Raw genomic sequence first — 45,582 nt, forward strand, 5'->3', positions numbered from 1 at the left:
CCGGACGGGGTACGGGTCAGCGCGATCAGGTCGGCGGCGAGCGCCAGGTCGAGGAGGAGGCGGGTGTGCGGTTCGGTGGCGCCGGCCGCCTTGGCCAGCCGTTTGATCTCCCGTACGGCCAGCCCGCCCGACTTGCGCAGCGCGGCGGGCTGCGTCGCCAGGGAGGCCAGCAGGCGGTCCAGGGTGGCGGCGAGGGTTGCCGCGGCGGCCCGGGATTCGTCGTACGGCGAGGTCGGCGGGACGGATGCGGCGGGTGTGGCGGGGTCGTCCGGGGTGGGGCGTGGGGCGTCGGCGAGGAGCGGTCCGGGGTCGTGGGCGGCGAGGAGTTGCGGGGTGCGCGGCGGGACGACGATCGCGCCGTCCTCGGTGGGCGCGGCGAGCCCGTCGTCGTAGAGGGCGTGCAGGGCTGTCTCGGCGGCGGTGCGGGTGCGGCCTGGCAAGGTGGCGCCGAGGGCGGCGAAGACGTCTTCGGGCGGGACGGGTTCGGTGGCCAGGTGGGCGAAGGACAGCCGGTGCGCCATCAGGGACTGGTAGTCGGCGCCCGGGGCGGGGGCCGCGGGGCCGGTGGCGGCATTCCGGGCGCGTTCCTGGCTGATGCGGGCGGCGGCGATGAGCACCTGGAGCCGGGGGTGGTCGAGGTGCAGTACCAGTTGGTGGAGGGTTTCGTAGGACCACAAGGCACTGGCCAGGCCGCGTAGTTCGGTGGGGGCGGGCCGGCGGGCGAGCGGCTCGGCATGGCGGGTGAGGAGTGCGGCGAGCTGTTCGGGGGTGCGCCGGGCGAGGGACCGGGTGAGTGCGTCGAGACCTTCCACGGCGTTGAGGTTAGTCATCGTGCGAGCAGGGCGGTGAGGGCGCCCACGGGGTCGGGGTCGGCCGGGCCGGTGGGCCACCAGTCCTCGGTGCCGGGCTCGGATTCGTACGGATACCAGCGGTGGTCGCGGCCGAAGCGGAGCTGGATGCCGCGGTCCGGGTCGGTGAGGTGGTTGTGGCGCGGGCGCAGGGACGGCAGGTCCGCGGCGAGGAGGGCGCTGCGGGCCCGGTCGAAGTCGCCGGCCGGGGGGTTCCACGTGGTGTCGAGGAGGGTGAGGCCCTCGGGTCCGCCCTGCCGCCATGCGGCGACGGCACGGGCCACATCCGTGGTCGTTCGGCCGGTCGCCGCGGCGAGGTCGCGGTAGAGGGCCCGGGTGGTGGAGGTCAGGCCGGCGGTGGGGTGGGCGGTGGCCGTCAGGCGGATGGCGTCCTCCCATGGGGGCAGTGACGGGAACGGGCTGCGGAGGTCCGGGCGTCCGGAGCCGGGGCTCGGGGGCGCGGCGGCGGTCACGCAGGCGTGGGCGCGGGCGGCTGCGTCGGCTGCCAGGAATTCGAGGGCGGCGGGGTCGAAGGGCAGGCCGTCGCCGTCCGGCAGGGCCGGTGGGTGGCCGGGCTGTGGGGGCGCCGGCAGCGGTGGCGGGAGTGGTGGCCGGAGGCGGTCGGCGAGCGCCACTCTGGCCAGGACACCGTGAGAGGTGGACGTCGTGCCTGGTACCGCATGCTCGCCGGGGACCGCCTCAGCGGCCGGTCCGGGGGCGGCAGTTGGCGTCACCGGAGGGGCCTCGGCCCCCTGGCGGTGCGGGGGCGGCGAGGTGGTGGCGACGGTGTGCGCGCGGGCTTCGTGGGCGGTACGGGCGGCGTTGCGGCGGGAGAGGTCGTCGAGGAGTTCGCGTTCGCCGCGGCCGCGCATCAGCAGCAGTACGAACGGGTCCGCGTCCAGGAGGCGGGCCACCTGGAAGCAGAGTGCGGCGGCGTGCTTACAGGGCCTGCCGTGGTCGGGGCACGAGCATCGGGGGACGAGGTCGCCCGGCCCGGGGAGGAGAGGCGTCTCACCGTCCGCCAGCGCCCGGGGCAGCTTCTTGGCCAGCAGGGCGGTCAGTTGGTCGGGCTCGGCGGCGATGGCATCCAGGAGGCCGTCCCACTCCTGGTCGCTGAGGGTCCGGAGGCGGATGTCGGCACTGTAGGGCCGGGGCCTGCTGCCGCGTACGGTGGCGACGATGCGGCCCGGGGTGACGTTGATGGTGTCGACGTGGCCGTCGCGGGCGTACGTACGGCCGCGGGCGAGCCGGGCGCTGTCGAGGGCGGTGGTCTCCAGTGCGTCCAGCCAGGCGCTGCCCCACCAGGATTCGGCGAACAGTCCCCGGGCACCGGGCCGGAGCGGCAGGGGTGGGAAGGTACGGGAGCGGTCCGCGCGGGCCAGCCGGTCCGCGGCGGCGGCGCGCCCGGAGGTGCGGCGAGGGTTCATCCGGGCCTCCTGAGGGAGACGAGGTCGGCCAGTTCGGCATCGGAGAGCTCGGTGAGCGCGGTCTCGCCCCCGGAGAGCACCGCGTCGGCGAGCGCCCGTTTGGCGGTGAGGAGTTGGGCGATGTTGTCCTCGACGGTGCCCTCCGCGATCAGCCGGTGGACCTGGACGGGCTGGGTCTGGCCGATCCGGTAGGCGCGGTCGGTGGCCTGCTCCTCCACCGCCGGATTCCACCAGCGGTCGTAGTGGATCACATGTCCGGCGCGGGTCAGATTCAGGCCGGTGCCCGCCGCCTTCAGGGACAACAGGAAGACCGGGGCGTGCCCGGCCTGGAAGCGGTCGACCATCTTCTCCCGTTCGGCGACGGGGGTGCCGCCGTGCAGGAGTTGCGCCGGGATGCCGCGAGTGGCCAGGTGCCGTTCGAGCAGCCGCGCCATGCCCACGTACTGGGTGAAGATCAAAGTGGCGCCGTCCTCGGCGAGGATGGTGTCCAGGAGTTCGTCGAGGAGTTCGAGCTTCCCGGAGCGGGCGGCGAGACCGGGCGCGGCCTCCTTCAGATACTGCGCGGGGTGGTTGCAGATCTGTTTGAGGGCAGTGAGCAGCTTCATGACCAGGCCACGGCGGGCGATGCCTTCGGCGGTCTCGATCCGGGTGAGGGTCTCGCGGACGACAGCCTGATAGAGCGCGGCCTGTTCGCGCCCCAGTGCCACCGGGTGGTCCGTCTCCGTCTTGGGCGGCAGTTCGGGCGCGATCCCCGGGTCGGACTTCTTACGGCGCAGGATGAACGGGCGCACCAGCCTGGCCAGCCGCTCGGCCGCCGCCGGATCCTCGCCGCCCTCGACCTCACGGGCGTGCAGTGCGCGGAACGTCTTGAGGGGCCCAAGGAGCCCAGGAGTCGTCCAGTCGAGGAGGGCCCACAGCTCGGAGAGGTTGTTCTCCACGGGCGTGCCGGTGAGGGCGATCCGGGCGGGGGCCTTGATGCTGCGCAGTGCCCTGGCCGTCGAGGAGCGCGCGTTCTTCACGTGCTGGGCCTCATCGGCGACGACCCAGGCCCATGACCGTCCGGCCAGCTGGGTGGCGCTGCTGCGCATCGTCCCGTAGGTCGTCAGCACGAAGCCGCCGTCGAGGCCGTCGAGGCTGCGGCCGGCGCCATGGAAGCGGCGTACGGGCGTACCGGGGGCGAAGCGCTCGATCTCGCGCTGCCAGTTGCCCAGCAGGGAGGCCGGGCAGACCACCAGGACGGGGGCGCTCGGCCGCCGGTGCCGATGGAGCGCGATGACGGTGAGGGTCTTGCCCAGGCCCATGTCATCGGCGAGGCAGCCGCCGAGACCGAGGGAGGTCATGGTGTCGAGCCAGGCCATGCCCCGTAGTTGGTAGTCACGGAGGGTGGCTCGCAGTCCGGGCGGCTGGGGCAGGGGGCGGGCCTCGGTGGTGAGGCGGCCGCGCAGTGCGGCGAGGGCGCCCTGGGGCACCACCTCGACCTCTTCGCCGTCCACCTCGGCGGTGCCGTTGAGCGTCGCGGCGAGTGCGTCGACCGGCTCCAGATAGCCCAGTTCGCGCTTACGGGCCTTGCGGACGAGCCCGGGGTCCACCAGGACCCACTGGTCACGCAGCCGGACGACGGGGCGGTGGGCGTCGGCGAGGGCGTCCATTTCCGCCTCGGTCAGCGGCACTCCGTCCATCGCCAGCTGCCAGCGGAATTGCAGCAGTTCACGGGTGTCGAAGAAGCCGAAGCCGTCCGCGGCCGAGCCCGGCGCCGGGCGAAGCACCGCCGCGGCGGTCAGGCCGCGGGCGATTTCCCTGGGCCAGTGGACGGAGACTCCCGCGGCGCCCAGGCGTGGCGCGGCTTCCCCCAGCAGGTCGGACAACTCGTCCTCGCCGAGCGGCAGTACGTCGGGGACCGGCCGCTCCAAGAGGCGGGTGAGCGGGGCCCAGATGCGGGCCGCGCGGCGCAGAGCGAGGAGAGTGTCCACCCGGGAACGCGGCCCGAAGTGGTCGGGGCCTTCGCCTTCCCACAGCTCCCGGGCATCGGCGACCAGGGTGGGGTCGGTGAGGCTGTGCACCTGGAGGACGGCGGCGGCCGCACTGCGCTCCTCGGTGCCGCCCGCCGCGCTCTCCTCCACCCTGTCGAAGAGCTTGTGCGGGGCGAGGTCGAGGCGCAGGGAGAGCCGTACGCCCGCGTCGACACCGGCCGCGGCCTCGGCGGCCCATTCCCGGGCACGTGGAAGGTGTTGGGGCGCGCTCGCGGCGAACGGGGCGCCGGCCACCAGTCCGGCGGCGGGTGTGCGGGGCAGCACGTCGATGACCGCGTCCACATAGAGCCGTACCAGGACCGCGGGATCGGTCACCTGAAGAGGACGGCTGCCGGGGATCGGCACGGCATGGGCCTCGGCGGGCATGGCGGCGGCGACGGCCCGGAGGTGCGCGATGTCCTCGGCGTCGAGCGGGCCGGCGCGCCAGGCGTCGGTGTCCTCAAGCGTCAGCCCGGGCAGCATGCGGCCGCGTGCGGCGAGGTGCAGCGCATGCAGGGTGGCCGCACCCCAGCAGGCGGCGGCCGGGTGAGCCGTCGGGTCGTGCCGGGCACGGACCAGCAAGGGGACAGCCTCGGCTACCGGAAGCAGGACGGCGGGGACCGTACGACTGCGGGCGCCGTTCCCGTGACGGCGGGCGACGGTCAGCGTCCCCTGCTCGGCGGCCCCGTCCCCGCCCCACGCCCCTTCGTCGCTTCCCCGTTCGGCGAGATCCGGGAGCGGCCCTCCCTCAGGACGCCAGAAAGCGATCTTCCCTGCGCGTGGCGGCTGGGCGGGCAGGAAGACCACGGCACAGCCGGCCAGGGCGGCCTCGCCGATTCCACGGCCCTGCCCCGTGCCCCCGGGCAGGACAGCGGGCGAGCCGTCCGGCAACCGGGTCTCCCCCGCTGCCGTCTCCCACCGCCTCGCCATTCCATCCCCTGCTGCCTGGTCGCTTGCCTGGTCGTTCCGCCCCGGTCGCGGCACCCTCCGAGCCTGCCGCGCCCGCCCTGCTCCTACGCCGACCTGCGAGTCTACGGTCGTATCCACTGCGTCTCCCGCCCCCTCTCCCGCGTCTGCGCCTGCCTCCGAGAGCGGCGGGCGATGAATCACCGGTCACCCCGCCCTCGGCTCCGCCCCGTCGCGACACGCGCCCGGCGCCATGACGGAGACAGCGAGCGCACCGCCTACCGCCCTCGGTCGGCCGACAGCAGCCGTGCGCCCGGGCCTCCGGCGATCGTGCGACCGCCGCTGCCTGACCCCGATGGAAGCAGACGGCACTGACAACGCCCTCCACCTGCGCTTTCTGCACATCGACCAGGGTTATCCACAGCCCACGAAAATCTCCTTGCCCGCACCCCGAAATCCGCTACGGTGAGTGACGTCATCACTCTCAGTAATCAGTCAAACCAAGATGAGTGAGGAGCCCTCATGCACACCCCCACGCACGAACAAACCGCCGCGACGGAGGCCTTCCCGACCGGCGCGCATCTCGTGATCCAGGCCGGCGCAGGGACCGGCAAAACAACCACCCTCGCCCTGCTCGCCCGCACCGCCCGGCAGCAGGGCCGGCGGGGCCGCTACATCGCCTTCAACAGAGCTGTCGCCCGCCACGCCGCCAGGGCCTTCCCCGCCGAGGTGGCCTGCGGGACCGCCCATGCCCTCGCCTACACCGCTATGGGCAAGGACTACCAGGCGCGAATGAAGGCCCCCCGGCAAGCGGGATGGCGCACGGGCGCGGCCCTGGGCATCGACGAAGAAATGTCCTTACGCCTCGGAGCACGCAAGGTCACCAACAGGGCGCTCTCCCACACGGTCCTGCGCACCGTCACCCGCTTCTGCCAGTCGGCCGACAAGGAACTCGCACCACACCATGTTCCGCCCCTGCGCGGAGCCGAAGCCGAGCCACTGCGTGCCCGGCTCGCCGAGCTCACCCTTCCCTACGCACGCAAGGCCTGGGCCGATCTCCAGCATCCCGGTCACGGCGCGGTCCGCTTCGAGCACGACCACTACCTCAAGATGTGGGCGCTGCGCGATCCCGTCATCCCGGCGGACTTCCTGCTCCTTGACGAGGCACAGGACACCAACCCCGTGGTCGAGCAGGTCTTCACGGCCCAGCGCGACCACGCTCAGCTGGTACTGGTCGGGGACTCCGCCCAGGCCATCTACGGCTGGCGCGGCGCACGCGACGTGATGACCGGATTCGACGGCAGACAGCTCAGCCTCTCCCACTCGTTCCGTTTCGGCCCACCGCTCGCGGCCGAGGCCAACCGCTGGCTCACGATCATCGGCGCACCGATCCGGCTCACGGGTTCGCCCGGTCTGGAGACGGAGTTGGGCATGGCCCGCGCGCCGGACGCGGTCCTGTGCCGGACCAACGCGGGAGCGATGGCGGAGGTGATACGGCAGCTGGACGCGGGCCGCCGGGTCGCGCTGACCGGCGGCGGCGAAGCACTCGGCGCCCTTGCCCGTGCCGCCCACGACCTCGAATCCGGGCGCCGCACGGCCCACCCCGAGCTGATGCTCTTCGAGACCTGGGGCGAACTACGCGAGTACGCGGAGTTCGACCCGGCCGGACGGGACCTGCTGCCCCTGGTGGAGCTGGTCGATGAGCACGGCACCGAGGCCCTGCTGTGCGCCCTGGACCGTCTCTCCCCCGAGGACTCCGCCGAGGTGACGGTGTCCACGGCTCATAGGGCCAAGGGCCGGGAGTGGGCGCGCGTCCGCATCGCGGACGATTTCACCGGCCCCGAAGATCTCGATGAGCTCGACGAGGACGGAACCCCGGTCCCCGGCCCGATCGACATCGACGAGGCGCGCTTGGCCTACGTCGCCGTGACCCGCGCCCGATCACTGCTCGACATCGGCGGACTCTCATGGATCAACAGCCACCCCGCCGGCGACCCACGCCCCACCACCGACGATGCCGAAGAGCAAAGGGTGAAAAGTAGGGAAAGAGGTGCCAGGGACAGGTGACTGGCTCGTCGACCGGGAGGATCCTGTAGGTGGGAGATGGGTTCCGATGCGTACAGGAAATGAGCCCCTTCATGCACGCAGCCCGCTGAAAATCCGCTGTGGGCTGGCGCTGTGGGGGTTGCTGTGGACGGTCGCCGGAGCCGTGGCCTTCGGCAATGCCGGCAGGCCGGAATGGGCCGCCGCGTGTGCCGCGCTGGCGATGGTGGCGGCCGCGGACCTGGCGATGGTGATCCGCCACATCCGCCAGGGACCGCACTACCAGCCCGGCAAGGACGTACCTCCCTACGCCCCTGACCGAGGCCGGAACGACACGTTCGGTATACGCAACGGCACAGGCCGGAGACGGGGCACCAGGCCGTAGCGGCTACGACGCAGGAGTGCCGAGTCCCCCATACCTGGACGATGCCGCACAAGCTGCGGGGCATCATTGCCAGGCCCCCGGCGCCTACCCGCCTGAGGTCGTCGGGCACGAGTGGTGCGGGAGGGTCCCGGAAGGCCCTCACGACCAGCGCTCCTGTGCCCCGAGCCTCCACGACCGCACGCACGCACGTACGCCTTCGTCAGCCCGTCCCGCTCCCGGCAGGAAGACGGCATACAAGGGAATGGGGACTGCCGGTCGCCGATTTCCCGGGGCACGGGGCATGGGCACGGGGCATGCGCGCGCCGACCGCGGCGCGGTCTGGACTGACAACGCGGCACGTCTTGGCCGCCCGGCACATGGACACATGGCGTAGCGCCCCTGGCGGCGAGCGCAAAACCCCCCGAGGGGAGGGACATTGACGCGGACGCGGGGCGGCCTGCGCCTGACTACTCCTGATCGCCGTCAGTGGGACCAGCATCGCGTTCGCCGTCGCCGTCACCGGTGTCGTGTGCGAAGCGGGCGGCTTCGATGTAATCCGGGCGGGGGTCGAGAGCCGCCGCCAGTCGGAAGTGCCGCAGTGCCTCCTCGGATCGGTCGGCGCGCTCCAAGGTGCGGCCGAGCGCGAAGTGCGCGAAGGCATTGTCCGGTTCGCGCTCCAGAACGATCTGGAACTCGAGTTCCGCAGGACGCAGTTGAGCGGCGAGAAAGAAGGCACGGGCGCGCAGCAGTCGGGCCGCGGTGTTCTCGGGGTGCGCGATGATGACCGAGTCCAGCAGCCGGATCGCCCCGCGCGGGTCGCGGGCCGCCAACAGCTGCTCCGCGGCGCGGAAGTCGATGACATGCGTCTCGGGGCTGCTCTCGGGCACGGCCTTGCTCCTCTCGGTCGCCGTCGGGGCTTCCGTTACCTGTGGACCGTACGGCGTTGCCTGCGGCACAACAATCCCAACGGTCCGGGCATTCCCCCGCCGGCCCGGCCTCAACCGGCGCTACCGGCGCCCCCGCATGAGGCTCACACCGCGCACCGGGAGGAGGGACACCATGGAGCAATGCTCCATCCCCTTCCCCAGCCTCGGAGGTTCCGGAAGCAGACGGCGGGGTGGTGCGAGAGAGAGCAGAAGGGCAAGGAGCGGAGGTTCCGGCCGCTGCGGAGGCGGCACCAGCAGCGGAGGCAGGGGAGAGCGAGGAGACAAAGCAGACGGCATCAGCGGAGGTGGAGGCGGAGGGTGGGAGGGGAGGGGGAGGGGGCCCAGAGCCACACCGCCTCCCTCCCCCAGCCTCCGCATCCCGCCGCCCGGCACCGGGCGCCCGCCCGCCGCGCGTCCGTCCGCCGCATCCCACCCCTACAGGCTGATGTGGTACGCCTTGCGCAGGGTCTCGTGCACGGTCCACCGGGTGCGGTCGCCCTCGCGCAGGACGCAGGCGTCGCCGGGGCCGACCTCCAATACCGGGCCGCCCTCGACCTCGATGGTGGCGCGCCCGCTGACGACCACGAACAGCTCATTGGCCTCGGTGTCCGTCACCACGCCCGGAGTGATCTGCCAGATTCCCCGGATCTGCCGGCCGTCGGGGGCCTCCCACAGCACCTTGCCCGTCACCACCGGCTCACCGGAGACGATCTGGGAAGGGTCCAGAGGATCGGGCTCCAGATCATCGTCCGCTATGCCAGGGATGTTGACCACGAACGATGCCGGAGCCGCGTCCCCGGCGGTGGGGGACGCGGCGGCGGTGCCGGAGCCGGGCTCCGCGGCGAGGTCGGGCTCGATGTCAGCGGTCTTGGCGTCAACGCCGGAAGCAGCAGTCATGGCGGCGAGGGTATCGTCCGGCCTCAGGCGCTCCGCAGGCGCTCCCATACTGCGCGGACCTGCGGTTCCAGCGCCTCCAGCGGTCCGTCGTTGTCGATGACCAGATCCGCGACCGCCAGCCGCTGTTCGCGGGTGGCCTGGGCAGCCATCCGGGACTTCGCCTCGTCCTCCGCCATGCCGCGTAGCCGTACCAAGCGGTCCAGCTGGGTCTGGGGGGCAGCGTCGACGACCACCACCAGGTCGTACAGCGGGGCCAGCCCGTTCTCCGTCAGCAGCGGCACGTCGTGCACCACCACCGCGTCCGGGCCCGCCGATGCTTCGAGTTCGGCCGATCGTGCCCCGACCAGCGGGTGCACGATCGCGTTCAGCGCCTTGAGCTTGCCGGGGTCGGAGAACACGATGCCGCCCAGCTTCGGCCGGTCCAGCGTGCCGTCCGGCGCGAGGATGTCGGCCCCGAACTCCTCGACCACCGCCGCCAGTCCGGGCGTACCCGGCTCGACGACCTCGCGTGCGATCTTGTCCGCGTCCACGATCACCGCGCCGTACGACGCCAGCAGTCGCGAAACCTCACTCTTGCCCGCGCCGATTCCGCCGGTCAGCCCCACCTTCACCATGAGCCCACGCTATACGCTGCGCCCGGACGGCAGGAGACTCCCACTGATTCAGGCGCCGGCCAGCGCAGGCATCAGCCGATGCAGGCACCGGCCAGCGCAGGCCTCGTCCGATTCGGGCACCGTACGGCAGTAGCCTGTCGCCGATTCACGGCCCGGCCGGCGGCTCCGGCACCCGCCGATTCAGACGGCGAACGGCAGGCGACTCCGTCCAATGCAGGCATCGGACGACAGGAGACGCCGGACGACTGGAGACACCGGCCGCCTCAGGCACCGATCGCTCAAGCACCCGCCGATTCAGACCCCGGCCGACAAGAGCCTCCCGCCAATCCAGGCACCCGCCCATGTCAGCACCACCCGGTCCAATCACCCGCCGATACCAGCACCGACCGAGTCAGGCACCAGCCAATCCAGGCGCCAGCCGACTCAGCCGCCAACCGACTCAGGCCCCGCCCGCCCCGCCATCGCCCTCGCGCTCCGCCAGGAAGCGTTCGAATTCCCGGCCGATCTCGTCGGCCGACGGCAGTTCCGCCGGCTCGGCCACCAGACTTCCCCGGCTTTCCGCGCCGGCCACCGCGTCGTACTGATGCTCCAGACCGCTGACCAGCGCGACCAGTTCCTCGTCGCCCTCCGAGATCTGCCGCTCGATCTCCTCCTGGGTCCGCAACGCCTCCGTGCGCAGCGAATGCGCGGCGCCCGGCAGCACCAGGCCGGTCGCGGCCGTCACCGCCTCCAGAGCGGTCAGCGCGGCGTCCGGGTACGCGGAGCGGGCGATGTAGTGCGGTACATGCGCCGCCACTCCCAGGACATCGTGTCCCGCCTCCGCCAGCCGGAATTCGATCAGCGCCTCGGCGCTGCCGGGTACCTGTGCCTCGTCGAAGAAGCCGCCGTGACCGGGCATCAGATCGGTGCGGTTGCCGTGCGGGGTAAGGCCCACGGGGCGGGTGTGCGGGACGCCCATGGGGATGCCGTGGAAGTTCACCGAGAGGCGTACGCCGAGCCGCTCCACGATCTCCTTCACAGCGCTCGCGAAGCGCTCCCACTCGACGTCCGGTTCGGGTCCGGACAGCAGCAGGAACGGAGCGTCGGTGGTGTCCCGTACGAGCCTCAGCTCGATGCTCGGGGTCTCGTAGGCGGTCCAGCGGCTGCGCTCGAAGGTCAGCAGGGGCCGGCGGGCCCGGTAGTCGACGAGGCGGTCGTGGTCGAAGCGGGCGACGACCTCGTTCGGCAGGCCGTCCAGCAGCCGCTCCACGATCTGGTCGCCGGTCTCACCGGCGTCGATGTATCCGTCGAAGTGGTACAGCAGCACCAGTCCGGCGGAGTCCCTGGAGGCAAGCGCCTCGACCTCCGCGAGCCCGCTCGGCTCCCATTCGTACAAACCCTGGGGATCCAACACAGTGACCGCTCCTCCTCGTTCTCATGAGCGGCAACGCACGACCTGGCACAGGCATTCCCGGCAACGGAGATGACCCGGCCCACCGTGCGCACCGCCCGGCCCCACACCAGGCCAGTCCCCCAACGCACCGGTGCCACACACCGACCCCGCCCCGCCCATCCGAAACCGGCTGTTTCCGGCCCCCACAGCCCCACGCGGCCCCATCCGCCCTGCCGCACCCCCAGGCCCCGAAGCCGCACGCCCACGGCAGCCCCCACGCCTCCACCCCCGACGAACGCCACCTCGCCCCGACCCCGGCACCTTCCCCCTCAGAACCATCAACTCCCCCACAAAGGCGGCAAGTTCACTCTCCCTTCCCACCCCAGGCCGAGCCGCCACCAGCCCCCCACGTTCCGTCCGGTTCTCGCCGCCCCCCGCGATCAGCCCCAGCCTCACCCCCACCCACTGCACACCACCGACCCCCACCCCCCAGCACACAACCCCGCCCCGGCCCCGCGCCCCAGACACGACGAAGGCCCGCTCCCCCAAGGGGAACGGGCCTTCGTCTATCGGCTAGTGCCTATCGGCGAGAGCTCAGCTCTGGCCGCCGGCCAGCTTCTCGCGGAGCGCGGCGAGGGCCTCGTCCGACGCCAGGGCGCCGGAGTTGTCCGCCGACTCCGAGGAGTAGGAGCCGCCGCCACCGGCGTTGCCGCCGCCGGCCTGGCCGCCACCCTGCGCCGCCGGCGCCGCAGCACCCTCGGCCGCAGCCTGCTCGTCGGCCTCGCGGGACTTGATGACCTGAGCCTGGTGCTGCTCGAAGCGCTGCTGCGCCTCGGCGTACTGGTTCTCCCACGCCTCGCGCTGGGTCTCGTAGCCCTCGAGCCAGTCGTTGGTCTCGGGGTCGAAGCCCTCGGGGTAGATGTAGTTGCCCTGGTCGTCGTAGGACGCGGCCATGCCGTACAGGGTCGGGTCGAACTCGACCGCCGACGGGTCGGCACCGAAGGACTCGTTGGCCTGCTTCAGCGAGAGGCTGATGCGGCGGCGCTCGAGGTCGATGTCGATGACCTTGACGAAGATCTCGTCGTTGACCTGGACAACCTGCTCCGGGATCTCGACGTGGCGCTCGGCCAGCTCGGAGATGTGGACCAGGCCCTCGATGCCCTCGTCGACGCGCACGAACGCACCGAAGGGAACGAGCTTGGTGACCTTACCCGGGACGACCTGACCGATCTGGTGGGTCCGGGCGAACTGCTGCCACGGGTCTTCCTGGGTCGCCTTGAGCGACAGGGAGACGCGCTCGCGGTCCATGTCGACGTCCAGGACCTCGACCGTGACCTCCTGGCCGACCTCGACAACCTCGGACGGGTGGTCGATGTGCTTCCAGGACAGCTCGGAGACGTGGACGAGACCGTCGACGCCACCCAGGTCCACGAAGGCACCGAAGTTGACGATGGAGGAGACGACGCCGGAGCGCACCTGACCCTTCTGGAGGGTGGTGAGGAAGGTCTGGCGGACCTCGCTCTGGGTCTGCTCCAGCCAGGCACGGCGGGACAGGACCACGTTGTTGCGGTTCTTGTCCAGCTCGATGATCTTGGCCTCGAGCTCCTTGCCCACGTAGGGCTGAAGGTCGCGGACGCGGCGCATCTCGACCAGGGAGGCCGGCAGGAAGCCACGGAGGCCGATGTCGAGGATGAGACCACCCTTGACGACCTCGATGACGGTACCGGTGACGATCCCGTCCTCTTCCTTGATCTTCTCGATCGTGCCCCAGGCGCGCTCGTACTGGGCACGCTTCTTCGAGAGGATCAGGCGGCCTTCCTTGTCCTCCTTCTGGAGGACAAGGGCCTCGATCTCGTCACCGACGGCAACGACCTCGTTGGGGTCGACGTCGTGCTTGATCGAGAGCTCGCGGCTCGGGATGACGCCTTCGGTCTTGTAACCGATGTCGAGCAGGACCTCGTCCCGGTCGACCTTCACGATGACGCCGTCGACGATGTCGCCGTCGTTGAAGTACTTGATCGTCTCGTCGATCGCGGCGAGGAAAGCTTCCTCGTTACCGATGTCGTTGACCGCAACCTGCGGGGTGGTGGCGGTGGTCTCGGTGCTGCTCGTCATGTGGGAAAGGGCTCCGGTACGGACATTGAAGTCGTAGGTACTGCTACGCCGAGAGCCCGTATCGCCTCTGCATAAGCCGGACAGTGTGAAGGGCGAATCTTGGGGAAGCTCGCAAATGCAAAGCATCTGGAACGACCCGAATCGCCTCAAACCGAGGGGACATACATACAGATGCGAGCGCGGCCTGCTCCGTCTGAGGCGCGCAAGCCCGCAGCGCAACTTGTAGCATACGGGGGCAGCCGGACCCGGTCAATGCGCGAACGCGCACACCGGGGGCGGAATACCCCATAACCGGCACACGCGATGTTCCGCGAGGTCGAACGGCCTCACAGTCCCAGCAGCGACAAGCAGAGCAAAGACTACGACGACGGGCGCGATGAACCAAGACCACGAGCCGGAGGCGACCCGCCGTGACGCCTCGGACACCGAAAGCAGCCGGGCCAGCCGTGGGTGGTGGGACCGCAACGCGGACGAGTACCAGAGCGAGCACGGTGCGTTCCTCGGGGACGACCGGTTCATCTGGGGTCCCGAGGGGCTGGACGAGGCGGAGGCCGCGCTGCTCGGGCCGGCCGCCGAGCTGAAGGGGCGGCGGATCCTGGAGATCGGGGCCGGCGCGGCGCAGTGCTCCCGCTGGCTGGCGGCGCAGGGCGCGCTTCCGGTGGCGCTGGACCTCTCCCACCGGCAGCTCCAGCACGCGCTGCGGATCGCGGACGGCGCGGCGGAGGACGCCGTCGGGCTGGTGGAGGCGGACGCCGGGGCGCTGCCGTTCCGCGACCACAGTTTCGATCTCGCCTGCTCCGCCTATGGCGCGTTGCCGTTCGTCGCCGATCCGGTGCGGGTGCTGCGGGAGGTGCGCAGGGTGCTGCGGCCGGGGGGCCGGTTCGTCTTCTCCGTCTCCCACCCGATCCGGTGGGCCTTCCCCGACGAGCCGGGGCCGGAGGGGCTGTCGGTGGCGGCGTCCTATTTCGACCGCACGCCGTATGTGGAACAGGACGAGGCCGGCCGGGCCGTGTATGTCGAGCACCACCGGACGCTGGGTGACCGGGTACGGGACGTGGTGGCCGCCGGGTTCCGGCTGGAGGATCTCGTCGAACCGGAATGGCCCGAGTGGAACACCCAGGAGTGGGGCGGCTGGTCCCCGCTGCGCGGGCATCTGATCCCGGGGACGGCGATCTTCGTGTGTACGGCGGAGTCTTAGGGCTGCCTTTCAGGAGTTGTAGGCGGATCGGAGGCCCGGGGCAGCGGGCCGGGGTGTGGGGCCGGGGCGGCAGACTGGGGGCGTGATCCGCCGTGACGCCCTTGCCCAGCTGCCCGTCCGTACCGCGTTGCCCGCGCTCCGTGCCGCCCTCGACGGGCCCGGGAGCGCGGTGCTGTGCGCCCCGCCGGGTACCGGAAAGACGACGCTGGTGCCGCTGGATCTGGCGGGGCTGACCGGCGAGGGGCCGGTGCGGCGGGTGCTGGTCGCCGAGCCGCGCCGGATGGCGGCCCGTGCGGCCGCGCGGCGGATGGCCTGGCTCCTGGGCGAGGAGGTCGGCACGGGGGCTCCCCCGGCGCAGGGCTGGGGGAAGGTGGGGTTCACGGTGCGGGGTGAGCGCCGGGCCGGGCCCCGTACCACCGTGGAAGTGGTGACCACCGGAGTGCTGCTTCAGCGGCTTCAGCGCGATCCGGAGCTGGCCGGGGTCGATGTGGTGGTGCTCGACGAGTGCCATGAGCGGCATCTCGACGCCGATACCGCCGCGGCCTTCCTCCTGGACGTACGGGAGACGCTGCGGCCCGAGCTGCGGCTGGTGGCGGCGTCCGCCACTACGGACGCGGAGGGGTGGGCGCGGCTGCTGGGCGGTGCGCGGGGCGCGGCGCCGGTGGTCGAGGCGGCGGGCGTGTCGCATCCCGTGGAGGTGGTGTGGGCGCCGCCGGAGCGGGCGGTGCGGCCGGCGCACGGGACGCGTGTGGATCCGGCACTGCTGACGCATGTGGCGGGAGTGGTACGGCGGGCGCTGCGCGAGCGGTCGGGGGATGTGCTGTGTTTCCTTCCCGGTGTCGGGGAGATCGGGCGGGTCGCCGGGGAGCTGGCGGGCGTGGACGCCGAGGTGCTTCAGGTGCACGGGCGGGCGCCGGCGGCGGTGCAGGACGCCGTATTGGCGGGCGGGAACGGCGTACGGCGGGTGGTGCTGGCGACGTCGGTGGCGGAGTCCAGCCTGACCGTGCCGGGCGTGCGGGTGGTGGTGGACAGCGGGCTGGCGCGGGTGCCGCGGACGGATCACGCGCGGGGGCTCAGCGCGCTCACCACCGTGCGGGCCTCCAGGGCGGCGGCCCGGCAGCGGGCCGGCCGGGCGGGGCGGGAGGCACCGGGGGCGGTGTACCGCTGCTGGCCGGAGGGTGAGGACGGGCGGCTGCCGGCGTTCCCCGATCCGGAGATCAGGGTGGCCGATCTGACGGCGTTCGCCCTTCAGGCGGCCTGCTGGGGTGATCCGGCGGCGGACGGCCTGGCCCTGCTGGACGCGCCGCCGGCCGGTGCGCTGGCCGCGGCGCGGGAGGTGCTGACGGCGATCGGTGCGGTGGACGGGGCCGGCCGGGCGACGGAGCGGGGCGCGCGTATGGCGCGGCTCGGACTGCATCCGCGGCTGGCGCGGGCCCTGCTGGACGGGGCGCCGCAGGCCGGGGTGCGGCGGGCGGCGGAGGTGGTCGCCCTGCTGAGCGAGGAGCCGCCGCGGGCCTATGGGGACGATCTGGCGGCGGCGTGGCGTACCGCGCGGCGGGGCGGCGATGCGTACGGGGCCAGGTGGCGGCAGGAGGCGCGGCGGCTGGCGTCGGCGGCCGGGGAGCCGCGTAACGGGTCGGGCGGGGACGGCGGCCGGGACGCCGGCGCGCCGCTCACGGACGATGCCGTGGCCGGGCTCGTCGCCGCGCTGGCGTTCCCGGAGCGGGTGGCGCGGGCCCGTGGTGGCGGGAGTTACCTCATGGCGTCCGGGACGGGGGCCGAGACCGCGGGGGCGGGGGCGCCGGGCGGATGGGGGCAGCGGCCGGGGCCGACGGGCACGGGAGGCGGTTCGGGGCTGCGGGACGCGGAGTGGCTGGCGGTGGCGGTGGCGGACCGGCCGGTGGCGGCCGCGTCGGCGCGGGTGCGGCTGGCGGCGGTGATCGACGAGGCGACGGCCCGGGCGGCGGCGCCGGCGTTGTACGCGTCCGGTGAGGAGGTCCACTGGTCGGACGGGGACGTGGTGGCCCGGCGGGTGACCCGGCTGGGGGCGATCGAACTGGCGGCCCGGCCGCTGACCGCGCCCGACCCCGGGCTGCTGCGGGACGCGGTGCTGGCGGGCCTGCGGCGGGAGGGGCTCGGGCTGCTGCGGTGGTCGGCCGCCGCGGTGTCGTTGCGGCAGCGGATGGCGTTCCTGCACCGGGAGTTGGGCGCGCCCTGGCCCGATGTCTCGGATGCGGCGCTGCTGGACTGCGTCGAGGAATGGCTGGGGGTGGAGCTCGGGCGGGCGCGGCGGCGGGCCGATCTGGAGCGGATCGATGCGGGGCAGGCGCTGGCCCGGCTGCTGCCGTGGGCGACCGGCGAAGCGGCCCGCTTCGACGAGCTGGCGCCGGAGCGTCTCGAGGTGCCGAGCGGTTCCCGGGTGCGGGTGGATTACGGCGGTGCGCAGCCGGTGCTGGCGGTCAAGCTCCAGGAGCTGTTCGGCCGGCAGGAGTCGCCGCGGGTGGCCGGCGGGCGGGTGCCGGTGCTGGTGCATCTGCTCTCCCCCGCGGGGCGTCCGGCCGCCGTCACGGCCGATCTCGCCTCGTTCTGGCGGGACGGCTACCGGTCCGTGCGCGCGGAGTTGCGCGGCCGCTACCCGAAGCATCCCTGGCCGGAGGATCCGTCGACGGCGGAGCCGACGCGGCACACGTCGGCGCGGCTCAGGCGGGGCTGAGCCGCGTCACGGGCGGCCGCCGCCCGCTCCGTCGCCGGCCGGCACCTGGGCCGCTGCGGGGGCGGGGCGGCGGCCGCGGGCTTCGAGGTACAGGCTCAGGGCGAGCAGCGCGGCGCCGAGGAGCAGGAAGCCCCAGGGGAGGTAGCGGGTGAGCAGCAGGACGAGGGTGCGCTGTGAGGTCACCAGGGCCACGGTGGAGTCGACGTAGTCGTCGCGCATCTTCACATGGCCGGCGAAGGCGGTGACCTTGCCGCCGCCGGGCAGCAGATCGCCGCCGCGCAGCTCTTCTTTGTGGATCTCCTGGCCGTTGACCGGGGCGCCGGTGACGGGCTCGACCCAGAACATCCGCTTGGTGGTGTACCAGCGGGTGGTGCCCATCTTCGCGACGGACTGCGGGGTGATGCCCTTGACCGGCATCTTCTTGGGGAGGGCGACCTTGGTCCAGGGGATGGTCTGCTCGAAGTAGTAGACCTCCAGGCCGCGGAAGGTGCGGGCCCCCTTGTAGTGGATGGGGGCCGAGGTGCGGGTCTGGGCGTCGAAGTAGGTGTAGTCGCGCCGCTCGGTGAGGAACGGCCACTTGAACTCGATGCCCTCCCGGCGCACCGGGTCGCCGTCGACCATCTCGCCGGTGGCGTGCACCGGTTCCTGGGAGTGCGCGTCGAAGAGATAGCGCTCGGGGATCGCGGAGACCATCTTGCCGTCGGGTCCGGCGACGTAGGACAGCGCGTCCCAGACGACGATGTCCCGGCCCGCGGACTTCTCGATCCGGTCGGAGGCCGCCACATCGCCCTTGAGGGTCTGCACGATGGTGACCTTCGGGACGCGCTCGGCCTTCATCGTCCCGTAGTTGAGGAGGGTGGCGGGCCGGGCCTCCAGGACCATGTCCTGGTACTGACCGGGCGGGATCTTGGCGAGCCGGGGGAAGGCGTACCACCGCATCAGCGGGGACAGCGCGGTGAAGAAGACGGCGCAGGCGAGCAGCACCAGGCTCGACCGGCGGCGCATGCCGCGGGCCGGGCGGCGGCGGCCGGGGCCGGGCGGCGGGCCGTCGGGGGTCCTCGGGGTGGGAGCGGTACGGCGCATGGCGGTCGTCCCTCCCTCAGGGGTGCTTGGGGACGGTGGTCAGCAGCGGTTTGGGGGAGGTCGTGCCGCTGGGGGCGCCGGTCGCCGTGAGGGTGAGGACGAGGGCGAACGCCGCGGCCAGTCCGACCGCGGCTGCTGTCAGGGCGCGCATGGTCGGCCTCCCGGGAGCTGATACGGCGTCAGGGCGGGGGCACCGTAGCAACGGGCGGCGCAGATGAGAACACGTGGCACCGCCGTCCTGCCCGGGACGGCGGGCAGGACGGCGGAGGCATACCGGGCGCGGACGCCGGCCCGGGGTGCGGAACCGGCCGCGCGGACGAGCCGGTTGGCGTGGTCAGGCGCCGGCCGGGGCGGCGACCTTCAGCTTGACGGTGAGGACGGCGCCGTCGGCGGTGGTCAGCCTCAGCAGGAACGTTCCCGAGTGCGCGTCGGTGTAGATCTTCGGGAGTTTCAGCAGGCCGTTGGCGTCCGTGGTGAGCCCGGTGAGCGTGCGGACCGGCTTGTCCTCGGCGTCGCCGGTGGCCCCGGGGTCCTTGAAGTAGGGGCCCTTGTCGTTCTCCACGGGCTGCTTCGGGTCGTTGGTGATCATGGTGGCGGTGACCGCCACGCCCGCCGCGCTCTTGCCCTGATAGGTCGCCTTGATCTCGACCGCGTCCTCCGCGAAGGCCTTTCCGGCGGTCGCCGTCAGCTCCTTGTCCGAGGTACGGGCGAGCTTGTCGGCCTTCGGGGCGGGCTTGGCCTTGACGGTGGCGCCGACCTCGACGGCAGGCGTGGTGTGCCGCACGGTGCTGACCCGGATGCGGAAGTCCCCGGTCCGGTCGCCCGCGCGCAGGGTGGGGGCGGTGGCCAGGCCGTCCTTGTCCGTCGTGACGGTGACGGTGGTCGCGTCACCGGGGAAACGGGCGTCGGTGGCCGGGGGAAGGGTGAAGCGGACGGGGACGCCGGCGACGGCCTTGCCCCCGGCGTCCTGGGCGCGGACCTGGGGCGGGGTGGCGAACTCGGTGCCCGCGGTGGTGCTCAGGTCCTTGTCACCGACCCGTACGAGGGTGGTGGGGTGCGCGGGCTCGGGGTTGGGGGTGGGCTTCTGGGTGGGGGGCTCCGTGCCGCCCGGTGTGGGGCGGTTGCCGTCCGGGCGCCCCGGCTTGCCGGGGTGCTGCTGTCCCTTACCGGGCTTGCCGGGCTTGTCGGAGCCGCCGGGGCGCGGGCTCTTGCCCGGCTTGGCGCCGGGGCCGCGGCCGTGGTGCGGCCGGCCTTCGGACCGGCCGCCGCTGTCGCCGTCGGACCGGCCGGCGTCGCGGTGGACCGGCAGCACACCCTTGCCGTCCGGCACCTCGTGGGTGCCGTTCCGGTAGAACGCGTACCAGGACAGCACCGTGCGCAGATACTCCTCGGAGTGGTTGTAGCCGAGGATCGCCCGGTCCAGGTCGTTCTGGACCGTCAGATCGCGGCCGCCGGCGCAGAGATAGTGGCCGGCGGCGAGCGCCGCGTCGAAGACGTTATGGGGGTCCTTCTTGCCGTCGCCGTTGCCGTCGGCGCCCCAACCGGTGCCGTCGGGGCCGCCGTCGGACCACGTGGACGGGATGAACTGCATCGGGCCCACGGCACGGTCGTGGGTGAGGTCGCCGTCATAGCGGCCGGCGTCGGTGTCGGTGATCCGCGCGAAACCGTGGCCGTTGAGCTGCGGGCCGAGTATCGGCCGGAGGGTGGTGCCCTCGGCGTCGACCGCGCCGCCGCGCGCCTGGCCGGATTCGACCTTGCCGATCCCGGCGAGCAGCTGCCAGGGCAGCCGGCAGCCCGGGTCGGAGGCGTCGATCGCGGTCGCGGCCTTCCTGTACGCGGCCAGGACGGTGGCGGGGAGGCCGGCCTCGGCGGGTCCCCGGCCGGTGGCGGGGCCCTTGCCGGTGTGCGGCGAACCGTGCGGCGGCACCGGGCTCTTGAGGGGCGGCAGGTCGGTGTAGTACGCGGAACCGCCGTCGATCGGGACATCGGCGGGGGGCGGGGCCGGCCGCCGCTTCGCTGCCGCGGCGCCGGTGGCTCCCGGCGCCTGAGAGGCGGTCAGCGCGGCCAGCACCAGGGCCGCCACGGCCGTCGAGGCCGCTCCCCTTTGGAGCCGCCGTCGGAATGTGGCTGCCATACGTGGTTCCCCTCCGCATTGCCTGACCGCGCTCCTGACGCGGTATCGCGCTCCCCAGCGCACCAACTCAGGCGAGACTACGACAACTCGGGCCTGGCATCTACTACCCACTTCAGACACATAATGACTCGAATCGATCAAGGAGAGGCCCATGCCGTTCACGCTCAGCCATGCTGCCGCCGTGCTCCCGGCCATCCGGCGGACCGGGGCGGCCCGCGGTCCGCTGGTCGCCTCGGCGCTCGTGGCGGGGTCGTTCGCACCCGATATGACGTACTACGCGGACACCCTGGTTCCCGGTGGCATGGCCTTCGGCGAGTTCACCCACTCACTGCCGGGTGTGCTGACCGTGGATGTGCTGGTCACCGCGGCGCTCGTGGGTGGCTGGCTGCTGGTACGCGAGCCGTTGACCGCGCTGGTGCCCCGAGCGTGGCGCGGCACGGTCCACAGCTTCGTCCGCGGCCGGTCCTGGCGACCCCGGGGGACGGGTGAACTCGCCGCCCTGGTGGGCTGGTTCGCGGTCTCGGCGGTACTCGGGGCGGCGACCCATGTGGTCTGGGACGCCTTCACCCACCCGGGCCGCTGGGGCACCCGGCTGGTGCCCGGCCTGGACCGGGTGGTGGGCGGCCTGCCGGTCTGCACCTACGTCCAGTACGGCACCTCGGCGCTCGCACTGGCGGCGATGGCTGCGTTCCTGTGGCCGGTGCTCCGGGGCGGCGGTACCGCGGCGTCCGGGCTGCCGGCGCCGGCCTCGGTCCCGGAGCTATCCGTACGCCTGCGACTGCTGCTGACCGTCCCGCTCGCGCTGTGTGTGGCGGCCGGCGCCGTGCACCGTGTCCTGCGGGCGCGCGCCGTGTACGGGCCCGGGGCGGGCGCGCTCGACTACCTCCCGTCCGCGCTCTTCGGCGCCGGGGCCGGTCTCGTCCTCGGGCTGCCGCTCTACGCGGTGGCCGTACGACTGCTGCACCACCGCGGCCTCCGCAACCGGGCAGCCGACGCCACGGGCCTGCCGCCGACGCCCGCGGCGCGGACCGTGCCCCGGGCGGTGGCGCCGTCCGGTGCCGCGGCCGCGTCGCGCGTGGCGCCGTCGGGTTCCGCGCCGCCGTCGCCCGTGGCGCCGTCCGGTGCCGCGGCCACGTCGCCGAACTCGCCGTCCCCCACGGAGTGACGGCGCCCGACGGGCCTGCTCGCACCCGCGCCGCCGCGTCCCGTCGGGCTACTCGACGAGCGCCGGGCCGGGCTCCGGCACCAGGGCCGGGGCCGCGCGCCGGGCGGCCCGCAGCAGGAAGGCGCCGCAGACGAAGCCGACGACGGCCGCCAGCAGATGTCCGATGGTGGTGAAGTCGGGCAGCACCCCGCTCCAGTCACCGCCGAGCACCGGCCAGGCGACGACTCCGGCCGCCGCGAGCAGGCGCGCCCGGGGCAGCAGCAGCGCACCCGCCGCGAGCACCGTCTCGGCCCCGTAGCTGATGCCGAAGTCGGGGGCGTGCCGGACGCTGTCCGGGTACCAGCCGTGGGCGAGGGCCACGTGGATCACCGGCACGGTGAACAGCGTCGCCGCGAGATGCCCCAGGACGAAGATGCCGCAGGCGCGTACCGGCCCGTACCGTCGTTCCAGCCACGCCAGGCACACGGCGACGCCGAGGCCGAGCGTGATCAGCGTGCCGGCGAAGGCCTCCGAGGCGACCTCGGTCAGCGTGCCGTCGAAGAACAGCAGGCTGCCCGCCAGCACCCGGACCGGACGGTCCTGAAGATTGTCCAGATGGGTACTGACGCCGAGCACCATCCGCTGGGCCTCCGCGGTGGACAGCACCGCGGTGCACCACACATGGGTCGCCAACAGCAGTGCGAGATAGCCGACGGTGACCGGGCTACGGGAGACATAGGTGCCCAGGGCGCGGGCCACACGACGCATCACGGGGTGATCAAAGCACAGCGCTTCCGAGCGGAACACGCTCCATGACGCAGGGGGCGACGACCGGTTTCAAGCCACCGCCGAGCGGGCCCGAGCGGTCGCAACTCGCTGCGGTGCGGGCCGGGTTGAGGGGTGCGGCGGGTGGTGGCGCGGGGCGTCCGCGCCACCACCGCTTCCCGGCTCAGTGGGCCGCCGACTCCCAGTCCTTGCCGAAGCCGACGGAGACGTCCAGAGGGGCGCTCAGTTCGGCCGCGGCGGCCATTTCGCGGCGGACCAGTTCCTCGACCTGCTTGCGTTCGCCGGGGGCCACCTCGACGACGATTTCGTCATGGACCTGGAGCAGCAGCCGGGACTCCAGCTCCGCGGTCCGCAGCGCCGCGTCGACCCGCAGCATCGCGATCTTGACGATATCGGCGGCGGTGCCCTGGATCGGGGCGTTGAGCGCCATCCGCTCGGCCGTTTCGCGGCGCTGGCGGTTGTCGCTGTTGAGGTCGGGGAGGTAGCGGCGGCGGCCGAGCATCGTCTCCGTGTAGCCGGTGGCGCGGGCCTCCTCCACGACGCGCTGGAGGTAGTCGCGCACCCCGCCGAACCGCTCGAAGAAGTTGTCCATCAGCTTGCGGGCCTCATCGGGCTGGATGCCCAGCTGCTGGGAGAGGCCGAAGGCCGACAGGCCGTACGCCAGGCCGTAGGACATCGCCTTGATCTTGCGGCGCATCTCCGGGTCGACCTTGGTCTTGTCGACCGAGAAGACATGCGAGGCGACGGTGGTGTGCAGGTCCTCACCGGAGGTGAACGCCTCGATCAGGCCCTCGTCCTCGGAGAGATGGGCCATCACCCGCAGCTCGATCTGGCTGTAGTCGGCGGTCAGCAGCGAGTCGAAGCCCTCGCCGACGACGAAGCCTCGGCGGATCGCCCGGCCCTCGTCCGTGCGCACCGGGATGTTCTGGAGATTGGGGTCGGTGGAGGACAGCCGGCCGGTGGCCGCCACCGTCTGGTTGAAGGTGGTGTGGATCCGGCCGTCGGCGGCGATGGTCTTGATCAGGCCCTCGACGGTCGTGCGCAGCTTGGCCTGCTCACGGTGCCGGAGCATGATCACCGGGAGCTCGTTGTCGGTCTGCGCGGCCAGCCAGGCGAGCGCATCGGCGTCGGTGGTGTAACCCGTCTTGGTCTTCTTGGTCTTGGGCAGGCCCAGCTCGCCGAAGAGGACCTCTTGCAGCTGCTTGGGCGAGCCCAGGTTGAACTCATGGCCCGCGGCGGCGTGCGCCTCCTTGACGGCCTGCTGGACCGCGCCGGCGAACTGCTGCTCCATCCGCTCCAGCCAGCCCCGGTCAGCGGCGATACCGGCCCGCTCCATCCGGGCCAGCAGCACGCTGGTCGGCAGCTCCACATCGCGCAGCAGCCCGGCCGCGCCGACCTCCGCCAGCTTCGTCTCGAACGCCGTCCCCAGATCGAGGACCGTACGGGCCTGCCCCATCAGGGCGTCCGCCTCGGCCTCCTCGTCCGCGCCGAACGCCAGCTGGCCGTCACCGGCCGCCGCCGGGGCGAGATCACGCCCCAGGTATTCGACGGACAGGGCGTCCAGGGCGAAGGAGCGGCGGCCGGGCTTGACCAGATAGGCGGCCAGCGCGGTGTCCATGGTGACGCCGTCGATGGTCCAGCCGTGCTCGCCGAAGACCCTCATCAGGCCCTTGGCGTTGTGCATCACCTTGGGGCGGGCGGCGTCCGCGCTCCAGGCGGCGAAGGCCCGCTCGTCGGCCTCGTCGAGCTGGGACGGGTCGAACCAGGCGGCCGGGCCGTCGGCGGCGGCCAGCGCGACCTCGGCGACACTTCCGCTGCCCAGCGTCCACACATCGACGGTGGCCACGCCCAGCGGTCCGGTGCCGTGCTCGGCCAGCCACGGAGCGAGTTCGCCCGCGCCGATGACCGTGCCGTCCACCTCGACGCCGGGGGCGGGGGCGGCCTCGTCGGCGGCCTCGGCGGCGCCCGGGTCGACGGCGTGCAGCCGGTCCCGCAGGCCCTGGTTGCGGATCTCCAGGGCGTTGAGGAACACCGAGAGCGCCTCGCGGTCGTACGCCTCGCGGGTCAGCTCCGCCGGGCCGCACGGCAGCTCGACATCGCGCACCATCTCCGTCAGCCGGCGGTTGAGCTTCACCGCCTCCAGGTGCTCGCGGAGGTTGGCACCCGCCTTGCCCTTGACCTCGTCGACGCGCTCCACCAGCTCGGCGAACGAACCGAACTGGTTGATCCACTTCGTGGCGGTCTTCTCGCCGACGCCCGGGATGCCGGGGAGGTTGTCGGACGGGTCGCCGCGCAGCGCGGCGAAGTCCGGGTACTGGGCGGGGGTCAGGCCGTACTTCTCGAAGACCTTCTCCGGGGTGAAGCGGGTCAGCTCCGACACACCCTTGGTGGGGTAGAGGACCGTGACATCGTCGGAGACCAGCTGGAAGGAGTCGCGGTCGCCGGTGACGATCGAGACCTTGAAGCCCTGCGCGGTGGCCTGCTCGGTGAGGGTGGCGATGACGTCGTCGGCCTCGAAGCCGTCGATCGCGAACCGCTTCACCCGCATCGCGTCGAGCAGCTCACCGATCAGCTCGACCTGGCCCTTGAACTCGTCGGGCGTCTTGGAACGGTTCGCCTTGTAGTCGGCGAATTCCTCGGACCGCCAGGTCTTGCGGGAGACGTCGAACGCCACCGCGAAATGCGTGGGCGCCTCGTCGCGCAGGGTGTTCGCGAGCATCGACGCGAAGCCGTAGATCGCATTGGTCGGTTGTCCCGTGACGGTCGTGAAATTCTCCACGGGCAGGGCGAAGAACGCCCGGTATGCCATGGAATGCCCGTCCATCAGGAGCAGGCGGGGACGACCGCCCGCCGCCGCTTCGGTCCCGGTCGCTTCGCTCTTCTTCGCTGCCTTTGCTGCCACGCCCCCGATCCTGCCACGCCCCACTGACAATCCCCGCCGCGGCGGCCCCGCACCTGGCCGCACACCGCTCCGCCCCCTCGCCGCACACCGCTCCGGACCGCGCCACGCGCCCGGCCGCCCTCCCCGGCCCGCACCTGCGGCGATCACCTCTACACCGCCCCGCGCGTCCGTGACAGGATCTGATGTGTACCGCAACGATCCGCCGGTGTTGGCGGAGCAGCTCACGGCTCAAGGGAGAGCGCCATGGCAGGCAAGCCGCCCGCGTCGGACCCCGTCCAGGACGCGCCCCAGGTCAGCGCACCCCAGCACGCCGCCGTCGGGCTGCCGGCGATCACCCACGCGCTGCGCATGTCCCAGCAGCAGATGGGTGTGCGCCGTACCGCCCTCACCCTGCTGCGGGTCAACCAGCCGGACGGGTTCGACTGCCCCGGCTGCGCCTGGCCCGAGCCCGACAAGCCGCACACCGCCGAATTCTGTGAGAACGGCGCCAAGGCCGTCGCCGAAGAGGCCACGCTGCGCCGCGTCACCCCGGACTTCTTCGCCGAGCACTCCGTCGCCGATCTCGCGAACCGCAGCGGCTACTGGCTCGGCCAGCAGGGCCGCCTCACCCACCCCATGTACCTCGCCGAGGGCGCCGACCACTACGAGCCGGTGACCTGGGAGCAGGCCTTCGACATCGTCGGCGAGGAGCTGACCGCCCTCGACTCCCCCGACGAGGCCGTCTTCTACACCTCGGGCCGCACCAGCAACGAGGCCGCCTTCCTCTACCAGCTCTTCGCCCGCGAATTCGGCACCAACAACCTCCCCGACTGCTCCAACATGTGCCATGAGTCGTCGGGCTCCGCCCTGACGGAGACCATCGGCATCGGCAAGGGAAGCGTCCTCCTGGAGGACCTCTACAAAGCCGACCTGATCATCGTCGCCGGCCAGAACCCGGGCACCAACCACCCGCGGATGCTCACCGCCCTGGAGAAGGCCAAGGCCGGCGGCACGAAGATCATCTCGATCAACCCGCTGCCCGAAGCCGGACTGGAACGCTTCAAGAACCCGCAGACGCCGCGCGGTCTGGCCGGCGGCGGCACCGCGCTCACCGACCTCTTCCTCCAGGTACGCCTCGGCGGCGACCAGGCACTCTTCCGCGCCCTCAACCGCCTCCTCCTCGACACCGAGGGAGCCCTCGACGAGGACTTCATCGGTGAACACACCCACGGCTTCGAGGAGTTCGCGCGCACGGCCCGCGCCGATGACGACTGGGACGAGACACTGCGCGCCACCGGCCTGACCCGCGCGGAGATCGACCGCGCGCTCGCCATGGTCCTCTCGTCGAAGCGCACCATCGTGTGCTGGGCCATGGGCCTGACCCAGCACAAGCACTCCGTCCCCACCATCCGGGAAGTCGTCAACTTCCTCCTGCTGCGCGGCAACATCGGCCGCCCCGGCGCCGGCGTCTGCCCGGTACGCGGTCACAGCAACGTCCAGGGCGACCGCACCATGGGCATCTTCGAGCGACCCGCGCCCGCCTTCCTCAACGCCCTGGAGAGGGAGTTCGGCTTCGCCCCGCCCCGGGAGCACGGCCTCGATGTCGTCCGCGCCATCCGCGCGCTGCGCGACGGACAGGCCAAGGTGTTCTTCGCGATGGGCGGCAACTTCGTCTCCGCCACCCCCGACACCGACGTCACCGAGGCCGCCATGCGCCGCGCCCGGCTGACCGTCCATGTCTCCACCAAGCTCAACCGCTCGCATGTGATCACCGGCGCCCGCGCACTGATCCTGCCGACGCTGGGCCGTACGGAACGCGATGTGCAGACCGGCCCGGACGGCGCGCCCGCCGAACAGTTCGTGACGGTCGAGGACTCCATGGGCATGGTGCACGCCTCCCGCGGCCGCCTGGCGCCCGCCGGCCCAAAGCTGCTGTCCGAGACGGCCATCGTCGCCCGGCTGGCCCGCCGGGTCCTGGGCGCCGGAAGCCGCACCCCCTGGGAGGAGTTCGCGCGGGACTACGCGACGATCCGCGACCGTATCGCCCATGTCATCCCGGGCTTCGAGGACTTCAACACCAGGGTGGCCCGCCCCGGAGGCTTCGCCCTTCCGCACGCCCCCAGGGACAGCCGCAGCTTCCCCACCGCCACCGGGAAGGCCAACTTCACCGCCGCGCCCGTCGAGTACCCCACCGCCCCCGAAGGGCGGCTGCTGCTCCAGACACTGCGCTCCCACGACCAGTACAACACCACCGTCTACGGCCTCGACGACCGCTACCGCGGCATCAAGAACGGCCGCCGGGTGGTGCTCGTCCACCCCGACGACGCCCGCGAACGGGGCCTGGCCGACGGCGCGTACACCGACCTGGTCAGCGAATGGACGGACGGCAGCGAGCGGCGCGCGCCCGGCTTCCGCGTCGTGCACTACCCGACGGCCCGCGGCTGCGCGGCCGCCTACTACCCCGAGACCAATGTCCTCATCCCGCTCGACCACACCGCCGACACCAGCAACACCCCCGCCGCCAAGTCGATCGTGATCCGCCTGGAGAGCCCCCGGGAGGACTGACCGCCCACGGGGCGGCCGGCGGGAACAACGACCCCGCGCTGAGCGCTTGCTCAGGGGCCTGATAGGAACAGGCACGGATCGACGACGATCACGGGCGAGCGAACGGAGCCGTAGGCATGGGTGAGCGCAGCACCACCAAATTTCCGCAGGAGATCCTCGACCAGTGGGCCGGCCTCGGCCTCGACCTGCCCTCCTTCTTCTCCGCCGGCCACCTCGGCGAGCGGATGAGCGTGCAGGTCACCGAAGCCGCCCCCGAGCGCATCGTCGGCACCATGCCCGTCGAGGGCAACACCCAGCCCTACGGACTGCTGCACGGCGGCGCCTCGGCCGTCCTCGCCGAGACCCTCGGCTCCGTCGGCGCCATGCTGCACGGCGGCCCCACCAAGCTCGCCGTCGGCGTCGACCTGAACTGCACCCACCACCGCGGTGTCCGCTCCGGACTGGTCACCGGCGTCGCCACCCCCGTCCACCGTGGCCGCTCCACCGCCACCTACGAGATCGTGATCACCGACGAACAGGACAAGCGGGTCTGCACCGCCCGGCTGACCTGCATGCTGCGCGAGGTGGACACCGACGCCTACCGCGCCTGATCCGCCCCGGCCGGCGCTCCGCCGGCCGCCGTCACGGCCCCGCCCCCGGCCTCGGGAGCGGGGCCGTCCGCATATCCGTAACTCTGAGTAACCCGCGTTCCGTGCGTCGCCCGGCGCAACTCCCGTACCCCCCACGGGCATCGGCACCACACTGACCGGCGCATCCGCTATCCGGACGCCGTTCCGTCACCACGCGCCCCATCCCCCCGTGGAAGTGCGAGTTCACCCTCCGCACCGCGTTCGCCCTGCGGTGTAAGGACCATAACGGCATAACACTCATCGAAGGTCATAACAAGAGCGTCACATCCTGGTCGGCGCCTCTGCCGGTGCGACGAACACCGGCTTAGAGTCACCGCCAGTCACCGCGCCGCCGGGCCCGCTGACGGAGCACGCACCCTTGCGCTCCAGCTCGCCCGGCCGCGGAACGGCCATGCGACAGCCGTGGCCGCGCCAGGGAAAGGACTGATCGTGCGTCACCGTTCCTTGCTTCTCCTCACCACCGCAGTCACCGCCGGCGCCCTCACGCTCTCCGCGTGCGGCTCCCGCGGCGACAACAAGAGCGGCGACGGCTCCAAGACCACCGTCGTCATCGGCCTCGACGCCCCCACCACCGGCGAGCTCTCCGCTCTGGGCCTGGGCATCCGCAACTCCGCCCAGCTCGCCATCGACAACGCCAACAAAACCGGCGAGGTCAAGGGCGTCACCTTCAAGCTCCAAGCCCTCGACGACAAGGCCCTCCCCAACGTCGGCCAGCAGAACGCCACCAAACTCGCCGGCGACAAGGACGTGCTCGGCGTCGTCGGCCCGCTCAACTCCGGCGTCGCCCAGTCCATGCAGCAGGTCTCCAAGCAGAACAACCTCACCCTGATCTCGCCGGCGAACACCACGCCCGACCTCACCCAGGGCAAGGACTGGAAGCAGAACAAGCGCGTCCGCCCCTTCCCCACCTACTTCCGCACCGCCACCACCGACGAGGTGCAGGGCGCCTTCGACGGCCAGTACGCGTGGGAGAAGATGAAGGTCAAGAAGGCCTATGTGATCGACGACCAGAAGACCTACGGCGTCGGCCTCGCCTCCTCCTTCAAGGACCAGTTCAGCAAGCTCGGCGGAAAGATCGCCGGCACCGAACACGTCAGCCCCGACGACCGTGACTTCAAGGCCGTCGTCTCCAAGGTCAAGTCCGCCAAGCCCGACCTGGTCTTCTACGGCGGCGAATACCCCGCCTCCGGCCCGCTCAGCCAGCAGCTCAAGGACGGCGGCGTCACCGTTCCCCTCATGGGCGGCGACGGCATGTACAGCGGCGACTACATCAAGCTCAACAAGAAGGCACAGGGCGACTACGCCTCCTCCGTCGGCAAGCCCGTCGAAGAGCTCCCCTCCGCCAAGAAGTTCATCGCCGACTACAAGGCAGCCGGCTTCAAGGAGTCCTACGAGGCCTACGGCGGCTCCACCTACGACTCGACCTGGGCCATCATCCAGGCCGTGAAGAAGGTCGTCGAGGACAACGACGGCAAGCTCCCCGACGACGCCCGCAAGAAGGTCGTCGACGCGATGAACAAGGTCACCTTCGACGGTGTCACCGGCCCCATCGCCTTCGACAAATACGGCGACACCACCAACACCATGATCACCGCCTACCAGGTGGACAAGGGGAAGTGGGCCTCCCGCTTCAGCGCCGAATTCAAGAAGTTCGACAAGAGCTGACCAACCGCACCACTCCTCATCACCACGGGCCGCGCCAGGACGCACCACGACCCTGGCGCGGCCCGTGGCACACCGGGACACCCCGGCTTCTCCTCACTCCCACGCAACGGAGGCCCTGCGGTGAGCGAACTGCCGCAACAGCTGGCCAACGGACTCATCCTCGGCGCGATGTACGGTCTCATCGCGATCGGCTACACGATGGTCTACGGAATCGTCCAGCTCATCAACTTCGCCCATGGCGAGATCTTCATGGTCGGCGGCTTCGGAGCGCTCAGCGTCTACCTGGCGCTGCCGTCCGGTACCTCGCTGATCCTCGCCCTGCCGGCCATGCTCCTCGGCGGTATCGCCGTATCCGTCCTCGTCGGCATCGCAGCGGAACGATTCGCCTATCGTCCGCTGCGCGGCGCCCCACGCCTCGCCCCCCTCATCACCGCCATCGGCCTGTCCATCGCCCTCCAGCAAGCCATCTGGAAGTGGTACCCCGACGGCAAACAGGCCCGCGTCTTCCCCCAGTTCAAGGGCCACGCCTTCGACATCCTCGGCGCCACCGTCCAGCGCGGCGACCTCTTCGTCCTCATCGCCGCCCCCGCCTGCATGATCGCCCTCGGCTTCTTCGTCGCCAAGACCCGCAGCGGCCGCGCCATGCAGGCCACCGCGCAGGACCCCGACACCGCCAAGCTCATGGGCATCAACACCGACCGCATCATCGTCCTGGCCTTCGCCATCGGCGCCGCCTTCGCCGGCGTCGCCGCCGTCGCCTACGGACTGCGCACCGGCGAGGTCCAGTTCCGCATGGGCTTCATCATGGGCCTCAAGGCCTTCACCGCGGCCGTGCTCGGCGGCATCGGCAACATCTACGGCGCCATGCTCGGCGGTGTCGTCCTCGGCGTCGCCGAAGCCCTCGCCACCGCCTACATCGAGGAAATACCCGGCATGGAGCAATTCGGCGGCGGAGCCTGGAAGGACGTCTGGGCCTTCGTCCTCCTCATCCTCGTACTCCTCCTGAGACCACAAGGCCTCCTGGGCGAACGCGTCGCGGATCGGGCGTGATACCGATGACCACCCACACCACCACCCCGGCCCGCGGCCTGATCCCGCTCCCCGAGCGCACCGCGCGCCTCGTCACCGCCGCAGGCGCCCTGGCCACCACCGCCAGCACCGCCCTCGCCTGGACCTGGAGCAGCGACTTCCCCGGCGACCTCACCTACTACCTCTCCCCCGCCGGCCTCCAGATCATCACCCTCGTCGGCGGCCTCCTCACCCTGCTCCTCGCCTGCGCGGCGCTCGGCGTCCGCGGCCTGCAATGGCTCACCCCCGCGGGACGCCACGCCCCCACCCTCCTCGCGGCCCTCGCCACCTTCGCCGCCACCTGGTTCACCCTGCTCTCCATCGCCGTCGAGCTGCACGGCCTGATCAACCTCGAACCCGGCGGCGCCATCGCCGGACTCGCCTCCCTGATCACCGTCGCCGGCGCCCTTGCCCTGCCTCCCGACCAGGTCCCCGACACACCGCCCGCCAACCCGTGGCGACGCTTCACCGCGAGCCTGGCCGCCTCCCCCCTACGGCCCCGCACCCGGAAACTCCCCTCCTGGGCCGAGATCCTGATCATCGCGGCCGCCTTCGCCGCCGGGCTGCTCGCCTTCACCTACGGGATCGACACCGACGACGGCGCCCCCTTCGTCGGCTACCTGATCTTCATGGTGCTGGCCATCCCCGCCCTCAACCGGGCCGGACTCATCGCGCGGCTCACCGCACTGACCCACACCCACCGCGGCGTGGCCCTCGGCGCGGCCTTCATCGCCGCCGCCTGCTTCCCCCTCACCCAGGACACCGACCAGTACACGATCATCGGGGCCAACATCCTGATCTTCGCCACCGTCGCCCTGGGCCTCAACGTCGTCGTCGGCCTCGCCGGACTGCTCGACCTCGGCTACGTCGCCTTCCTCGGCGTCGGCGCCTACGCGGCCGCCCTCGTCTCCGGCTCCCCCGAATCCGCCCTCGGGCTCCACTTCCCCTTCTGGGCAGCCCTCCTGACCGGCGCCGCGGCCTCCCTCATCTTCGGCGTCCTCATCGGTGCCCCCACCCTGCGCCTGCGCGGCGACTACCTCGCCATCGTCACACTCGGCTTCGGTGAGATCTTCCGCATCGCCATGCTCAACCTCAACGGCACCACCGGCCCCGACGTCACCAACGGCGCCATGGGCATCCCCAACATCCCCAACCTCGAAATCTTCGGCTTCAACTTCGGCGAGCCCCACACCATCCTCGGCATCCCCATCGCCACCTACGGCAACTACTACCTGCTGATGATCCTCGTGACGGCCTTCGTCGTCCTCGTCTTCCGGCGCGCCGCGGCCTCCCGCATCGGCCGCGCCTGGATCGCCATCCGCGAGGACGAGACCGCCGCCATCGCCATGGGCATCAACAGCTTCCGGCTGCGTCTGCTGGCGTTCGCGCTCGGCGCCGCGCTCGCCGGACTCGCCGGCACCGTGCACGCCCACGTCGTCACCACGGCCACCCCCGAGCAGTTCCAGTTCGCCGGGCCCCAGCCGCCCAACTCCGCCTTCCTCCTCGCCGCCGTCATCCTCGGCGGCATGGGAACCCTCAGCGGACCCCTCGTCGGCGCCGCCCTGCTCTTCCTCATCCCCGCCAAACTCGACTTCCTCCAGGACTACCAACTCCTGCTCTTCGGCATCGCCCTCGTCCTCCTGATGCGCTACCGCCCCGAGGGCCTGATCCCCGACCGCAGGAAGCAGCTGGAATTCCACGAGACCGGCCAACTCGACGTGCCCGACCAGCGCCTCCCGGACGCAGACGCCACCCTCGGCGCCACCAAGGCAAAGGCGTGACGACCATGACCACAGCACCCAGCCTCGCACCCGCCACTGACACCGTCCTCAAGGCCGACGGCGTCACCATGCGCTTCGGCGGACTCACCGCCGTACGCGGCGTCGACCTCACCGTCGGCGCCGGCGAAATCGTCGGCCTCATCGGCCCCAACGGAGCCGGCAAAACCACCTTCTTCAACTGCCTCACCGGCCTCTACGTGCCCACCGAAGGCACCGTCAGCTACCGGGGCACCCGCCTCTCCCGTAAACCCCACCTCGTCACCCAGGCCGGCGTCGCCCGCACCTTCCAGAACATCCGCCTCTTCGCCAACATGACGGTCCTGGAAAACGTCCTCGTCGGGCGGCACACCCGCACCAAGGAAGGACTCTGGTCCGCGCTCCTCCGCAGCCCCGGCTTCAAAAAGGCCGAACGCACCAGCGAAGAACGCGCCATGGAACTCCTGGAGTTCACCGGCCTCGCCCACAAACGCGACCACCTCGCCCGCAACCTCCCCTACGGCGAACAACGCAAGCTCGAAATCGCCCGCGCCCTCGCCAGCGAACCCGGACTGCTGCTGCTGGACGAACCGACCGCCGGCATGAACCCCCAGGAGACCCGCGCCACCCAGGACCTCGTCCTCGCCATCCGCGCCCAGGGCATCGCCGTCCTCGTCATCGAGCACGACATGCGCTTCATCTTCAACATGTGCGACCGCGTCGCCGTCCTCGTCCAGGGCCAGAAACTCGTCGAAGGCACCGCGGAGGTCGTCCAGGCCGACGAACGCGTCATCGCCGCCTACCTGGGCACCCCCGTCGAGGACGTCGCACCACCGGACCGGGCCACGGACACCGCGGCCGCGCCCGAGCCGGCCACCCCCGAGACCCCGGACCCGGCACCGGCACCGGCACCGGCAGCAGAACCCGACGCAGCAGACGGGACGGCCCCCACAGACCGGCCGGCCCAGGGACAGACCGGAGACACCCCATGACCGCACTGCTCGAGGTCGAGGACCTCCGCGTCGCCTACGGCAAGATCGAAGCCGTCAAAGGCATCTCGTTCTCCGTCGAAGAAGGCCAGGCCGTCACCCTCATCGGCACCAACGGCGCCGGGAAGACCACCACCCTGCGCACCCTCTCCGGCCTCCTCAAGCCCCTGGCCGGCAAGATCACCTTCGACGGCGAACCGCTCAACGGCGTCCCCGCCCACAAAATCGTCGAACGCGGCCTCGCCCACTCCCCCGAAGGCCGCCGCCTCTTCCCCCGCCTCACCATCGCCGAAAACCTCAAGCTCGGCGCCTTCCTCCGCAAAGACGCCGACGGCATCGAGAAGGACATCCAGCGCGTCTACGACCTCTTCCCCATCCTCGGCGAACGCAGCAAACAAGCCTCCGGCACCCTCTCCGGCGGCGAACAGCAAATGCTCGCCATGGGCCGCGCCCTGATGTCCCGCCCCAAACTCCTCATGCTCGACGAGCCCTCCATGGGCCTCTCCCCGATCATGATGCAGAAGATCATGGAGACCATCCGCGAACTCCGCTCCCAGGGCACCACCATCCTCCTCGTCGAACAGAACGCCCAGGCCGCGCTCTCCCTCGCCGACCAGGGACACGTCATGGAAATCGGCCGCATCGTCCACTCCGGCAGCGGCGAATCCCTCCTCCACGACGAATCCGTCCGCAAGGCCTACCTCGGCGAGGACTGACCCGCCCCGGCCTCCCACACGAGCGGCCCCGCACCGGTCAACACCGGTACGGGGCCGCTCACACGCTCGGCAGCGCCTACTGATCCTTCTGCTGCTTCTTCTCCTCGGCGTCCTCGATGACCGCCTCGGCGACCTGCTGCATCGACAGCCGCCGGTCCATCGACGTCTTCTGGATCCACCGGAACGCGGCCGGCTCCGTCAGCCCGTACTGCGTCTGGAGAATGCTCTTCGCCCGGTCCACCAGCTTCCGGGTCTCCAGCCGCTGGGTGAGGTCCGCGACCTCCTTCTCCAGCGTCCGCAGCTCGGTGAACCGGCTCACCGCCATCTCGATCGCCGGAACCACATCGCTCTTCGAGAACGGCTTCACCAGATACGCCATCGCACCCGCGTCCCGCGCCCGCTCCACCAGCTCACGCTGCGAGAACGCGGTCAGCATCAGCACCGGCGCGATGGTCTCCTCGGCGATCTTCTCGGCCGCCGAGATGCCGTCCAGCACCGGCATCTTCACGTCCAGGATCACCAGGTCGGGACGGTGCTCCCGGGCCAGCTCCACAGCGGTCTGCCCGTCCCCGGCCTCGCCGACGACGGTGTAGCCCTCCTCCTCCAGCATCTCTTTGAGATCGAGACGGATGAGGGCCTCGTCCTCGGCGATCACGACGCGCGTGGTCAGCGGCGGGACATGCGACTGATCGTCATCGGCGACGGGCTGCTCGGGCTCGGCGGCGCTCACGGGACTCCTCATTCCAGGCAGGTGGTGCTCCATGAGCCTACCCATCTCCTGTAAGGTGGTCCCACAGCAGGTAGGCATTAACCTTGGATTCCGTTGGCCCCGGTAGCCCAATTGGCAGCAGGCAATGGATTCAAAACCCATACAGTGTCGGTTCGAGTCCGACCCGGGGCACTTTGCCTTCGATTCCAAGGTCACCTGACTTTCGAGGAAGTTCGCTCAATGGAGCGAACATCGGCTCGGTCAGGACTGCGAAGGCCGCACACACTCCAAGCTCGTATATATGTACGACCGCAGCGTGCGCGACCAGACCCTCGCCCTCGTCGCCCAGGGCCGCAGTCTCCATTCCGTGAGCAAGCAGACCGGGATATCCCGCTTCGCCATCCGATCCTGGCAGACCAGGATCGAGCCCCTCTCGCGCACGACGGAATGCCCGCGATGCGAGCGCGTGCCCCGGCCCCCTGAGGCAGCCACGGCATACGCCTACTTACTCGGCCTCTACCTCGGCGACGGCTGTCTCAGCAGGCAGCCCCAACGGCGCGGGTTCGCGCTGCGGATCGCATGCGCGGATGCCTGGCCGGGGTTGATCGTGGCCTGCCGCGAAGCGGTGAAGGCGGTCCGCCCGACGAACAGTGTCTGCATCATCCAGCGCGAGGGCTGCGTCATGGTGACGAGCTACAGCCATCACTGGCCCTGCCTGTTCCCCCAACACGGCCCCGGCAAGAAGCACGAGCGGCCGATCGTCCTCGAAGCCTGGCAGCAGCAGATCGTGGACGCGCACCCCTGGGAGTTTCTCCGCGGACTCATCCACTCGGACGGCTGCCGCATCACCAACTGGACGACCAGGAAGGTGGGCGGTGAGCGCAAACGCTACGAGTATCCGCGGTACTTCTTCACCAATATGTCCGCCGACATCATCCGCCTCTACACCGACACCCTCGACGCGGTCGGGGTCGAGTGGAAACCCGCCCGGCAATCCCGTAAAGCCGAGAACATCTCCGTGGCCCGGAAATCCTCCGTCGCCCTCATGGACCAACACATCGGGCCGAAGTACTGACAGGGACGGCAGTCAGGTACCTCGGCCCAGCGGGAGCGCGGTGCGGGTGGGGCTACTTCGGGGAGTCGTCCTCGCCGATGTGGTGGACGCGGACGAGGTTGGTGGAACCGGGGACGCCGGGCGGGGAGCCGGCGGTGATGATGACGACGTCGCCCTTCTGGCAGCGGCCGATCCGCAGGAGCTGCTCATCGACCTGGGCGACCATCTCGTCGGTGGAGTTGACGGTCGGGCCGAGGAAGGTCTCCACGCCCCAGCTGACGTTGAGCTGGGAGCGGGTGGCCGGGTCGGGGGTGAACGCGAGGAGCGGGATGGGCGAGCGGTAGCGGGAGAGGCGGCGGACGGTGTCGCCGGACTGGGTGAAGGCGACGAGGAACTTCGCGCCGAGGAAGTCGCCCATGTCGGCGGCGGCGCGGGCGACGGCGCCGCCCTGGGTACGGGGCTTGTTGGCCTCGGTGAGCGGCGGGAGGCCCTTGGCGAGGAGGTCTTCCTCGGCGGCCTCGACGATGCGGCTCATGGTTTTGACGGTCTCGGTGGGGTACTTCCCGACGCTGGTCTCGCCGGAGAGCATCACGGCGTCGGTGCCGTCGATGACGGCGTTGGCGACGTCGGAGGCCTCGGCGCGGGTGGGGCGGGAGTTGTCGATCATCGAGTCGAGCATCTGGGTGGCGACGATGACCGGTTTGGCGTTGCGTTTGGCGAGTTTGATGGCGCGCTTCTGGACGATCGGGACGGTTTCGAGGGGCATTTCGACGCCGAGGTCGCCGCGGGCGACCATGATGCCGTCGAAGGCGGCGACGATGTCGTCGATGTTGTCGACGGCCTGGGGCTTTTCGACCTTGGCGATGACGGGCAGGAAGCGGTTTTCCTCGCGCATGATGCGGTGGACGTCTTCGATGTCGCGGCCGCTGCGGACGAAGGAGAGGGCGATGATGTCGGCGCCGTAGCGCAGGGCCCAGCGGAGGTCGTCCCGGTCCTTTTCGGAGAGGGCGGGGACGGAGACGGCGACGCCGGGGAGGTTGAGGCCCTTGTGGTCGGAGACCATGCCGCCTTCGATGACCTTGGTGCGGACGTGGGGGCCGTCGACGCCGGTGACTTCGAGGGTGACCTTGCCGTCGTCGACGAGGATGCGTTCGCCGGTGGTGACGTCGGCGGCGAGGCCGTCGTAGGTGGTGCCGCAGATCTGGCGGTCGCCTTCCACGGACGGTTCGACGGTGATGGTGAACTCGTCGTCGCGTTCGAGAAGTACGGGGCCTTCGCGGAATCGGCCGAGGCGAATCTTCGGGCCTTGAAGATCGGCGAGGATGCCTACGCTGCGGCGGGTTTCTTCGGACGCTTTGCGGACCCGGTCGAATCGTGCCTCGTGATCGGCGTAGGTGCCGTGGCTGAGGTTGAAGCGGGCGATGTCCATTCCGGCGTCGACGAGGGCTTTGATCTGCTCGTACGAGTCGGTGGCGGGTCCCAGAGTGCAGACGATCTTTGCTCGGCGCATGTTTCGACTCTATGACTTACCGAGCGGTAGGGAACTGTAAGAAAGTGACTGCCCAACGAGCGCTTGATGAAAGGCTGTTGACAACTAATGAAATGCGCGCGATGGCGCTCCGATGAGCGGAATATAGCCCTCGCGGCGGGTGGTCTCACAGTACGGGACGGGTCATCGTAAAGCGTGCGTTGACATGGGCATAGACGGCCTGGCGCTGGGGTTCGAGATCGAGGGCGGGGGCGGCTTCCTGGGTGGCGCCGCCATAGCCGGCGAGGGAGCGCATGGCGGGGGCGGCTGTGGGCGCGGTGTTCTCGGCGCCGAGGTCGGCGATTTCGAGGAGGGCGTCGAGGCGGGCGCCGACGGCCTCGGCGTATTCGCGGGCGCGCTGGACGGCTTCGCGGACGGCTTGGGTGCGGGCGGCGCGGTGGGCGGGCGAGTCGGGGCGCAGTGCCCACCAGGGGCCGTCGACGCGGGTGAGGTCGAGGTCGGCGAGGCGGGTGGTGAGTTCGCCGAGGACGGTGAAGTCGTTGAGGGTGGCGGTGTGGGTGACGCGTCCGTGGTAGGCGCGGACGCGTTCGTGGCGGCCTTTCTCGGTGAGCTGGGGGGTGAGGCTGAAGGTGCCGGTTTCGAGTTTTTCGATGGCGTCGCCGTAGCTCTTGATGAGGGTGAGGGCGGCTTCGTTGCGGCGGGTGAGGTCGGTGAGGGCGGTGCCGCGGTCGGTGCCGCGGGCGCTGACGGTGACGGCGAGGCGGGCGATTTCGGGGTCGACTTCGAGGCGGGCTTCGCCGCGTACCGCGAGGCGCGGGGTGTCGGGGGTGCCGTAGGGCAGGGCGGTGGGGGTGGTGCCGGTGGTGGGGACGGCGGGGGTGTCGTCGGCGTCGGTCATGGGTGGCTCCCGGGTGCGAGGGTGTGGGTGGTGAAGGGTCGCATATCGGGACGGCCGATGGCGGGTAGTCAGGCCGCCGGGTGCGAGGGGTGTTCCGGGCGGGCGGCCGCGCCAGAACCTACGCGCGTTGTCCACCGGTGTGGCGGCGCTCGTCCGCGTGGTTCCGCGTTTGCTGCGGAAATTCGCGGAGAGCGGTGATTTTCCGCTGCTGTAGGCGAATGCGGACGGTATTCCGGATGACGACTACGACGTGTCGCGTGGGGTGTCGTACGAGGTAGATATCGCGAAGTCGGCGGGGCAGCGGATCGGGAAGCTGATGTTCGACGGGAAGCCGTCGGACGATGCGACGCGGTTCGTGCTGGGCGGTGAACAATTGCCGGGCGAGTGGTGGCGGCATTTTCTCGCGCGTGGCGGCTGTCGAGCAGGGGTGGTCGGCGTCGGACGGGATCCGGAAGCTGATGATCGGGGTCGTCGGACGGGGCGCGCCGGGCCGGGTGCAGGGGACCGGGGAGGTCGATCCGGCGGTATGTGCCTCGGTGGACCGGAAGTTGACCCGGGGCGGGGTGCCGGTGTTCTGAGTCCGGGCGGGGGCCGGGAAGTCGCCCCCGAGCGGGCGGCGGGTGCGGGTCAGCGGCGGGGCACGAGGGTGGAGCCCTGGCGGGGGACCATGCCCGTGCGGCCCGTCGTGGGCTGCGGGAGGCCGAAGGTGGTGAAGGCGGTGCGGGTGGGGAGCGGGTAGGGGGTGTCGCCGGTGAGGGAGTTGAGGATGGTGGCGCTGCGCCAGGCGGCGAGGCCGAGGTCGGGGGCGCCTACGCCGTGGGTGTGGGTTTCGGCGTTCTGGACGTAGACCGAGCCGGTGATGGCGGGGTCGAGGACCAGCCGGTGGTGGGCGTCGACGCGGGGGCGGGCGCCGGAGTCGCGTCGTACGTAGGGGTCGAGGGCGGCGAGCAGGGTGTCCATACGGCGTTCGCGGTAGCCGGTGGCGAGGATGACGGCGTCGGTGGTGAGGCGGGAGCGGGTGCCTTGCTGGATGTGGTCGAGGTGGAGTTCGACCTTGGTGGTGCCGACTCGGCCCGCGGTGCGGACGAAGACGCCGGGGGTGAGGGTGGCGTCGGGCCAGCCACCGTCGAGGGTGCGGCGGTAGAGCTCGTCGTGGAGGGCGGCGAGGGTGGTGTGGTCGATGCCTTTGTGGAGCTGCCACTGGCCGGGGACGAGGTCGTCGCGGACGCGTTCGGGGAGGGCGTGGAAGTAGCGGGTGTAGTCGGGGGTGAAGTGTTCGAGGCCGAGCTTGCTGTATTCCATGGGGGCGAAGGCGGGGGTGCGGGCGAGCCAGTGCAGGCGTTCGCGGCCTGCGGGGCGGGCGCGGAGCTGGTCGAGGAAGATTTCGGCGCCCGACTGGCCGGCGCCGATGACGGTCACATGGTCGGCGGCGAGGAGGCGTTCGCGGTGGTCGAGGTAGTCGGCGGAGTGGATGACGGGGACGGCGGGGGCGTCGGCGAGGGGGCGTAGCGGGACGGGGATGTGGGGGGTGGTGCCGATGCCGAGGACGAGGTTGCGGGCGTAGGTGCGGCCGAGGGCCTCGGCTTCGCCGTCGGTGTCGAGCTGGGTGAAGTCGACTTCGAAGAGTTCGCGTTCGGGGTTCCAGCGGATGGCGTCGATCTGGTGGCCGAAGTGCAGGGTGGGGAGTTTTTCGCTGACCCAGCGGCAGTAGGCGTCGTATTCGGCGCGGTGGATGTGGAAGCGCTCGGCGAAGTAGAAGGGGAAGAGGCGTTCGCGAGTCTTGAGGTAGTTGAGGAAGGTCCAGGGGCTGGCGGGGTCGACGAGGGTGACGAGGTCGGCGAGGAAGGGAACTTGGAGGGTGGCGCCGTCGATGAGGAGGCCGGGGTGCCAGTGGAAGGCGGGGCGCTGGTCGTAGAAGGCGGTGCGGAGCTGGGTGAGGGGGTGGGCGAGGGCGGCGAGGGAGAGGTTGAAGGGACCGACGCCGATGCCGGCGAGGTCGAGGGGTTCGTCGGGGCTCGTGGTGTCGGTGGCGAGGGGGCCTTCGGGGTGTGGAGTGCTGCTCATCTGGGGGTGTGGCCTTCCACGAGTTTGAGGAGGGTGGTGAGGTCTCCGGGTTGGGTGTGGGGGTTGAGGAGGGTGGCCTTGAGCCACAGCCCGGTGGGGGTGGTGGCGCGGCCGAGGACGGCCTGGCCGTCGGTGAGGAGGGTGCGGCGGATGGCGGCGAGGGTCGTGTGGTCGGCGCCGGTGGGGCGGAAGAGGACGGTGCTGAGGGTGGGGCGGGAGTGGAGTTCGTAGCGGGGGTGGGCCTCGATGAGGTCGGCGAGGGTCTGGGCGGCGGCAAGGGTGCGGTCGACGAGTTCGCCGAGGCCGTGGCGGCCGAGGGCCTTGAGGGTGACCGCGATTTTGAGGATGTCGGGGCGGCGGGTGGTGCGCAGTGAGCGGCTGAGCAGGTCGGGGAGGCCGGCTTCGGTGTCGTCGTCGGCGTTGAGGTAGTCGGCCTGGTGGGCGAGGGGTGCCAGGGTGGCGGGCCCGGGGACGGCGAGGAGACCGGCCGCGACGGGTTGCCAGCCGAGTTTGTGCAGGTCGAGGGCGACAGTGTGGGCGCGGGCGAGGCCGTGCAGGGCGGCGCGGTGGGTGTCGCTGAAGAGGAGGGCTCCGCCGTAGGCCGCGTCGATGTGGAAGCGGGCGCCGTGCTGTTCGGCGACGTCGGCGAGGGCGGGCAGGGGGTCGATGGCGCCGGAGTCGGTGGTGCCTGCGGTGGCGACGAGGAGGACGGGGCCGGTGCGTCCGGCGAGGTTGGCCAGGCAGCTGTGGACGGTGTCGGGGGTGAGGATGCCGTCGGGGGTGGGGAGGGTGAGGGGTTCGGGGAGGCCCAGGAGCCAGGCGGCGCGGTGGATGCTGTGGTGGGCGTTGGCGCCGCAGACGACCTGGAGGGGGCGGGCGGGCCGGTGGGGGTCGGTCGCGGTGCCGTCGGGGGCGGCGGCTTCGCGGGCGAGGAGCAGGGCGAGCTGGTTGGATTCGGTGCCGCCGGTGGTGATCAGCGCGTCGGGGTCGGTGGCCTGGGGGTAGACCAGCGCGGCGAGGGCGCGGCTGGTGAGGGCTTCGAGGGTGGAGGCGGCGGGGGCCTGGTCCCAGGAGTCCATGGAAGGGTTGAGGGCGGCGGCGGCGAGGTCGGCAGCGGCGGCGAGGGCCAGCGGCGGGCAGTGCAGATGAGCGGCGCAGTGCGGGTCGGCGGGGTCGGCGGCGCCGGCGGCAAGGGTGTGGACGAGGGTGCGCAGGGCGGCGAGCGGGCCGCTGCCGTGGTCGGGGAGCAGGGGGTGGCAGGCCTCGCGTACGGTGCGGGCGACCGTCTCGGGGCCGCCGGGGGGCAGCGGGCCGGCGCGGTCCTCGGCGCCGGTGGTGAGGGCGTCGAGGACGGTGTCGAGGAGGGGGCGGAGTGCGCGGGGGCCGTTGGTGCCGCCTGCGAGGGCGGTGCCGGCAGGGGGCACAGGCATCAATGTGCTCTTCTGTCAGGGGAGTTCGGGCCGCGGTCCGGTGTGGACGAGCCCTTTTAGGCGGCCCTAAGTTACTTTCCCTGTACGGTGCGTATCCACTGATGTCGCGGTCATACCACCCGTAAGTGGTACGGGTGTTTACCGCAGATGTTCGGGTGCCGCCGGCTGTCGGTCCGGCGGCGCCCGGTGCGTTCAGTCGGCGGTCATGCGCGGCCGGCCGCGGCGCGTACCCGCAAGGCCCGCCGCAGGTCGTCGAGTTGGTCGAGGAGCTTACGGCGCAGGGCCGGGATCGGGTCGCGGTCGGTGAGGCAGGTCTCGCCGAGCCGGAGGGTGTGGTCCTCGACGAAGGGCGCGGGGAAGGCGTGGCGGCCGGCGGCCGCGGCGAGGGCCGGGCCGCGGGCGGCGGCGAGGGCGGGGACCTCGGCGAAGTAGCGGTCGACGTAGGGGCGGAGCAGGTCGAGCTGTTCGGGGGCCCAGAAGCCGGTGGCGGTGGCCGTGAAGAGGTAGTTGGAGAGGGCGGTCTCGCCGTCGGTGGTGAACAGGGCGTCCCAGGCGGCCTGTTTGGCGGCCGGGTCGGGGAGCGCGGCGTGGCAGCGGGCGGCGCCCTCGCGGCCGGTGGCGCTGGGGTCGCGGGCGAGTTCGGCGTTGATGGCGTCCGGGGTGGTGGCGCCGAGGGTGGCGAGCCGGCCGAGGATGCGCCAGCGCAGTTCGGGGTCGAGGCGGGGGCCGCCGGGGACGCTGCCGTCGTCGAGCCAGTCCTGGATGCCTTCGGGGGTGGTGGCGCTGTCGATGAAGGCGCGTACGGCGGTGAGCCGGAATCCTGCTTCGGTGCCGTGTTCGGGGCCTTCGGTGCGGCGGAGTATGTCGCGGCTGAGGGCGGTGAGGGTGGCCAGGGCGCTGTGGCGTTCGGGGAGGGCGAGGTAGTGGTCGGCGATCTGGGTGCGGGCGAAGGCGAGGACGCCCCGGACGAGGGCGAGGTCGGTCTCGTCCGGGAGGTGGGCGCGGGCGGCGTCCAGATAGGCGGTGGGGGCGAGTTCGCCGTCGCGGACCATGTCGCGGGCGGCGTTCCATACGACGGCGCGGGTCAGCGGGTCGGGAAGGCCGGACAGGGCGCCGAGGACGGTGTCCCAGGAGACGGGGTCGAGGCGGACCTTGGCGTAGGTGAGGTCCTGGTCGTTTAGGAGGAGCAGGGCGGGGCGGCCGCCGGTGGCCGCGTGGGAGCCGTCGTCGGGCACGTCCCAGTTCAGCGGTTCGCGTGGCACGAGGCGGCCCGGGGCGGCGCGGTCGTGGTCGTAGAGCCCGATGGTGAGGCGGTGCGGGCGGGTGCCGTCCTCGCTTCCGGTCTGCTCGACGGACACGCTCCAGTTGCCGTCCGCGGCCTCCTGCACGACCGGGGTGAGGCTGTCGACCCCGGTGGTGCGCAGCCAGCGGGCGGCCCAGGCGTGCACATCGCGGTCGGTGGCGCGGGCGAGGGAGTCGAGGAAGTCGGCGAGGGTGGCGTTGCCGAAGCGATGCCGGGCGAAGTGTTCGTTGATGCCGGTGAGGAAGTCCTTCTCCCCCATCCAGGCGACGAGTTGGCGCAGTGCGGAGGCGCCCTTGGCGTACGAGATGCCGTCGAAGTTGAGCAGCGCGGAGGCGGTGTCGGGGACGTCCGCGGGGGTCGGGGCGACGGGGTGGGTGGACGGCCGCTGGTCGGCGTCGTAGCCCCAGCCCTTGCGGGCGACGGCGAAGTCGGTCCAGGTGTCGGTGAAGCCGGTGGCTTCGGCCAGGACTTGGTAGCCCATGTATTCGGCGAAGGACTCGTTCAGCCAGATGTCGTCCCACCACTGGAGGGTGACCAGGTCGCCGAACCACATGTGGGCCATTTCGTGGGCGATCGTCACGCCGCGGGTCTGGCGTTCGGTGTCGGTGACGGCGGAGCGGAAGACGTACTCGTCGCGGAAGGTGACCAGGCCGGGGTTCTCCATGGCGCCGGCGTTGAACTCGGGGACGAACGCCTGGTCGTAGGAGTCGAAGGGGTACGGCTCCTCGAAGATCTCGTGGTAGCGGTCGAAGCAGCGGCGGGTCAGGTCGAGGATTTCCCCGGCGTCGGCGTCCAGGTGGGGCGCGAGCGACCGGCGGCAGTGGATGCCGAAGGGCAGTCCGGCGTGCTCGGTGCGGACCGAGTGCCAGGGGCCGGCGGCGACGGCGACGAGGTAGGTCGAGATGAGCGGGGTCGGGGCAGCGTCCCAGCGACCCTCCCCCAGGTGTTCGGTGCGGCCGTTGGCGAGCACCGTCCAGTCTTCCGGGGCCTGGACGGAGAGCGCGAAAACGGCCTTGAGGTCGGGCTGGTCGAAGGCGGCGAAGACGCGCTGGACGTCCTCCATGAACAGCTGGGTGTAGACGTAGCTCTCGCCGTCGGCCGGGTCGGTGAAGCGGTGCATGCCCTCGCCGGTGCGGGAGTAGTGCATGGTGGCGTCCAGCCGCAGCTCGTGGGCGCCGGGGGCCAGTCCGGTCAGCGGGAGGCGGTTGTCGTCGAGGGCCGCGGGGTCGAGCGGCCGGCCGTCGAGGGTGACGGAGTGCAGCTCGGCGGGCCTGAACTCGACGAAGGTGTCGCCGGCGGTGCGCGCGGTGAAGTGGATGACCGTCCGGGAGCCGAACCGCTCCGCGCCTCGGGTGAGGTCGAGGGCGACCTCGTAGCGGTGGACGTCGATGAGCCGGGCTCGGGTCTGCGCCTCGTCGCGCGTCAGTTGGGGCATGGGGCCATGCTGCCGTACCGCCTGCGGCGGGTGCAGGTGGGTTTGGGGGTGCGCGTTGGTTGTCTGCGGGTGTTTTGTGGCTGGGCGCGCAGTTCCCCGCGCCCCTAAGGGGGCGCCGTACGTCGTTTGGTGCGGCGCCGTTGTGGCTGGCGCCGTTGCGGGGTCTGTGGTTGCCGCGGGGGTCGGAGGGGACGCACCGGGGCCCGTCCTCGGCGCGGGCGACGCGGCTACGTGCGTTTGATTGCCCCGGTGTTTGCTCCGGTCCTGCGGGCGGGCCCCGGTACATCCCCTCCGACCGTCCCCCGTTGCCGACTGCCGGACGGTGGCACCGTCCGTCACAGCACCCGCGAA

At 71.5% G+C, this 45,582-nt stretch carries 33 protein-coding genes and 1 tRNA gene (1 of these 34 only partly in view); 15 read left to right on the forward strand and 19 right to left on the reverse strand.

Features of this window, described 5'->3' with window-relative positions; genetic code table 11:
* The 3 genes in view from TU31_RS33630 to TU31_RS33640 are tightly spaced (at most 14 nt apart) and all read right to left on the reverse strand, a layout consistent with a single transcriptional unit that may run on beyond the window.
* Positions 1–812, reverse strand: partial view of a helicase-associated domain-containing protein gene (locus tag TU31_RS33630; protein WP_078886097.1) — the beginning only. The gene continues 1,111 nt to the left of window position 1, outside the view; the window shows 812 of its 1,923 coding nt (coding positions 1–812); it begins with the start codon at positions 810–812; the stop codon falls past the left edge of the window.
* Positions 813–826: 14 nt separating this feature from the next.
* The gene (locus TU31_RS33635; RefSeq protein WP_042161772.1) at positions 827–2,275 is read right to left on the reverse strand and encodes an SWIM zinc finger family protein; all 1,449 of its coding nucleotides are present in this window, start codon (positions 2,273–2,275) and stop codon (positions 827–829) included.
* Positions 2,272–5,214: an SCO1167/SCO6262 family helicase gene (locus tag TU31_RS33640; protein WP_245698955.1), complete on the reverse strand. Its 2,943-nt coding sequence runs from the start codon at positions 5,212–5,214 to the stop codon at positions 2,272–2,274. Before TU31_RS33640 ends, TU31_RS33635 begins: the two co-directional genes overlap by 4 nt.
* A 498-nt stretch (positions 5,215–5,712) precedes the next feature.
* Here TU31_RS33640 and TU31_RS33645 point away from each other — a divergent pair, with 498 nt between their 5' ends.
* Entirely contained in the window at positions 5,713–7,257 is a 1,545-nt protein-coding gene (locus tag TU31_RS33645; RefSeq protein ID WP_042161774.1) for a UvrD-helicase domain-containing protein, read from the forward strand.
* A gap of 46 nt (positions 7,258–7,303) precedes the next feature.
* On the forward strand, positions 7,304–7,618 hold the full coding sequence (locus TU31_RS33650; protein WP_042161776.1) for a DUF6343 family protein: 315 nt from the start codon (positions 7,304–7,306) through the stop codon (positions 7,616–7,618).
* A gap of 446 nt (positions 7,619–8,064) precedes the next feature.
* Here TU31_RS33650 and TU31_RS33655 read toward each other — a convergent pair whose 3' ends face one another.
* From TU31_RS33655 to rpsA, 5 genes are all read right to left on the reverse strand, one after another.
* Complete coding sequence (locus TU31_RS33655) at positions 8,065–8,484, reverse strand: tetratricopeptide repeat protein (RefSeq protein ID WP_042161778.1); 420 nt, start codon at positions 8,482–8,484, stop codon at positions 8,065–8,067.
* A gap of 474 nt (positions 8,485–8,958) precedes the next feature.
* Positions 8,959–9,420: a cupin domain-containing protein gene (locus tag TU31_RS33660; RefSeq protein ID WP_245698956.1), complete on the reverse strand. Its 462-nt coding sequence runs from the start codon at positions 9,418–9,420 to the stop codon at positions 8,959–8,961.
* Between the two features lie 23 nt (positions 9,421–9,443).
* Positions 9,444–10,034 carry a dephospho-CoA kinase gene (gene coaE / locus TU31_RS33665; RefSeq protein ID WP_042161781.1) on the reverse strand — a complete coding sequence of 197 codons (591 nt, stop codon included), beginning with the start codon at positions 10,032–10,034 and terminating at the stop codon, positions 9,444–9,446.
* A gap of 439 nt (positions 10,035–10,473) precedes the next feature.
* On the reverse strand, positions 10,474–11,427 hold the full coding sequence (locus TU31_RS33670) for a PAC2 family protein (RefSeq protein ID WP_042161782.1): 954 nt from the start codon (positions 11,425–11,427) through the stop codon (positions 10,474–10,476).
* A gap of 573 nt (positions 11,428–12,000) precedes the next feature.
* A complete protein-coding gene (gene rpsA / locus TU31_RS33675; protein ID WP_033271630.1) occupies positions 12,001–13,521 on the reverse strand; it encodes a 30S ribosomal protein S1 in 1,521 nt (506 codons plus the stop codon).
* A 376-nt stretch (positions 13,522–13,897) separates the two neighbouring features.
* Here rpsA and TU31_RS33680 point away from each other — a divergent pair, with 376 nt between their 5' ends.
* Both TU31_RS33680 and hrpB read left to right on the forward strand, forming a co-directional pair.
* Positions 13,898–14,719, forward strand: a complete 822-nt coding sequence (locus tag TU31_RS33680; RefSeq protein ID WP_042161783.1) for a class I SAM-dependent methyltransferase — start codon at positions 13,898–13,900, stop codon at positions 14,717–14,719.
* A gap of 82 nt (positions 14,720–14,801) precedes the next feature.
* Positions 14,802–17,432, forward strand: a complete 2,631-nt coding sequence (hrpB, locus tag TU31_RS33685) for an ATP-dependent helicase HrpB (protein WP_042161784.1) — start codon at positions 14,802–14,804, stop codon at positions 17,430–17,432.
* 6 nt (positions 17,433–17,438) lie between these two features.
* Here hrpB and pgfA read toward each other — a convergent pair whose 3' ends face one another.
* From pgfA to TU31_RS33695, 3 genes are all read right to left on the reverse strand, one after another.
* Complete coding sequence (gene pgfA / locus TU31_RS33690; protein WP_042161846.1) at positions 17,439–18,437, reverse strand: cell envelope lipid trafficking protein PgfA; 999 nt, start codon at positions 18,435–18,437, stop codon at positions 17,439–17,441.
* A 94-nt stretch (positions 18,438–18,531) separates the two neighbouring features.
* A complete protein-coding gene (locus tag TU31_RS38280; RefSeq protein WP_107050279.1) occupies positions 18,532–18,666 on the reverse strand; it encodes an SPW_0924 family protein in 135 nt (44 codons plus the stop codon).
* 183 nt (positions 18,667–18,849) lie between these two features.
* A complete protein-coding gene (locus TU31_RS33695; RefSeq protein ID WP_042161786.1) occupies positions 18,850–20,649 on the reverse strand; it encodes a lytic transglycosylase domain-containing protein in 1,800 nt (599 codons plus the stop codon).
* 151 nt (positions 20,650–20,800) lie between these two features.
* Between TU31_RS33695 and TU31_RS33700 the strand changes: the two genes are divergently transcribed.
* The gene (locus TU31_RS33700; RefSeq protein WP_078886099.1) at positions 20,801–21,814 is read left to right on the forward strand and encodes a DUF4184 family protein; all 1,014 of its coding nucleotides are present in this window, start codon (positions 20,801–20,803) and stop codon (positions 21,812–21,814) included.
* A gap of 48 nt (positions 21,815–21,862) precedes the next feature.
* Here TU31_RS33700 and TU31_RS33705 read toward each other — a convergent pair whose 3' ends face one another.
* Positions 21,863–22,561 (reverse strand): rhomboid-like protein, encoded by a 699-nt coding sequence (locus TU31_RS33705; protein ID WP_042161851.1) that lies wholly within the window; start codon positions 22,559–22,561, stop codon positions 21,863–21,865.
* A 181-nt stretch (positions 22,562–22,742) separates the two neighbouring features.
* The gene (gene polA, locus TU31_RS33710; protein ID WP_042161788.1) at positions 22,743–25,481 is read right to left on the reverse strand and encodes a DNA polymerase I; all 2,739 of its coding nucleotides are present in this window, start codon (positions 25,479–25,481) and stop codon (positions 22,743–22,745) included.
* 243 nt (positions 25,482–25,724) lie between these two features.
* On the opposite strand from polA, the gene TU31_RS33715 reads away from it, so the two are divergent.
* The 7 genes from TU31_RS33715 (at position 25,725) to TU31_RS33745 (ending at position 34,849) form a co-directional block, all read left to right on the forward strand.
* Positions 25,725–28,025, forward strand: coding sequence for an FdhF/YdeP family oxidoreductase (locus TU31_RS33715; protein WP_042161791.1), 2,301 nt, complete (start codon positions 25,725–25,727; stop codon positions 28,023–28,025).
* Between the two features lie 116 nt (positions 28,026–28,141).
* Positions 28,142–28,615 carry a PaaI family thioesterase gene (locus tag TU31_RS33720; protein ID WP_042161792.1) on the forward strand — a complete coding sequence of 158 codons (474 nt, stop codon included), beginning with the start codon at positions 28,142–28,144 and terminating at the stop codon, positions 28,613–28,615.
* 483 nt (positions 28,616–29,098) lie between these two features.
* Complete coding sequence (locus TU31_RS33725; protein ID WP_042161852.1) at positions 29,099–30,319, forward strand: branched-chain amino acid ABC transporter substrate-binding protein; 1,221 nt, start codon at positions 29,099–29,101, stop codon at positions 30,317–30,319.
* Positions 30,320–30,439: 120 nt separating this feature from the next.
* Positions 30,440–31,369 (forward strand): branched-chain amino acid ABC transporter permease, encoded by a 930-nt coding sequence (locus tag TU31_RS33730; protein ID WP_042161795.1) that lies wholly within the window; start codon positions 30,440–30,442, stop codon positions 31,367–31,369.
* Positions 31,370–31,374: 5 nt separating this feature from the next.
* The gene (locus tag TU31_RS33735; protein ID WP_042161854.1) at positions 31,375–33,168 is read left to right on the forward strand and encodes a branched-chain amino acid ABC transporter permease; all 1,794 of its coding nucleotides are present in this window, start codon (positions 31,375–31,377) and stop codon (positions 33,166–33,168) included.
* 5 nt (positions 33,169–33,173) lie between these two features.
* Positions 33,174–34,136, forward strand: coding sequence for an ABC transporter ATP-binding protein (locus tag TU31_RS33740; RefSeq protein ID WP_042161856.1), 963 nt, complete (start codon positions 33,174–33,176; stop codon positions 34,134–34,136).
* Complete coding sequence (locus TU31_RS33745) at positions 34,133–34,849, forward strand: ABC transporter ATP-binding protein (RefSeq protein ID WP_042161797.1); 717 nt, start codon at positions 34,133–34,135, stop codon at positions 34,847–34,849. Before TU31_RS33740 ends, TU31_RS33745 begins: the two co-directional genes overlap by 4 nt.
* A gap of 76 nt (positions 34,850–34,925) precedes the next feature.
* Here the strand turns inward: TU31_RS33745 and TU31_RS33750 are convergent, their stop codons facing one another.
* A complete protein-coding gene (locus TU31_RS33750) occupies positions 34,926–35,591 on the reverse strand; it encodes an ANTAR domain-containing response regulator (protein WP_107070807.1) in 666 nt (221 codons plus the stop codon).
* A gap of 84 nt (positions 35,592–35,675) precedes the next feature.
* Here TU31_RS33750 and TU31_RS33755 point away from each other — a divergent pair.
* Together TU31_RS33755 and TU31_RS33760 are read left to right on the forward strand one after the other, a co-directional pair.
* Positions 35,676–35,750 (forward strand) — tRNA-Leu (locus TU31_RS33755).
* Positions 35,751–35,859: 109 nt separating this feature from the next.
* The gene (locus tag TU31_RS33760) at positions 35,860–36,633 is read left to right on the forward strand and encodes a hypothetical protein (protein WP_042161801.1); all 774 of its coding nucleotides are present in this window, start codon (positions 35,860–35,862) and stop codon (positions 36,631–36,633) included.
* A 52-nt stretch (positions 36,634–36,685) separates the two neighbouring features.
* Here TU31_RS33760 and pyk read toward each other — a convergent pair whose 3' ends face one another.
* Both pyk and TU31_RS33770 read right to left on the reverse strand, forming a co-directional pair.
* The gene (pyk, locus tag TU31_RS33765) at positions 36,686–38,122 is read right to left on the reverse strand and encodes a pyruvate kinase (RefSeq protein WP_042161803.1); all 1,437 of its coding nucleotides are present in this window, start codon (positions 38,120–38,122) and stop codon (positions 36,686–36,688) included.
* A 145-nt stretch (positions 38,123–38,267) separates the two neighbouring features.
* Positions 38,268–38,999, reverse strand: a complete 732-nt coding sequence (locus tag TU31_RS33770) for an SIMPL domain-containing protein (RefSeq protein ID WP_042161805.1) — start codon at positions 38,997–38,999, stop codon at positions 38,268–38,270.
* A 407-nt stretch (positions 39,000–39,406) separates the two neighbouring features.
* On the opposite strand from TU31_RS33770, the gene TU31_RS38870 reads away from it, so the two are divergent.
* Positions 39,407–39,577 carry a hypothetical protein gene (locus TU31_RS38870; RefSeq protein ID WP_158894831.1) on the forward strand — a complete coding sequence of 57 codons (171 nt, stop codon included), beginning with the start codon at positions 39,407–39,409 and terminating at the stop codon, positions 39,575–39,577.
* Positions 39,578–39,626: 49 nt separating this feature from the next.
* Here TU31_RS38870 and TU31_RS33775 read toward each other — a convergent pair whose 3' ends face one another.
* From TU31_RS33775 to pepN, 3 genes are all read right to left on the reverse strand, one after another.
* A complete protein-coding gene (locus TU31_RS33775; protein WP_042161807.1) occupies positions 39,627–41,063 on the reverse strand; it encodes a lysine N(6)-hydroxylase/L-ornithine N(5)-oxygenase family protein in 1,437 nt (478 codons plus the stop codon).
* Positions 41,060–42,493 carry a pyridoxal phosphate-dependent decarboxylase family protein gene (locus tag TU31_RS33780; RefSeq protein ID WP_042161809.1) on the reverse strand — a complete coding sequence of 478 codons (1,434 nt, stop codon included), beginning with the start codon at positions 42,491–42,493 and terminating at the stop codon, positions 41,060–41,062. Before TU31_RS33780 ends, TU31_RS33775 begins: the two co-directional genes overlap by 4 nt.
* A gap of 203 nt (positions 42,494–42,696) precedes the next feature.
* Entirely contained in the window at positions 42,697–45,231 is a 2,535-nt protein-coding gene (pepN, locus tag TU31_RS33785; RefSeq protein ID WP_045867349.1) for an aminopeptidase N, read from the reverse strand.
* Between the last annotated feature and the right edge of the window lie 351 nt (positions 45,232–45,582).

This window comes from Streptomyces lydicamycinicus (genome assembly GCF_000829715.2).
Classification (GTDB): domain Bacteria; phylum Actinomycetota; class Actinomycetes; order Streptomycetales; family Streptomycetaceae; genus Streptomyces; species Streptomyces lydicamycinicus.

Excerpts from the sequence above, each read along its gene's own strand:
- TU31_RS33650 (WP_042161776.1), top strand. The coding sequence starts at position 7,304 with ATGCGTACAGGAAATGAGCCCCTTCATGCACGCAGCCCGCTGAAAATC.
- TU31_RS33680 (WP_042161783.1), top strand. The coding sequence starts at position 13,898 with ATGAACCAAGACCACGAGCCGGAGGCGACCCGCCGTGACGCCTCGGAC.
- TU31_RS33645 (WP_042161774.1), top strand. The coding sequence starts at position 5,713 with ATGCACACCCCCACGCACGAACAAACCGCCGCGACGGAGGCCTTCCCG.
- TU31_RS33775 (WP_042161807.1), bottom strand. The coding sequence starts at position 41,063 with ATGAGCAGCACTCCACACCCCGAAGGCCCCCTCGCCACCGACACCACG.
- TU31_RS33735 (WP_042161854.1), top strand. The coding sequence starts at position 31,375 with ATGACCACCCACACCACCACCCCGGCCCGCGGCCTGATCCCGCTCCCC.
- TU31_RS33660 (WP_245698956.1), bottom strand. The coding sequence starts at position 9,420 with ATGACTGCTGCTTCCGGCGTTGACGCCAAGACCGCTGACATCGAGCCC.
- TU31_RS33635 (WP_042161772.1), bottom strand. The coding sequence starts at position 2,275 with ATGAACCCTCGCCGCACCTCCGGGCGCGCCGCCGCCGCGGACCGGCTG.
- TU31_RS33760 (WP_042161801.1), top strand. The coding sequence starts at position 35,860 with ATGTACGACCGCAGCGTGCGCGACCAGACCCTCGCCCTCGTCGCCCAG.
- TU31_RS33640 (WP_245698955.1), bottom strand. The coding sequence starts at position 5,214 with ATGGCGAGGCGGTGGGAGACGGCAGCGGGGGAGACCCGGTTGCCGGAC.
- TU31_RS33750 (WP_107070807.1), bottom strand. The coding sequence starts at position 35,591 with ATGAGGAGTCCCGTGAGCGCCGCCGAGCCCGAGCAGCCCGTCGCCGAT.
- pyk (WP_042161803.1), bottom strand. The coding sequence starts at position 38,122 with ATGCGCCGAGCAAAGATCGTCTGCACTCTGGGACCCGCCACCGACTCG.
- TU31_RS33780 (WP_042161809.1), bottom strand. The coding sequence starts at position 42,493 with ATGCCTGTGCCCCCTGCCGGCACCGCCCTCGCAGGCGGCACCAACGGC.
- TU31_RS33705 (WP_042161851.1), bottom strand. The coding sequence starts at position 22,561 with ATGCGTCGTGTGGCCCGCGCCCTGGGCACCTATGTCTCCCGTAGCCCG.
- TU31_RS38280 (WP_107050279.1), bottom strand. The coding sequence starts at position 18,666 with ATGCGCGCCCTGACAGCAGCCGCGGTCGGACTGGCCGCGGCGTTCGCC.
- pgfA (WP_042161846.1), bottom strand. The coding sequence starts at position 18,437 with ATGCGCCGCCGGTCGAGCCTGGTGCTGCTCGCCTGCGCCGTCTTCTTC.
- TU31_RS33715 (WP_042161791.1), top strand. The coding sequence starts at position 25,725 with ATGGCAGGCAAGCCGCCCGCGTCGGACCCCGTCCAGGACGCGCCCCAG.
- rpsA (WP_033271630.1), bottom strand. The coding sequence starts at position 13,521 with ATGACGAGCAGCACCGAGACCACCGCCACCACCCCGCAGGTTGCGGTC.
- pepN (WP_045867349.1), bottom strand. The coding sequence starts at position 45,231 with ATGCCCCAACTGACGCGCGACGAGGCGCAGACCCGAGCCCGGCTCATC.
- TU31_RS33740 (WP_042161856.1), top strand. The coding sequence starts at position 33,174 with ATGACCACAGCACCCAGCCTCGCACCCGCCACTGACACCGTCCTCAAG.
- TU31_RS33695 (WP_042161786.1), bottom strand. The coding sequence starts at position 20,649 with ATGGCAGCCACATTCCGACGGCGGCTCCAAAGGGGAGCGGCCTCGACG.
- TU31_RS33720 (WP_042161792.1), top strand. The coding sequence starts at position 28,142 with ATGGGTGAGCGCAGCACCACCAAATTTCCGCAGGAGATCCTCGACCAG.
- TU31_RS33700 (WP_078886099.1), top strand. The coding sequence starts at position 20,801 with ATGCCGTTCACGCTCAGCCATGCTGCCGCCGTGCTCCCGGCCATCCGG.
- coaE (WP_042161781.1), bottom strand. The coding sequence starts at position 10,034 with ATGGTGAAGGTGGGGCTGACCGGCGGAATCGGCGCGGGCAAGAGTGAG.
- TU31_RS33770 (WP_042161805.1), bottom strand. The coding sequence starts at position 38,999 with ATGACCGACGCCGACGACACCCCCGCCGTCCCCACCACCGGCACCACC.
- TU31_RS33745 (WP_042161797.1), top strand. The coding sequence starts at position 34,133 with ATGACCGCACTGCTCGAGGTCGAGGACCTCCGCGTCGCCTACGGCAAG.